The organism is Pirellulales bacterium (assembly GCA_019636335.1).
In the GTDB taxonomy this organism is placed as follows: Bacteria; Planctomycetota; Planctomycetia; order Pirellulales; family JAEUIK01; genus JAHBXR01.
In genome coordinates this window covers 1-56,620 of sequence record JAHBXR010000018.1, presented here as the reverse complement: position 1 = coordinate 56,620, position 56,620 = coordinate 1, and the positions used below count along the sequence as shown (strand labels likewise).

General features: G+C 63.4%; 55 protein-coding genes and 1 tRNA gene (1 of these 56 cut by a window edge). 29 read left to right on the top strand and 27 right to left on the bottom strand.

Translation table 11 applies throughout. The features are described 5' to 3' along the window. The 3 genes from KF708_17130 to KF708_17120 form a co-directional block, all read right to left on the bottom strand. Positions 1 to 273 carry the 5' portion of a peroxiredoxin gene (locus KF708_17130; protein MBX3414414.1) on the bottom strand. The gene continues 264 nt to the left of window position 1, outside the view, so 273 of the gene's 537 nt are visible here — the first part of the coding sequence; the start codon lies at positions 271 to 273; its stop codon lies beyond the left edge, outside the window. A 154-nt stretch (positions 274 to 427) separates the two neighbouring features. Continuing rightward, entirely contained in the window at positions 428 to 1,369 is a 942-nt protein-coding gene (locus KF708_17125) for a hypothetical protein (protein MBX3414413.1), read from the bottom strand. A gap of 41 nt (positions 1,370 to 1,410) precedes the next feature. Then, positions 1,411 to 2,427: a creatininase family protein gene (locus KF708_17120; protein MBX3414412.1), complete on the bottom strand. Its 1,017-nt coding sequence runs from the start codon at positions 2,425 to 2,427 to the stop codon at positions 1,411 to 1,413. A gap of 26 nt (positions 2,428 to 2,453) precedes the next feature. On the opposite strand from KF708_17120, the gene KF708_17115 reads away from it, so the two are divergent. Beyond that, positions 2,454 to 2,527: transfer RNA gene (locus KF708_17115), tRNA-Met, on the top strand. Between the two features lie 242 nt (positions 2,528 to 2,769). Here KF708_17115 and KF708_17110 read toward each other — a convergent pair. Beyond that, positions 2,770 to 3,261 (bottom strand): hypothetical protein, encoded by a 492-nt coding sequence (locus KF708_17110; GenBank protein ID MBX3414411.1) that lies wholly within the window; start codon positions 3,259 to 3,261, stop codon positions 2,770 to 2,772. A 232-nt stretch (positions 3,262 to 3,493) separates the two neighbouring features. On the opposite strand from KF708_17110, the gene KF708_17105 reads away from it, so the two are divergent. Continuing rightward, positions 3,494 to 4,330: a deoxyribonuclease IV gene (locus KF708_17105; GenBank protein MBX3414410.1), complete on the top strand. Its 837-nt coding sequence runs from the start codon at positions 3,494 to 3,496 to the stop codon at positions 4,328 to 4,330. 6 nt (positions 4,331 to 4,336) lie between these two features. Here KF708_17105 and KF708_17100 read toward each other — a convergent pair whose 3' ends face one another. Further along, positions 4,337 to 4,627 (bottom strand): hypothetical protein, encoded by a 291-nt coding sequence (locus KF708_17100; protein ID MBX3414409.1) that lies wholly within the window; start codon positions 4,625 to 4,627, stop codon positions 4,337 to 4,339. 239 nt (positions 4,628 to 4,866) lie between these two features. Then, positions 4,867 to 5,205, bottom strand: a complete 339-nt coding sequence (locus KF708_17095) for a hypothetical protein (protein MBX3414408.1) — start codon at positions 5,203 to 5,205, stop codon at positions 4,867 to 4,869. A gap of 325 nt (positions 5,206 to 5,530) precedes the next feature. Between KF708_17095 and KF708_17090 the strand changes: the two genes are divergently transcribed. Further along, positions 5,531 to 5,998: an RpiB/LacA/LacB family sugar-phosphate isomerase gene (locus KF708_17090; GenBank protein ID MBX3414407.1), complete on the top strand. Its 468-nt coding sequence runs from the start codon at positions 5,531 to 5,533 to the stop codon at positions 5,996 to 5,998. 165 nt (positions 5,999 to 6,163) lie between these two features. Next, positions 6,164 to 6,781, top strand: coding sequence for an HAD-IA family hydrolase (locus KF708_17085; protein MBX3414406.1), 618 nt, complete (start codon positions 6,164 to 6,166; stop codon positions 6,779 to 6,781). Positions 6,782 to 6,867: 86 nt separating this feature from the next. Here KF708_17085 and KF708_17080 read toward each other — a convergent pair whose 3' ends face one another. Beyond that, positions 6,868 to 7,011 carry a hypothetical protein gene (locus tag KF708_17080; protein ID MBX3414405.1) on the bottom strand — a complete coding sequence of 48 codons (144 nt, stop codon included), beginning with the start codon at positions 7,009 to 7,011 and terminating at the stop codon, positions 6,868 to 6,870. Positions 7,012 to 7,242: 231 nt separating this feature from the next. On the opposite strand from KF708_17080, the gene aroC reads away from it, so the two are divergent. Together aroC and KF708_17070 are read left to right on the top strand one after the other, a co-directional pair. Next, positions 7,243 to 8,379 carry a chorismate synthase gene (gene aroC / locus KF708_17075; GenBank protein ID MBX3414404.1) on the top strand — a complete coding sequence of 379 codons (1,137 nt, stop codon included), beginning with the start codon at positions 7,243 to 7,245 and terminating at the stop codon, positions 8,377 to 8,379. A gap of 109 nt (positions 8,380 to 8,488) precedes the next feature. Continuing rightward, positions 8,489 to 9,796 (top strand): hypothetical protein, encoded by a 1,308-nt coding sequence (locus KF708_17070; GenBank protein ID MBX3414403.1) that lies wholly within the window; start codon positions 8,489 to 8,491, stop codon positions 9,794 to 9,796. A 4-nt stretch (positions 9,797 to 9,800) separates the two neighbouring features. On the opposite strand, the gene KF708_17065 is transcribed toward KF708_17070, so the two are convergent. The 4 genes from KF708_17065 to KF708_17050 all read right to left on the bottom strand — a co-directional run bounded on the left by KF708_17065 (position 9,801) and on the right by KF708_17050 (position 12,687). Beyond that, on the bottom strand, positions 9,801 to 10,463 hold the full coding sequence (locus tag KF708_17065; GenBank protein MBX3414402.1) for an ATP-binding cassette domain-containing protein: 663 nt from the start codon (positions 10,461 to 10,463) through the stop codon (positions 9,801 to 9,803). Positions 10,464 to 10,527: 64 nt separating this feature from the next. After that, complete coding sequence (locus tag KF708_17060; GenBank protein ID MBX3414401.1) at positions 10,528 to 11,295, bottom strand: ABC transporter permease; 768 nt, start codon at positions 11,293 to 11,295, stop codon at positions 10,528 to 10,530. A 113-nt stretch (positions 11,296 to 11,408) separates the two neighbouring features. After that, positions 11,409 to 12,362 (bottom strand): molybdate ABC transporter substrate-binding protein, encoded by a 954-nt coding sequence (gene modA / locus KF708_17055; protein MBX3414400.1) that lies wholly within the window; start codon positions 12,360 to 12,362, stop codon positions 11,409 to 11,411. 7 nt (positions 12,363 to 12,369) lie between these two features. Further along, positions 12,370 to 12,687, bottom strand: a complete 318-nt coding sequence (locus KF708_17050; protein MBX3414399.1) for a hypothetical protein — start codon at positions 12,685 to 12,687, stop codon at positions 12,370 to 12,372. A gap of 267 nt (positions 12,688 to 12,954) precedes the next feature. On the opposite strand from KF708_17050, the gene ilvN reads away from it, so the two are divergent. Then, entirely contained in the window at positions 12,955 to 13,476 is a 522-nt protein-coding gene (gene ilvN / locus KF708_17045) for an acetolactate synthase small subunit (GenBank protein ID MBX3414398.1), read from the top strand. A 46-nt stretch (positions 13,477 to 13,522) separates the two neighbouring features. Beyond that, positions 13,523 to 14,530, top strand: a complete 1,008-nt coding sequence (gene ilvC / locus KF708_17040) for a ketol-acid reductoisomerase (protein ID MBX3414397.1) — start codon at positions 13,523 to 13,525, stop codon at positions 14,528 to 14,530. 259 nt (positions 14,531 to 14,789) lie between these two features. On the opposite strand, the gene KF708_17035 is transcribed toward ilvC, so the two are convergent. The 3 genes from KF708_17035 to KF708_17025 all read right to left on the bottom strand — a co-directional run bounded on the left by KF708_17035 (position 14,790) and on the right by KF708_17025 (position 18,728). Continuing rightward, on the bottom strand, positions 14,790 to 16,220 hold the full coding sequence (locus KF708_17035; protein ID MBX3414396.1) for a DUF3386 family protein: 1,431 nt from the start codon (positions 16,218 to 16,220) through the stop codon (positions 14,790 to 14,792). A 520-nt stretch (positions 16,221 to 16,740) separates the two neighbouring features. Further along, positions 16,741 to 17,661 (bottom strand): DUF1559 domain-containing protein, encoded by a 921-nt coding sequence (locus KF708_17030; protein ID MBX3414395.1) that lies wholly within the window; start codon positions 17,659 to 17,661, stop codon positions 16,741 to 16,743. 77 nt (positions 17,662 to 17,738) lie between these two features. Continuing rightward, on the bottom strand, positions 17,739 to 18,728 hold the full coding sequence (locus tag KF708_17025; protein ID MBX3414394.1) for a PEP-CTERM sorting domain-containing protein: 990 nt from the start codon (positions 18,726 to 18,728) through the stop codon (positions 17,739 to 17,741). A 728-nt stretch (positions 18,729 to 19,456) separates the two neighbouring features. Here KF708_17025 and KF708_17020 point away from each other — a divergent pair. Beyond that, positions 19,457 to 19,663, top strand: coding sequence for a hemin uptake protein HemP (locus KF708_17020; protein ID MBX3414393.1), 207 nt, complete (start codon positions 19,457 to 19,459; stop codon positions 19,661 to 19,663). Between the two features lie 451 nt (positions 19,664 to 20,114). Here KF708_17020 and KF708_17015 read toward each other — a convergent pair whose 3' ends face one another. Beyond that, on the bottom strand, positions 20,115 to 20,333 hold the full coding sequence (locus tag KF708_17015; GenBank protein MBX3414392.1) for a hypothetical protein: 219 nt from the start codon (positions 20,331 to 20,333) through the stop codon (positions 20,115 to 20,117). Positions 20,334 to 20,400: 67 nt separating this feature from the next. On the opposite strand from KF708_17015, the gene KF708_17010 reads away from it, so the two are divergent. Next, complete coding sequence (locus KF708_17010; GenBank protein ID MBX3414391.1) at positions 20,401 to 22,587, top strand: hypothetical protein; 2,187 nt, start codon at positions 20,401 to 20,403, stop codon at positions 22,585 to 22,587. 29 nt (positions 22,588 to 22,616) lie between these two features. On the opposite strand, the gene KF708_17005 is transcribed toward KF708_17010, so the two are convergent. Then, entirely contained in the window at positions 22,617 to 23,015 is a 399-nt protein-coding gene (locus KF708_17005; protein MBX3414390.1) for a thioesterase family protein, read from the bottom strand. Between the two features lie 28 nt (positions 23,016 to 23,043). Beyond that, positions 23,044 to 23,838: an enoyl-CoA hydratase/isomerase family protein gene (locus KF708_17000; GenBank protein MBX3414389.1), complete on the bottom strand. Its 795-nt coding sequence runs from the start codon at positions 23,836 to 23,838 to the stop codon at positions 23,044 to 23,046. An 88-nt stretch (positions 23,839 to 23,926) separates the two neighbouring features. Here KF708_17000 and KF708_16995 point away from each other — a divergent pair, with 88 nt between their 5' ends. Beyond that, positions 23,927 to 24,976, top strand: a complete 1,050-nt coding sequence (locus tag KF708_16995; protein MBX3414388.1) for a tRNA-dihydrouridine synthase — start codon at positions 23,927 to 23,929, stop codon at positions 24,974 to 24,976. Between the two features lie 516 nt (positions 24,977 to 25,492). On the opposite strand, the gene KF708_16990 is transcribed toward KF708_16995, so the two are convergent. Then, on the bottom strand, positions 25,493 to 25,921 hold the full coding sequence (locus tag KF708_16990) for a universal stress protein (protein MBX3414387.1): 429 nt from the start codon (positions 25,919 to 25,921) through the stop codon (positions 25,493 to 25,495). A 29-nt stretch (positions 25,922 to 25,950) separates the two neighbouring features. Beyond that, complete coding sequence (locus tag KF708_16985; GenBank protein ID MBX3414386.1) at positions 25,951 to 27,465, bottom strand: alanine:cation symporter family protein; 1,515 nt, start codon at positions 27,463 to 27,465, stop codon at positions 25,951 to 25,953. A 314-nt stretch (positions 27,466 to 27,779) separates the two neighbouring features. On the opposite strand from KF708_16985, the gene KF708_16980 reads away from it, so the two are divergent. The 7 genes from KF708_16980 to KF708_16950 all read left to right on the top strand — a co-directional run bounded on the left by KF708_16980 (position 27,780) and on the right by KF708_16950 (position 33,660). Then, positions 27,780 to 28,397 carry a MarR family transcriptional regulator gene (locus KF708_16980; protein MBX3414385.1) on the top strand — a complete coding sequence of 206 codons (618 nt, stop codon included), beginning with the start codon at positions 27,780 to 27,782 and terminating at the stop codon, positions 28,395 to 28,397. 119 nt (positions 28,398 to 28,516) lie between these two features. Then, complete coding sequence (locus KF708_16975) at positions 28,517 to 29,155, top strand: NADH-quinone oxidoreductase subunit B (protein ID MBX3414384.1); 639 nt, start codon at positions 28,517 to 28,519, stop codon at positions 29,153 to 29,155. A gap of 112 nt (positions 29,156 to 29,267) precedes the next feature. Then, complete coding sequence (gene sufC / locus KF708_16970; protein ID MBX3414383.1) at positions 29,268 to 30,095, top strand: Fe-S cluster assembly ATPase SufC; 828 nt, start codon at positions 29,268 to 29,270, stop codon at positions 30,093 to 30,095. A 59-nt stretch (positions 30,096 to 30,154) separates the two neighbouring features. Continuing rightward, positions 30,155 to 31,570, top strand: coding sequence for a Fe-S cluster assembly protein SufB (gene sufB / locus KF708_16965; GenBank protein MBX3414382.1), 1,416 nt, complete (start codon positions 30,155 to 30,157; stop codon positions 31,568 to 31,570). Between the two features lie 19 nt (positions 31,571 to 31,589). Next, positions 31,590 to 32,894: a Fe-S cluster assembly protein SufD gene (sufD, locus tag KF708_16960; protein MBX3414381.1), complete on the top strand. Its 1,305-nt coding sequence runs from the start codon at positions 31,590 to 31,592 to the stop codon at positions 32,892 to 32,894. Positions 32,895 to 32,905: 11 nt separating this feature from the next. Beyond that, a complete protein-coding gene (locus KF708_16955; GenBank protein ID MBX3414380.1) occupies positions 32,906 to 33,223 on the top strand; it encodes a non-heme iron oxygenase ferredoxin subunit in 318 nt (105 codons plus the stop codon). Positions 33,224 to 33,345: 122 nt separating this feature from the next. Next, the gene (locus tag KF708_16950; protein ID MBX3414379.1) at positions 33,346 to 33,660 is read left to right on the top strand and encodes a metal-sulfur cluster assembly factor; all 315 of its coding nucleotides are present in this window, start codon (positions 33,346 to 33,348) and stop codon (positions 33,658 to 33,660) included. Between the two features lie 217 nt (positions 33,661 to 33,877). Here KF708_16950 and KF708_16945 read toward each other — a convergent pair whose 3' ends face one another. Beyond that, positions 33,878 to 35,188, bottom strand: a complete 1,311-nt coding sequence (locus KF708_16945) for a tetratricopeptide repeat protein (GenBank protein ID MBX3414378.1) — start codon at positions 35,186 to 35,188, stop codon at positions 33,878 to 33,880. A gap of 335 nt (positions 35,189 to 35,523) precedes the next feature. On the opposite strand from KF708_16945, the gene KF708_16940 reads away from it, so the two are divergent. The 3 genes from KF708_16940 to KF708_16930 are packed head-to-tail and all read left to right on the top strand — an operon-like array spanning position 35,524 to position 38,199. Then, positions 35,524 to 36,558 carry an ATP-grasp domain-containing protein gene (locus KF708_16940; GenBank protein MBX3414377.1) on the top strand — a complete coding sequence of 345 codons (1,035 nt, stop codon included), beginning with the start codon at positions 35,524 to 35,526 and terminating at the stop codon, positions 36,556 to 36,558. A 19-nt stretch (positions 36,559 to 36,577) separates the two neighbouring features. After that, complete coding sequence (locus KF708_16935) at positions 36,578 to 37,588, top strand: tetrahydromethanopterin-linked C1 transfer pathway (GenBank protein MBX3414376.1); 1,011 nt, start codon at positions 36,578 to 36,580, stop codon at positions 37,586 to 37,588. Next, on the top strand, positions 37,585 to 38,199 hold the full coding sequence (locus tag KF708_16930) for a hypothetical protein (GenBank protein MBX3414375.1): 615 nt from the start codon (positions 37,585 to 37,587) through the stop codon (positions 38,197 to 38,199). The genes KF708_16935 and KF708_16930 overlap by 4 nt, the downstream gene beginning before the upstream one ends. Before the next feature lie 72 nt (positions 38,200 to 38,271). Here KF708_16930 and KF708_16925 read toward each other — a convergent pair whose 3' ends face one another. From KF708_16925 to rplM, 6 genes are all read right to left on the bottom strand, one after another. Further along, the gene (locus KF708_16925) at positions 38,272 to 38,874 is read right to left on the bottom strand and encodes a toxin-antitoxin system YwqK family antitoxin (GenBank protein MBX3414374.1); all 603 of its coding nucleotides are present in this window, start codon (positions 38,872 to 38,874) and stop codon (positions 38,272 to 38,274) included. Positions 38,875 to 39,066: 192 nt separating this feature from the next. Further along, a complete protein-coding gene (locus KF708_16920) occupies positions 39,067 to 39,468 on the bottom strand; it encodes a hypothetical protein (protein ID MBX3414373.1) in 402 nt (133 codons plus the stop codon). Between the two features lie 417 nt (positions 39,469 to 39,885). Continuing rightward, positions 39,886 to 41,337, bottom strand: coding sequence for a S41 family peptidase (locus tag KF708_16915; GenBank protein MBX3414372.1), 1,452 nt, complete (start codon positions 41,335 to 41,337; stop codon positions 39,886 to 39,888). Between the two features lie 421 nt (positions 41,338 to 41,758). Beyond that, on the bottom strand, positions 41,759 to 42,685 hold the full coding sequence (locus tag KF708_16910) for a universal stress protein (GenBank protein MBX3414371.1): 927 nt from the start codon (positions 42,683 to 42,685) through the stop codon (positions 41,759 to 41,761). A 15-nt stretch (positions 42,686 to 42,700) separates the two neighbouring features. Then, positions 42,701 to 43,117 (bottom strand): 30S ribosomal protein S9, encoded by a 417-nt coding sequence (rpsI, locus tag KF708_16905; protein MBX3414370.1) that lies wholly within the window; start codon positions 43,115 to 43,117, stop codon positions 42,701 to 42,703. A 48-nt stretch (positions 43,118 to 43,165) separates the two neighbouring features. Next, on the bottom strand, positions 43,166 to 43,597 hold the full coding sequence (gene rplM, locus KF708_16900; protein ID MBX3414369.1) for a 50S ribosomal protein L13: 432 nt from the start codon (positions 43,595 to 43,597) through the stop codon (positions 43,166 to 43,168). Positions 43,598 to 43,893: 296 nt separating this feature from the next. Between rplM and KF708_16895 the strand changes: the two genes are divergently transcribed. Then, positions 43,894 to 45,033: a hypothetical protein gene (locus KF708_16895; GenBank protein MBX3414368.1), complete on the top strand. Its 1,140-nt coding sequence runs from the start codon at positions 43,894 to 43,896 to the stop codon at positions 45,031 to 45,033. Positions 45,034 to 45,131: 98 nt separating this feature from the next. On the opposite strand, the gene KF708_16890 is transcribed toward KF708_16895, so the two are convergent. After that, the gene (locus KF708_16890) at positions 45,132 to 45,542 is read right to left on the bottom strand and encodes a metalloregulator ArsR/SmtB family transcription factor (protein ID MBX3414367.1); all 411 of its coding nucleotides are present in this window, start codon (positions 45,540 to 45,542) and stop codon (positions 45,132 to 45,134) included. 460 nt (positions 45,543 to 46,002) lie between these two features. Between KF708_16890 and KF708_16885 the strand changes: the two genes are divergently transcribed. The 7 genes from KF708_16885 (at position 46,003) to KF708_16855 (ending at position 56,506) form a co-directional block, all read left to right on the top strand. Continuing rightward, positions 46,003 to 47,994 (top strand): peptide ABC transporter substrate-binding protein, encoded by a 1,992-nt coding sequence (locus KF708_16885; protein MBX3414366.1) that lies wholly within the window; start codon positions 46,003 to 46,005, stop codon positions 47,992 to 47,994. A gap of 74 nt (positions 47,995 to 48,068) precedes the next feature. Further along, a complete protein-coding gene (locus KF708_16880) occupies positions 48,069 to 48,908 on the top strand; it encodes an ABC transporter permease (GenBank protein ID MBX3414365.1) in 840 nt (279 codons plus the stop codon). 4 nt (positions 48,909 to 48,912) lie between these two features. Beyond that, entirely contained in the window at positions 48,913 to 50,037 is a 1,125-nt protein-coding gene (locus KF708_16875) for an ABC transporter permease (GenBank protein ID MBX3414364.1), read from the top strand. A gap of 32 nt (positions 50,038 to 50,069) precedes the next feature. Then, positions 50,070 to 51,083 carry an ABC transporter ATP-binding protein gene (locus KF708_16870; protein MBX3414363.1) on the top strand — a complete coding sequence of 338 codons (1,014 nt, stop codon included), beginning with the start codon at positions 50,070 to 50,072 and terminating at the stop codon, positions 51,081 to 51,083. After that, complete coding sequence (locus KF708_16865; protein MBX3414362.1) at positions 51,019 to 52,092, top strand: ATP-binding cassette domain-containing protein; 1,074 nt, start codon at positions 51,019 to 51,021, stop codon at positions 52,090 to 52,092. Before KF708_16870 ends, KF708_16865 begins: the two co-directional genes overlap by 65 nt. A gap of 597 nt (positions 52,093 to 52,689) precedes the next feature. Beyond that, entirely contained in the window at positions 52,690 to 53,871 is a 1,182-nt protein-coding gene (locus tag KF708_16860) for an acetyl-CoA C-acetyltransferase (protein ID MBX3414361.1), read from the top strand. A gap of 121 nt (positions 53,872 to 53,992) precedes the next feature. Beyond that, entirely contained in the window at positions 53,993 to 56,506 is a 2,514-nt protein-coding gene (locus tag KF708_16855; protein ID MBX3414360.1) for a serine hydrolase, read from the top strand. Positions 56,507 to 56,620: the final 114 nt, after the last annotated feature.

Genomic DNA, 56,620 nt, shown 5'->3' with positions numbered 1-56,620 from the left:
ATAGGCCACGTCGAACTTGCGCATGGCGTCTCCCTGCTCCTTGAACGCCTTGCACTCCTTGGTGCAGCCGGGCGTGAAGGCCTTCGGAAACCAGGCCAGCACCACGGTCTGCTTGCCGGCGAAATCCTTCAGGTTGTAGGTCTTGCCGTCGGAGCCGGCAAGCGTGAAGTCGGGCGCCTTGTCCCCCGCCTTCAACTCGGCGGCGTGCAGTTCGACGTCGAGGCAGGCACACACGAGGGCAGCCAAGGCAAGCGAAGCAGTGAGGCGTCGCATGGGGATGATCCTTATCCGAGAGTGGGCGTGTCAGGCAGGCAGATAGTGGGCAGGTCGGCGTCGCCATCCTCCATCGAGGCATCCTTGGCTACGTCGACTCCCGCTCACCCTACCGCGACCGCCGGGCTCCGTCCAGTGCGTTGGCTGGGGCGGTTCAGGGCGTGCCGCTGCTAGCACGCGGCACACCTGGCGCGTTCGTCCGACTCATCTGGGGCAGAACCGCACTCAGAACAATCATGAGCAACACCACGGCGAGCATGAATCCGATGAAGAACAGCGCGAACGAAACGCTCCGCCGGCAAGGTCGGCAATAGTTCACCTGGCGTCCGTTGGTCAACAACGTGCTCAGCAACATCGGCGGCCACAACCAACGTAGGAGCAGGCTGGGGGGCGCCAACTCCGGCAACGGGTACTCGCGCCGACAACGCCCGCATGGCGCGGTCGCGATGACCTTGGGCAACAAATCGAACCGCCGCGCAACGTAATCGCGGAACCGCTGCCAGTCGGCTTCATTGCGAAAAATGCTCCGCGAATAGATATGAAATAGCGAACGTCGAGCTTGCAGCGGATCGGGCCGCCGCAATACCAGCGCCGCGTGGCCTAACCGTGCCTCGACAAAATCGTGCCAGCGAACGTTGCCGTCGAGGTCGTTCTCGCCCGTAGGAGGCCGTGGCTCCACAATCGTCTGCAACCCGTCGGAAGTGATGAACCCCCGTACCCTGCGGCCGGATTGACTTTGTAAAGCGTAAAACTTTCGTAACCGCATGCGAGTCCAAGGGCCATTGATAAACTGAATGGCCCACAGCATTCCGCAGACGACCAGCAAAATACCGATAGGAAGACTCGGTGCGGCGACAATGCGCACGAGCGCCCAAACGCTCAGCACCAGCAGAATGACGTAGAACAGGACACGCTTGCCCGGGTGCCAAATCGCCCGAGTCATGAGGCTGGCCGCCTCGATCAGTTCTGCCAGGCTCTCTCGCCCTTCGAATTCGATGGGGGGCTCGAGTGGAATCTCGCATTGAGCGCTCAGCGTGGACGTCGTTGCCTGCGTCTGCGGCGCGGCGAAGGGATTCAAGCGTTCGTCGGTGGACATCGCTGCTGCCCCGATTTTTTTGCGACGACTCTTTTCTGGCTTCACGCAAAGGGAAACTTCTCATCCAGCTTCGTCTGGGACAGTTCAACCAGAAACGGTACGAAGCGCTCCGCCAGCACGTCCATCAACTGCCGCCCCTTTTCGGCCGTGGCCGGGTGGGGATTGCCCGCGCCGCTGTTCGTCGTCAGCAGGTGCCAGGGGCGCGTGATCGAGACCCAACCACGGTTCACCGCCTCGAATCGCGTTGCGGCCGTGGCGCCGTCGTCGGCCATCAGGCTGCCGTCGTCACGTCGTGCCACGAACTGCGGGAAGTAGGCCAGCCCTAGTGCGGTTTCCAATTCTCCCGCGTGATCCCCCGGGTCGGCGAAGATCTCGCGCTCCACGTCGCGCACGGCACGGAACCAGTCGATCAAGAACAAATGTGCCTCGGTCTGGCCATACAGCTCGCGCAGTAGCGGCTTGAAGTCGTTACCGCCGTGGCTGTTCAAGAGCACGATCTTGCGGATCCCGCTCGTGACAAGCGATTCGACGAGATCGGTAATCACGCGGCCCAACGTCGAGGGGTTGACGTTGAGCGACAGCGGAAAGGCGCGCTGGTTCGTCTCCGTGCCGTAGGGAATGGTCGGCAGCAGCACGACCTTGGCCCCGCGGTCATGGGCATCGCCACAAATTCGCTCGCCGATGGCGTCCCCCTCGAAGGTGTCGGTGCCATAGGGCAGGTGCAGATTGTGGGGCTCGGTCGCCCCCAGCGGCAGCACCGCCACCTCGAACTGGTGCGCGCGGACGTAATCGTAGTTCGTCTCGGCCAGCTTCCACGGACGCACGATGCGGGACCTTTCCGTCTCGGGAATCAACCCACTTTCGAAGCCACCAGGTGGCAATGCCTCGGACCACTCGCTGGCTGCAAAGTTTATCGAAACGGAAGGACCAACTCCAAGTCGAAACGCTTGGAACGCATCGGGTTGAGAAAACCGGCCGATTCCCCTGATTTCCTCGAAAGACGACTCGACTTCGACCGACGATTGGTTATGATTGAGGTACAGACGCCACACGGCCATGGCCGCGGTGGTGCATCAAAACATGACGCGGGGTGGAGCAGCCCGGTAGCTCGCGAGGCTCATAACCTCGAGGTCGCAGGTTCGAATCCTGTCCCCGCCACTAAACCCCTGAGTCGACTCGCTCGGCTCAGGGGTTTTTCTTTTTCTACAGCTTCCGAGCCTTTTTGCGGTATAGAACTGGCCGGAAGGATCGAACGATGGATGCGGCAAAGCGTAAGACGCTGGAGGCGGCGGGCTGGAAATTAGGCGACGCGGCCGACTTCCTGGAGATGAGCGCCGAAGAACGCCAACTGCTGGACGCCCGCGTGAAGCTCGCCATGGCGATCCGGCAACATCAGGGAACTAGACCCGCTGCGCCAGTTCCTGCCCTACCATCTCGAAATGGTCGTGATAGTAGGCGATCGCCTCGGTGGGATTCAGATTGAAGACCACCCGGCCATCCGTCTGCCACCCGGCGCGCTGGTGGCGAAAGACCGCCGTCGCCGCTCGAAGATTGCCCACCGCCTCGACGTGCTCCATGCCTCCCCCTTCGATGGCCTCGAAGGCGATCGTCACGCCGACGAAGGCCGACAACTCCCCCGTGCGGCGGTCGCGGGCATAGGCCACGTCATTCTCGAATTCGCAATCGATCCAGCGCAGACCACGCGGCCGGCCACTCGAGCTGGCCAGATCGACAAAGCGGGCCTCGATCCGTTCGCGCTGTTGGTGGAAATCACGGCGCGCGCGGACAAAACGGGCTTCTTCCATCGCGGCACGGAACGGACGCCAGGCGAGCGCGATGGCAACCAAGGCACCGGCGACAGCTCCGACGACAATCCATGCCACAGGAGTCACGTGTCGATCTCCAGATGAGAGAACACCGAGAAGAAGCAGGGCCGTGGACTGTCGCACGTCACCCGCGCGCCACGGCACATCAGATCCGATTCTAGTCCCGCCGACTAGCGTGTGGCAAGCGCGCGGAATCCGGGTTAAATTCCGACCCTGCTTGCCCTCCCCGCTGGCCGCCGCATCGGCGTCCTGGCTCCCTATCCCCAGGTGAAAACGCATGGCGATTCTCGGTGCTCACATGTCGATCAGTGGCGGTTATTACCGAGCCGTCGAGGCCGCCCAACGCACCGGCTGCGACTGCGTGCAGATCTTCACCAAGAACAACAATCAATGGCGGGCCAAGGAGCTCTCCGATCAGGACATCGAGCTGTTTCAAAATGCCCTGCGCGAGTTGAAGATCGCGCACCCCATCGCCCACGACTCGTACCTCATCAACCTGGCCGCCCCCGACGACGAGCTGTGGCAAAAGTCGATCGATGCCTTCGTCGTCGAGCTGTGGCGGGCCGACCGATTGGGCATCCCTTACGTGGTGACCCATCCGGGCGCCTTCACTACCAGCTCCGAGCAGGCCGGCCTGACTCGAGTCGCCCAAGCACTCGACGAGGTCCACAAGCAGACCCGGGGCATCAAGTCGCAATGCCTGCTCGAAACGACGGCCGGCCAAGGGAGCACGCTCGGTTGGAAGTTCGAACAACTGGCCAGCATCATCGACCAGGTGCGCGATCCCGATCGTCTGGGCGTCTGCGTCGACACGTGCCATATCTTCGCCGCCGGCTATGCCTTCGGCACGAAGAGCGAATACGCGCAGACGATGAAGAACCTCGACCAGACCGTCGGCATCGACCGGGTCAAGGCGTTTCACCTGAACGACAGCAAGAAGGGACGGGGCTCGCGCGTCGACCGGCACGAGCACATCGGCGAAGGCTGCCTGGGGCTCGAACCGTTTCGCCTGTTGATGAACGACCGCCGCTTCCGCAAGGTCCCCATGTACCTGGAGACCCCCAAGGGCATGCGCGACGGTGTGGATCTCGACACGATCAATCTTGCCACGCTGCGCGGACTGATTGCCGGCTGACGGCGCTTATTCGAAATCATCCTCGAATTCGGCGTCTTCGTCGTCCTCGTCGATATTGTCGTCGCCGTCGATATTCGCCTCGTCGTCGCCGAGCAGGTCGTCGTCGAAGCCTTCGTCGAGCTCCTCCTCGAAATCGTCGTCGAAGTCATCGTCGAAATCGTCGTCGTCGACGTCATCGGCCTCTTCGTCCCCCGAGGAGGACACCGGAGGGACTTCAGGAACGGCCCGCTCCTCGAACACTTCGATTTCGTGCGGCGGCTGGCGTTCGTCGAGTTCCGCCCAGACGGACCGTGACATGGATCAACTCCTGGTCTGCTAATCGAACCCTGCAAGCCGAACATCACGGCTCACAGCGTCTCTCGCGATTGAGGACTTCGGCCGCGTCAATAAAAACGCTGGCCGTGGAGTCTTACTAGAACAGGCCGGGCCGTTTGTCAACCAACGAGCCTCGCCCCACCCTGCCCGCGCCCCACACGGGTGGGGTGGCCGTCGAGACCCGTCCGCGTAGCCACCGAAAGGAGTGCCGCCGACAGTCCTTACGCCGCGCGGCGCACGGGCACCAGCGCCGGCTTCGTGTCGAGCACCTGCTTCAACACCAGCCGCACCACGGCGTCTGTCGTCTCACTGGTCAGCAGCGAGGGATCGGGCTGCCAGACGTGCTCGTCGCGCCCCCCCAACTCGCGACGCACCGCGGCCTGGACGACCGATGCGGCTCGTGCCCGGACATACCCACGGGCCTCGGCCAGGCTCATCGACGGAGCACGACGGCTGACTCGCCCCCAAACTCCCGAGACACACTCGCGAGCAAGCTGATCGGCCAAGGTCCGAATTCGCTCGGCATGTCGGCGGCCAAACAGCCAGTTCCAGAATTGCATGGTGGTCTCCGTCGGGGCGAAATCGAGGCGGGGGTGGGGGCGTGAGGTAGGGGGGCCTAACGCGAGCCAAACGGGCATCAAGGCTCGAGCCCGTGGACCTTGCCTAGCCGTCAAGGTCGCGCAAAGTGTTCGTCGCAAGGCCTGTTACAGGAATCGAGCCGGGGATACAGAATCTTCAGCCCCTGGCGCCTTGCGCCATAAAGCCTCGCGCGCGGCGGCCGCCGTTCTGGCGCAGTTTGCCTGACCGCCAAGGGTGCGGCATACTTTTCGTGCGCGAGCGCTATCGAACCCCTTTCAAGCAGATTCACCCTAACCGGCAAACTCCATGCGCATCGGCATCGCGACAGATCACGGTGGCTTCGAGCTGAAACAACTCCTGGCCGAACGGCTCGATGCCGCGGGGCACGCGGTGGTCGATTTCGGCGCCCTGCAACTCACTTCGACCGACGATTATCCCGACTACGTCATCCCGCTGGCCGAAGCCGTCGCTCGCGGCGAGGTGGAACGGGGCATCGCCGTCTGCGGCAGTGGCGTGGGGGCCTGCGTCGCCGCCAACAAGGTCTTCGGCGCTCGGGCGGCCCTCATCCAAGACACCTTCTCCGCACGACAGGGGGTCGAGGATGACGACATGAACATCATCTGCCTGGGGGGGCGCGTGACGGGCCCCTCGCTCGCGGGCGAAATCATCGATGCCTTTCTCGCCGCTCGCTTCAGCGGCGCCGAACGGCACCGACGACGGCTCGAAAAGGTGCTTGCGCAAGAGATCGCGGCTCGAGATACCGGTTCGCCATAAAGGCCTGCGGAAGTAGTTCTCACGCGGAGAGAGGATTCGTAGCCGGTGATACATCGTCAGCATTCTGCCTGACATAAATTTGAAACACGGTTAGATAACTTCCGCCTGCAATCAATCTCTCTCTGCGGCTCCGCGCCTGCGCAAGAAAAAAAAGAAAGCCCCACGATGCCCGCTCCTCGCATTCGCACGCTCTTTACCGATATTGGCGGCGTGATGCTTACCAATGGCTGGGATCGGAAGGCCCGCGCCCACGCCGCCGACCAGTTCGGCCTCAACCACGAGGAGTTGCACGAGCGGCATCACCTCACCTTCGACACCTACGAAGAAGGCAAGCTCACGCTCGACGAGTACCTGACGCGGATCGTCTTCTACGAGCCGCGTGCCTTCGCGCGGCAGGACTTCGTCGACTTCATGTTCGAGCAATCGCAGGCCTTGCCCGACATGCTCGAGTATTTGCCAAAACTAAAGGCGAAACATGGCCTCACCGTCATCGCCGTGAGCAACGAGGGACGCGAGCTGAACGCGCATCGCATTCGCAAGTTCGGGCTGCGCGACTTTATCGACGCCTTCGTCTCGTCGTGCTATGTCCACTTCCGCAAACCGGATGCCGACATGTATCGCATCGCGCTCGATATTTCGCAGGCCGCGCCGGAAGAAGTAGCCTATCTCGAAGATCGCCCCATGTTCGTCGACATCGCCAACGAACTGGGCATCCACGGCATCCTGCACACCGACTACGCGTCGACGCGGACCCAACTCGATGCGCTGGGACTCGGGCTGTAGAGTAAATCGCCGCGCGAGCGCGAAAGCATGCACAGGCCGACAACCGACGCCCCTTGCTCACCCCGAAAGCCGGCAGGCCCCCGGCCCTACTCGCCGCCGTCGATGATCGCCTGCTGCGGCTCGCCCCCCGATTGCGGTTCCATGGCGCCGTCGTCCATCATCTGGAAGACGAAGAGCGATACGACGGCGATGAGGGCCACGATCACGAAGAAAACGCGATACTTGCGCATAACCGGAATAGCCTGCTCGAATGATGGAACTCGTTTCCCTGCCGGCGACTGACGCCACGTGGCAAGGATAGCACGTGGCCGGACCCGCGAAACCATCCCGAACGACCTGCTGGCCCCTCTGAACCGACCTGTCCGGCAACGGTCGCTGCGGTTAGAATCGGTCAAGATGGGTAGTTTCTGCCCCTCGCCGGTCTTCTGCTCCCTTGCCACAACCTGCTGTCGACGAACATGTTGCGCTATTGGACCGCCGGAGAATCGCACGGCAAGTGCCTGGTGGCACTGGTGGATGGATTCCCCGCCGGAGTCACGCTCGAGACAGACTCGATCGATTTCGAGCTCCAGCGGCGCCAGGGGGGCTATGGCCGCGGCGGGCGTCAGCGGATCGAAACCGATCGCGTCGAGATCCTGACCGGCATCTGGCGCAACCAGACCCTGGGCAGCCCCATCGCGCTCTCGGTGGTGAACAAGGACTACAAGCTCGAGCGACTCGACGATCTCGAACGCCCCCGGCCCGGCCACGGCGATTTGACCGGCGCGGTGAAGTATCTCGGTTCGATCCGCGGCGTGCTCGAACGGGCCAGCGCCCGTGAGACGACCGTTCGCGTGGCGGCCGGCGCCCTGGCCAAGCAATTGCTCCGCGAGTTCGGCATTACAGCCTTTGGTTATGTCGTCGAATTGGGGGGCATCGCGGCCGAGCCCTTGCCCGGCTCGCTCGAAGAACAGCGTGCGCGGCGTGATGCCAGCGAGCTCTACATTCTGAATCCCGAGCGCGAAGACGAGATCAAGCACGCCATCGATGTGTGCGGGAAAGAAGGCGATACGCTCGGCGGCATCGTCGAGGTGCGCGTCGAAGGTCTCCCCTTCGGCCTCGGCACGCACGCCCAGTGGGATCGCAAGCTCGATGGCCGCCTGGCGCAGGCCGTGATGGCGGTGCAGGCGATCAAGGGAGTCGAGATCGGTCTGGGCTTTGAAGCGGCGCGACGCCGCGGCTCCCAGGTACACGACCCCATCCAGTACGACGAGTCGCAACGCGACACCCCTTCGCTCGGCTACACGCGCCCCACGAACAATGCCGGCGGGCTCGAGGCGGGCATGACCAACGGTCAACCCTTGGTGATTCGCGCCGCCAAGAAGCCCATCAGCACGCTCCGCAAGCCGCTCGAGTCGATCAATCTGCAATCGAAGCAACCCGATCCCGCCGCGTACGAGCGGAGCGACGTCTGCGCCGTCTCGGCAGCCAGCGTCATCGTCGAGAACGTGGTGGCGTTCGAGGTTGCCGCGGCGCTGATCGAAAAGTTCGGCGGCGACAGCTTGATCGAAATGAAAGCACGCTGGGATCAATTCATGCAGCTCGCCCGCGAGCGATAAAAAGTAGGTCAGGTACCCCGTACCTGACAATCAATCGAGTTAGCCATCAATCAAGTTAGCCATGTCGAACAGTGTCAGGTACGGAGTACCTGACCTACATGAGGCAAGGATGTTCTCACTTCACGAAGCAACGCGGCGCGGTCTGTTTCGTCTCGCGTTCGTGCTGTTGGCGGTGATCCCCACGGCGGGTCTCGCCAGTTGGACCGCTGTGCGGCACATGCCCGGTTATGTCGACGCCTTCGAGGCCACTATTGCCGAGCGCACGGGGCTCGACACCAGCCTCAAGGCGATCGACCACCTGCGTCCCGGCGAGATGCGGCTCGTGCAACTCGAGCTGCGCGATCCCGAGACCGGCCTGCTCATCGCCCGCGCCGAACGTGTCACCCTGACCCAGACCGCGGACCTGATCGCGCTGGACCTGGAAGATGCCAAGCTCGAGTCCGGCGGCCTGGCCAACGCCTGGCACGCGCTCGATCGGCGACTGCGACGGCAAGGGGGCAATCTGCCGCATGGGCAATTGCGCATCACGGCCTCGTCGCTGACGACCCATGCCGCCGAGCAACCCCTCGTGTTGCACGCCGTCGAGGCCCATCTCGATTCGAGTGCCGTCGAGACGAAGCTCGAGCTCACCTTCTCGACCAACGACGCCAACGACGCCGACAAGGTCACGCTGCACGTCGACCGCGACCGCCGCACCAATCCCCCCACGTTTCGCTTCGAGTTGATCGCCGAAGAGGATCCCCTCCCCTGTGCCCTGGCCGAGCCCCTCTGGAGCGCCGCTCCCTGGTTTGGACCGCAGGCCGAGTTCCGCGGTCGCGTAAAGTCGGTCGAAGGAACCAACGCCGACTGGATTACGACGATCCGGGGCCGCTTCAGCAAAGTCGACGTGCGCAATGCCATCGAGGCGCACTTTCCCCACTCGATGCGCGGCAGCGCCGAGGTCCTGCTCGAAGAGGCGTCGCTCGAGAACGAACGGCTCGTCGCCGCGCGCGGCACGATCACCGCGGGACCAGGACACATCGCACTCAGCCTGATCGACAGTTCGTGGCGCTCGCTGCGGTTGCTCTTCGGTGGACAAACGACGGAAGAGGGCAAGATCATCGGCCTTCCCGAGCTGATTCACTACGATTCGCTGGCCTGCCATTTCGACGTCGATGGCACGGGAATTCACCTGACCCCGCTCCCGAACGCCCCGCTGCTCAAAGACAAAGAGGGCCGCGACGCTGGCTATCCTCTGCTGACCGATGGCCCCTTGCCCTTGCTGGCCATTCCCATCCAGTACCAGCGCCAACCGGTCACCGTGCTCGTCAAGGCGCTCGTCCCGCCGACGGCCGACAAGCTGCCCGCCGACGATCGCGCCGCCTGGCTCTTACGCGCGCTTCCGGCCCCGCAACAAGCGCGCAGGCCACCAGGCTGACGCCTCAGTCACACTCCCATTCGGCGCGGGTATAGCTCGTCAACTTACCGGCCGTGATCTGCAAGACACAATCCGCCAGCGCCGTCGTCTCCTCACGGCTGTGCGTGACGTGGAGCGCGGTCACCCCCGTCTGACGCTGCACCGATTTCAACAGGTGGTGCATTTCCTCGCGCGTCTGTTCGTCGAGGGCACTCAGCGGCTCGTCAAGACAGAGGATGCCCGGCCGGAAGGCCAGTGCCCGCCCTAGTGCCACGCGTTGGCGTTCTCCGCCGCTCAACCCTGGCGGAAATCGAGCCAACAGGTGCGAGATTCCCAACGTGCTTGCGAGTTCGGCGACTCGTGCGTCGATCTCGGCACGCCGCCAACGCCGCACGACGAGCGAAAAGGCCAAATGATCTCCCACGGTCATCGTGTCGAAGAGCGCACCATCTTGTGGCACATAGCCGATGCCGCGTTCGGCCGGCTTGCGGTGCGTGACATCCTCGCCCAGCAGCAGGATCCTGCCCGCAGCAATGGGCCTCAATCCACAAAGGGCTTCGACGAGCGTGGTCTTGCCGCTGCCGGTGCGCCCCATGCAGACGGCGTACTCCCCCTGCGGTACGGCGAAGTCGAGCTCGCGCAGTTCGAACTCGCCGACTCGAAGGTGTAGTTTTTCGACGACGATCATCGCGTGGTGTGTCGAGCGGTTGGTGGAATGTTGAACGCGCGCGGTCGCGCCACGCAGGGGAACTTTAAATGCCGATCCGCCGCAGCCCGAAAATCCGCGCCACGATCAAAACGATGACCGCGGCCAGCACCATGATCAACGAGGCCGCGACGGCCCCTTCGATATTGCCGGTGGTCAGTTCGAGGAACACGGTGGTCGGCAGCACTTCGGTTTTCATCCGCGTGGCGCCGGCGAAGACCAGGATCGGGCCGAACTCCCCCAGCGAACGTGCCCAGGCCAGCGTGCCGGCGGCCAGCAGTCCCCGTCGTGCCTGCGGAAAGACGACCCGCCAGAAGGCCTGGCTACGATTACAACCCAGTGTCAGCGCCACTTGCTCGCAACGCGGATGGATCTGATCGAACGTGACCCGCATCGTCCGCACGGCAAAGGCACAAGCCACCATGAACTGCGCGAGAATCACGCTCGGGATTTCATACGTCACCCCGATCTCGACTCGGCGGCCGGTAAACCACTGGCTGAGCGTGCCGGTCACGGCGCGCGAGAGATCTTCGAGCACGTCTCCCAACGGCGTCTGAAACAGGATCAACAGGCACAGCCCGATCACCAGGGGCGGAAGCACGATTGGAATGTCGAGCACCGCATCGATCAGGCTGCGTCCCACGAAGGGGTGGCGCGACATGAAGTAGCCAATGGGCACCGCCACCCAGAGCGAAAGCAACGTCGTGACGGCGCACGAAATCAGGCTCAAGCGAATCGAATAGCGCACCTCGGGACTCTGGAGCGCGGAAAGAATCGCGTTCGGCGTCGTATAGGTCGCTTCGGCGACCACCATCGCCACGATCAACGCCACATAGGCGCCGCCGATCGCGCCGAACGCCAGGTAAAACGGCAAGTCCGAGCCTGCGCGATGCACGGCTCGGGCGTCTCGCGAATGGGCCGACTCGTTCACGGTGCCACGGCCCCTGCTGGTGTGCCCGCTTCAACGGGCCCATAGCCGCGAGAGAGGAACTCCCTGCCACCCAGGGCCGAGTCCTGCATGTAACGCGCAAAACGCAAGGCGGCCTCGGGACGTTCGCTAAAGCTCAGTACCCCCGCGGTCACGTCTTGCGGATGCTGCTGCCAGTCGTGTACCTCGACCGCGTCGAGCTTGTCGGAGAACTGTCGCACGTTCGCATCCCAGACGATCGCCGCATCGACGGCCCCCAGCATCACATCGTTCGCCACGTCCGACACCGTCGGCTTGAAGACCTTGGCGTGCGCGGCAACCGCGTCCCACTCCCCCGACGCCTCGAGCAACTTCTTCGTCAATTGACCGATCGAGGCCGCATCGGGATTGGCCAACGCCAGACGCACCTCGTCGCGCGTCAGGTCTGCGATCGAAGCGATCTGTTTCGGGTTCCCCTTGGCCACCGCGATGACGGGGGTTTGTCGCGCCAGGGGTAGTGTCTCGCCGACAAGTTGCCGCTCGCGCGCCAGATCCGTGTAGCTGCTGTCGGCGGCGATGAAGAGGTCGCCGCGTCGCGCCACCTGCAAATTGCTGAGCAAGGTGCCAGAACCGCCGAACTGCAATTGCACGGGCACGCCAAAGGGCTCTTCTTCGAACGCCTTGGCGATCGCCTCGACAGGAGCTTTCACCCCCGCGGCGCAGTAGACCATCAGGGGTGTGGCGTCCTGTGGGCTGACCGCATCGAGCGCCGGAGATTCCCGATCGTTCGCGCCGGACTCCCGCGCGGACTTCTCGCGAGTTTCCTGAGCCGTGCCCTTCGCACCTGGCGCGGTCGTCGCGCCTCGGAAGAGGAGATACCCCAACAGGGCAAGGGCGACGAGAGAACCGACCACCAGCAGCAGGCCCTGATTCGTCTGCCGCGACGACTGCCATTCGGGAGAGGATTGGCCCATGAGTCGATTATCCGCGGCGGCGGCGTTTGATGAGCAAGCCCACCACGGTCAACCCGGCCGCCGCCGTGCCTGCGGTGGCGATGGAATTGCCCAGGGCACGCCACCCTCCCGCGGGCCGGGCTGAGTCCGCACAGCACATGATGCAGTCCGGTTCGCCCGCGAGCGTCGAGCTCCCCAATCCGCCGTCCAAACTGAATTCGAGCGTTGAACCTGCCGTCCGCGGGGCGCTTGGAGCCCCCTGCGACATCGCCGGAGCGATATGCAGCCAGGCGAGACAAACGCCCGCGATGGTCAGCCTGCCAGCGAACCCAGGTCGTAGATTCATGTCCCTCTCTCCATCGCGGGAAAAGGTCCGTGGCGCGACCGCCACGGAAGTCCTTCGGAGCAGCATAGCGTGGAAAAACGGAGCCTTCCACGATTCTATCTGATCGACACGATCCTGTCGCACGGCTGGCGGCGCGTAAAACCGGGCGGGGACGGGACGAACCTAACCCAATACCCAGCCCCTTGTTGGCTCCTCTCGAGGGGACTATGATCGTGGATTCACTTTTTCTGCCCCCTGGTCAGTCAGTTAGATCGTCGGAGTTGCGGCATGCGGCACTTGCTCTCGGCGCTCGTACAAAACGTGCCCGGAGTCCTCGCGCACATCTCCGGCATGCTCGCCTCGCGCGGCTATAACATCGATAGCCTCGCGGTGGGCGAGACCGAGAACCCGGATATCTCGCGGATGACCTTCGTGCTGGTCGGAGACGACAGCACGCTCGAGCAGGTCCGCAAGCAACTCGAAAAGATCGTCACGGTCGTCGAGGTAGACGACATCAGCTCGCAGGATTTCGTCGAGCGCGATCTGATGCTGATCCGCATCAAGGCCCCACCGGGGGGCAAGCGGACCGAAGTCCGCGAGCTGACGGAGATCTTCCGCGGCCGCATCGTCGATGTCGGTCCGCAGGACGTGATGATCGAGATCTCCGGCCAGGAACGCAAAATCGTGGCCTTCATCGAACTGATGCGCCCCTACGGAATCATCGAGCTCGTGCGGACCGGTCGCATCGCCATGGTGCGCTGCACGAGTCGCGATCGCGAGAACGCCGGCGCGGCCGATCGCAAAGACTAAACGTTCACCCTGCCACGGCGGCGCGCCACAGCGCCAGGAGTCCTTCATGCCAGCCAAGATTTACTACGACAACGACGCGGACCTCTCGGTCCTCAAGGGCAAGACGATCGCCATTCTTGGCTACGGCTCCCAAGGGCACGCCCACGCGCAGAACCTCCGCGACAGCGGCTGCGAGGTCATCATCGGCCAGCGACCGGGTAGCAAGAACTACGACCTGGCCGTCAGCCACGGCTTCAAGCCCATGGCAGCCGACGAGGCCACGAAGCGGGCCGATATCGTCAATATCCTACTCCCCGACGAGGTGCAGGCTGACATCTACCGCCTGCAGATTCGCGAGAATCTCAAGCCGGGCAATATCCTCATGTGCTCGCACGGCTTCAACATCCACTTCGGCCAGATCGAGCCCCCCCCCGGCGTCGACGCCCTGCTCGTCGCCCCGAAGGGCCCCGGCCATCTCGTCCGCAGCGAGTTCGTCCACGGCGGCGGCGTCCCCTGCTTGATCGCCGTGTCGCAGGGCGCCAGCGATGCCACCTTCCAGGCTGGTCTCGCCTATGCCAAGGGGGTCGGCGGCACCCGGGCAGGCGTCATCCAAACCACCTTCGAGGAAGAGACCGAGACGGATCTCTTCGGCGAGCAGACCGTCCTCTGCGGCGGCGCGAGCGCCCTGGTGAAGGCGGCCTACGAGACCCTCGTCGAGGCCGGCTATCAGCCCGAGATGGCCTACTTCGAGTGCATGCACGAGTTGAAGCTCATCGTCGACCTGTTCTATCAGGGCGGTCTGAGCTACATGCGTTACAGCATCTCGAACACGGCCGAGTACGGCGATTACACGCGTGGTCCGCGTCTCGTCACCGCCGAGACCAAGGCCGAGATGAAGCGCATTCTCGAAGAAATCCAGTCGGGCAAGTTCGCCCGCGAGTGGATCCTCGAAAACAAGGCCGGCGCCCCCGCCTTCAAGGCCACCCGTCGCCGCGAACGCAAGCATCCGATCGAAGAGGTCGGCCGCCGGCTCCGCAGCCTCATGTCATGGATCAACGCCAAGGAAGTCGAGTAGGCAATCGCACGAGCAGCCGCTCGACCCGCTCCAGTCCGAAGCACACGAATCCCAAGGCTTCGCCGGCGAACCGGCGAAGCCTTGTTTCGTTTGACGGTCTTCTTTGACGCGGCTCATTGCGACCGAGAGAAAGGACCGGGACGGCAGACAACTCCCCGCTCCGAGACTCAAAACACACCCGGCAAGAAAAAAGGCCGCATCCTTGCGGCCTGTTCTCGCACGGCGGCGCCGTGCCCGAGCGTGATGAGCAGCGCGTGCGCTACTTCGACGACACCTTCGTGCCGTCCGTCAGGCGGAAGTTCGACATCTCGATCTTCAGCACTTCGCGTTTGTCCTTGCCGGCCGAGACCAGGACGAACAACGCCGGCAGGTCGTACTTCCCGACGCGCTCCCACTTGTGGTAGTAGGTCATCGACGAGGCGAGATCGCCCGACTTGGCGTCCCAGAAGCTGACGTTGAAGACCTTGGGCAGGTACTTGCCTTCGGCGTTGTGCTCGACGTCGAGCATCGAGATGGTGAACTTCTGGTTGCCCATCTCGCGGTTCACTTCCGTAACGACGTCGTCCTGGATGCGGTAGATGCTCCCCATCGACTCTTCGGCCAGCTTGAGCTTGCGCCCCAGCACGTGCAGGCCACTCTCTTCCTGGTAGTCGGCCTCGTCGCCAATCGATGAGTCGGGCAGACGATGCGCGATCATCGAGCTGAGTTGCTGGCGCAACAGCGGCGTCAGATTCTTCTCGATGCCGACGAACTTCGACTTGCCGTTCTCGTCGATCTCGATCGTGCCGGTCTCGAGTTGGTTGTCGATGTGTACCTTCACGTCAGCCGTGAAGCCGTGGAAATCTTGCCACAGGGCGCGATCCGCACGGGCGCGGGCCAGTAGCTCGGAGGCCGTGATGTCCTTTTCCTCGGGCTTGGCTTCCGTGGCGGCGGCCAACTCGCTCGTCGTCGAAGCGGTCGACGCCGTCGTCGTATCGGCCACGTGGAAGGTCACCGTCGCAAAGCTCCAATTGCCGTTGTAGGCCTTGCCGTCAAGTTCCCCCTGGGCGCTCTCGTCGACGTGCTTGGCAAGCAGGTGGTACTCCCCCGCCGCGGCACGCTTGATCTTGGCCAGGCCCTGCTCGTCGGTCGTGAGCTTCTGTTCATCGCCGCTCGGACTCCAGAGGGTCAGTTCGACGCCGGCCGCCGGCGCTTCCTTCCACAGGGCCTGCAACGTGATACCGCCGTCGGCCAACCGGGGAACGACATCGAACGCGAGACGCGACGACGGCTGAGCCAACTCCTTGGCCTGCGTCCAATCGCCCGACAGGTGCTTGGCATAGTAGTCGAGCAACAGCGGCTTGCCCGTCTTGGCGAACACACCGTAGCGGCAGAAGACCTCGACGGCATAGGCGCCCGACTGCGGAACGCTGGCGTCGAGCGTGGCGGTTTCGGCCGCCTGGTCGACGTTCTCATGGAGCTTGAGCTCCGAGACCGGCTGACCGGGCACGTGCAACCAGGCCTGGGTCGGCTTGAGGCGATCGATCAGATTCGCCGTGCCGGGCGAAGGATCCTCGGCGAACGAGATCTGCACGTTCGCGGAGCCCTCGGGCACATAGGCCCACACGAAGTGCGCCTGGGCAGGACGCAACGAGAACAGGGCCACGACGGCGCCCAGCACGAGGACCGACGTCGACAGAATAGGACGCATGTACGAACTCCTTAGAAAACGAGGGTTAGCGACCAACTGGATGCATGCCGCGACCTATTTGTCGCTAGTCAATTCAAAGTCGAAGACATTTGGGCCGTCGAGCGTAGTCTCGACGGCAAGAGTCGATGCTTTGTTGTAGCGCGGCGGAAGCGAAACGGGCTTGGGCGGCGGCCCCGTCTGTTTAATATCGCTGGGGGTCCCACCCGCTTCACTGTCGGGCCAAATCTGCACGCGGAGCTTACCAACAGCGGGGCCAAAATCATGGGGAATGTCGTACCTCCCCTGAACAATCTTGCCCCCTCCCTGCGGGCCCGAGACCCCCCGTTGAGGACGAAACAAGATCGACGCGTGATCTAAAGGCTTGCCATCGAGCGACACCGAGCCGCTGACACTAACTCGGGGAGGACCCGATGGACCACAACCGGCAATGCCGAACAACACGCTCAACAGACCGAGATAGCAAATCCAAGTTCGCACGGCGCGCCATGGCCGGACACCATCACCGCGTGACCTGGCGGAATTAGAAATCATCTTCGATGATCTCCTGTCCCGACCGCGTCGCCAACGCGTCGAGTGTATTCGCGTTGACTGAGTCCGCGATGAATCGGACCGACCCGTCGGCCATGGCAAAGTTGCAGCCCCCCCGATGGTCGCTGCGGAACGTGGCACGCTCGAAGTTCGTCGTGACCATCCAGTCCGCGTTGTAAATGCCGCAGGTACTGGCCCAACTGTAACCGGCATAACCGATCGACCAGAACGTGTGACCGCCACGCGGCTGGCCGTACTTCGGAATGCAATCGACGATCTGCAGGTTTCGCAAACCAAAGTCGAGCTCGCCGATGAGAAGCGTGTTCGAGAGTCCGTCCCGGATCTCATGGCCCCGCACGCTGATCTTACGCGACGGCGTGGGGTTCTGCTGCGTCAACGTGACCACGATAAAGGCCCCGTTGAACCCAGACTCGGCGCCCGACAGAAACGGATTCTCAGTCCCGACGTTGACGGCGTAGCTGCCAGGAGCACCACTCTCTTGACCGGCCGTACAGTCCGGATCGGGCACATCGCGCAGAATCGTCATCGAGGGACACAGATACGCCGGAACTCTCGTCGAAGTAATTCTTGCATTCTGGGCCTTCGCTTCGGGCGAAAGATTCCAGCCGAAATCGTAAGCGTCGGACAAGGTCGAGTTCTCGAGGAACGGCAGCAGATGAATAAACGGACTGTCGCTCCCGCCACGGCCACGCTCGTTCGCATACGGCAAGCGTCCGTAGGAGTCGTCATGCAAGTGCATCGCCAGCACAAGCTGGTGCAGGTTGTTCGCACATTGCGAACGTCGTCCCGCTTCGCGCGCTGCCTGTACCGCCGGCAGCAACAGCGCGATCAGAATACCGATGATTGCGATGACGACCAGCAGTTCAACTAGCGTAAATCCTGTCGCATGCAGGCCGCACGCCCCACGCACGCCAGGGCGCGCGCGACGTACCGCGAACGGACGATCCTTGCCGCAGTTCATGGCGATTCCTAGTTGGCGCTAAGCTGGCTCTGACGGCGACGTCGCACCCAACCGAAAGCGGCCACGCAGCCAAAGCCCGTCAGGCCCAGGGCCCACGTGGTCGGCTCCGGCACCTCGGCAAATTCGATTGTCACCTGGGGCGACAAAGCGAACAGAGAGGGATGATCGCTCGTGTAGAAGTTGGGATTCGTACCCCCCACCATTTCCGCCGCGGAATGCAGCGATGTGATCGCGAAGAACAGCCCGCCGTTCGCCAGACCATTCTGCAAATAGGCCAACACTTGCGGCGTCAGACCCAGATCAAACTCGAACGTCTCGCCGGCACTCGAGGACGTACCCGACAGCACGCTCTGGCCCGGCAAAATGCCCGACGTCGCCTGACCGATCGCCCAGGGATTGCTCTCGAAACCAAACTGCACGTTGTTCGATACGTCCCCTTCAGCGTTGGGAACACCGAATCCAAGCGGAAACACGCTGCGCGGGCTGCCGTAGATGTCTCCCTGTTCGAAGACCGGGGGGCCGGGCGAGACACCGCCAAAGCCCAGGCTCGTGTAGCCATTGCGCAAACCGACGCCATGCAGCTCGATCGGACGACCGGGATCGGAGTCGGCCTGTGGGGCGGGCGCGACGCCGTCCGGCGAGTAGGTCAGGTACGAGTCGTACGTCGGATCGTAAATGAATGTCCCGCTCGAGTGCGTCACGCGCACCTTGACCGAGGCAATGTTGTAACTCGACAGCGGCTGTCCCGTCGGCACGAACGATGAGGTGTCGAAACCGATGATCAACTGACCATCGCGATTGTCGAAATCGGGATACGAGCCGATCGCTCCGAACACCGGTGCGAGAAAACGCTCGCCGGGCGTTCCGTTGAAGGGATACATCCAGCGATCAAACAACGTCGAGTTCGATTCGTTGATCGTGATCGAATCGGCCGAAGCGCTACGTAGCGCCCCGAGAGCCACCACCAAAATCAGCACTGCAAGAGTAAACTTGCTCATCGCAAACTCCAAAACACCAGAGGGAAATCGAGCGTGTTTATCAGACGCGGGAGCGATCGGTTCCGCGGAACGCGATCGATGGAGCTTGGGGGCGCAACGCCCAAGCAGCGCGATTCCCTGGCTTGGAGGAGGGGCAAAAGAGGGCCCCAATCCCTGGCTCGGTAGAGGTGGGCATACACCGTCAACGGGGGTGATGCCTGGCGCGAACTAGCTAGCGAGAGACGCGAGATTCCAACGGTTCGACCACGGGTGTGGACAGCGGCACGGCGGCCAAAAAGGACGATCCGCTCGTGCTACGACCGTCGGGCAACGGGCGCCCGACGCTCATCCGTCATTAGCTGTCCAACTCCGGGTAACAGGTGGTGCGGCCCGCCAGGGGCAGGCCCGCACGACATTGCGTCGACTGCTTGCTGTTCGCCGAGCGAATCGGGCGGTACGAAAGCTTTTGAACGTCGTTCCGCCTGCTCAGAGAAATCGAGCCCCTTGTGACTCGATGGAAGGAATGATACCAGATATCAATAGTGCGTCAACGGTCTGGTCAGGAAAAAGTTTGCGTGTCGATTTTTTCACCATAAGTCGAGTCCGTGGCGACAGATCAGATTTTGGAGGGATTCTCGGGGGGCACGGTTGACAGCCGGACAAAAAAGCGATATTGAGACTCATTATCAGCGAAGCCATAAGCCGCCACGCACTAAATCCGCTCTATTTCGAACGGAACCAATCGATCGATGGCCATTCGACTGTCGCCCCGCCCCATGAACATTCGCTCCGACTCGCTCCCCGCTAATCCCGCCGACGATGCCGCAGCGAATTCTCCCCGCGTGCTCAACTCGCAAGACCTGCTCCAAGGCCATCGCGAAGTCCTCATCGAGCACGCCGGCGAACGCTATCGCCTCTTGCTCACCCGCAACGGCAAACTACTCCTGCAAAAGTAGGATCAACCGCAGCACGTCTGTCCCACGCCGGGCCACACCGGCGTGGGACAGACACTGTGTTCTCTCCCGGTCGCGCGGTCGCGCCACCGATCTGGATTGACGCGTTTCCCACGAATCGTCACGCTTATCCTTGAACGTGTGCGCGGAGGATGGATTTCCGCGCGAGATTCGCGCGGCGCGCACGCCCACAACTACCGCCTCGGCGAGAGACAAGGGGACCACGGATGGGTACCGCATCGTTCTTGTTTTGCGCGGCGCTGGTCGCACAATCCGCGCCGCCAGCCACCGGGCCCTTCGACAACGTGCCCCCCGCACGCCAGGCCGCCGAGGTTGCTCCGGCCGGTAATACTGCACCACCAGGCGCTGCGTCCGCGCCCGGCGACATCCCGGCCAGCGCCGCGCCACGCAGTGCTGCTCCGTCCACGACACCGCGCAGCGACCGCTACGATCGCTATCGCAGCGCGCCGCCGGTACTCGATAGCGAAACGCCCGCGTCCTCGACGCCCCCAACCAGAACCACTCCCCCGGCCAACGTCGCTCCTCCGGTCCGCAGCGCTCCGACCGGTACCTTGGCGCCCCCCCCGGTGATGCCGGCCGAATCGCGTCCGCCGGCTACGGTGGCTCCCGTGCCGACGGGACCTTCCAGCGCACCTCCAACGACGAATTCCACAGCGCCCACGGCGCGAACCTGGACGGCGCCGGCGCGTGACTCGAGCCCTTCGGCGATTCATGAGCACATGACCCCCTCCTCGATGCCAGGCGCCGTATCGCGAGGCTCGACCACCCCGCCGGCGACAACACCGCCAAGCGAAGCCGCGGCACTGTTGTCCGCGACCTTGATGCCGCCGGCCGAGGGCCAGCTCGTCGGGCAGCCGCTGTCGCTCGTCAATATGCTCACGCTCATCGCCGACCGCAGCCAGCAATTGCGCGCGACGCAGGCCTACTGGAAACTGTCGGCGGCGATCGCCGACTACCATCTCCGCCTGGCCGAGTATCGTCTGCTCGAAGAACTCTCCACCTCGGAAGCGCTCGCGCACGGAAGCGAGGGAGACACGCTGGCCATCCACGCGGCGCTCGCCCGAGCCAAGGCCGACGCCCACGCCGCCGAACTGGCGGCCATCGGGGCCCAGCACGAGTTGGCTGGCCTCGTGCCGATGGACACCCGGGCCGGACTCCCCTTGGCGACCGATCCGCCCCACGTAGGCACCTACCGCACGCAATTCGAGACGATTTTCGGGCAAGGCCCCGCGCCGGCGCAGGCCTATCTGACCGATCGTCTGCTGCCGATTCGTCTCGAAGAGATCCGCCAGCGTGCGGTGGCCGTACAGGCGGCCAACGATGCGTTGGACGCTGCCGTCGAGGCCTGGAGCCAGGCGGCTGCCAGCCCCCGGAGCGTCATCGACTCGCTCGCCTCGCTGCGTCAACAGCGCGCGGCGTTCCTCACGGCGGTCGAGCGATACAACCTCGAGATCGCCCATTACGCCCTGGGCATCGCCCCGCTCGGCACGGGCAGCCGCGAATTGACCTCGATGCTGATCAAGCTTGAAGACATCGCCGCCCACGAGCGACTTGTGCCGCAGGTGGATGCCGCCTTCACTGCGCCCGGACAATACTTGCCGCTGGAGCAGGGGGTCGTGCCTGCCGGGTTCGATCGGCCGGCGCGCAACGAACCGACCCTGGCCGATCCGCGCCGCGAAGGCATGAACGCCGCGACGGCGGGGGAACCGACCCTGGCCGAGCCCGCTCCCTTCCCGATCTCGAACGATCCGGCCGAGCAGCCTCGTCCGTTGACTCCCCCCGCACCGTCGGCCTCGACCGCAGCCCCGGTCGGCGCGATCGAGGGTCCCGAGTTCGACCTGGAGATCCCCCCGCTCGAGGTGCCCTCGGCAAATGAACCTGCCCCGGCAGGCGCCGGTGGCGCGCCCGCCTCGTCCCAGCCCGCCCGCGAGCACTCGGCAGCGCACGGCGTACCGGCCCCGCTCGATGCCGTGGCGGCACGGTCCCCCGTCGAGCACACCGTCCATTACGCGCCCGAACAGCCGATGGAGACGAACAGTCCTGCGACCAATTATCACACCCTGTTGTCGACCACCCCCACCAAACGAGCTCAACGGCTGGCCTCGCTCCTGCATTGGGATCGGGCCCCCGAGTTGCAATCGTCCGATCATCCGGTCGCGGCGATGACGCTGCCCGACCTGCTGAATTCCGTGGCCCCTGGCTCGAGGCTGCCGGCCATCGACGCCTATTGGATCGCTCGCGAAAAGCTGGCCCGCACGCAGGTCGTCACGGAGCAGATCGGACTGCTCGAGGTGCTCGCCCCGAGCGTGCTCGAGCGCCGCAGCGCCCCGACCGGCCCGCTCGACATGTTGCGCCTGCGAGCGGCCAAGGCGGCCGCGGCGGCGGAATTGCAACTGGCGAAGGCCGAGTTGTTGACCGCGGAGTTTCAGTTGACGTTGGTCGCCGGATACGCCGTACATGGCACGTGGATCCGTCCGCAGACGGTGCCGCACGCGGGGGGCTACAAACTAAAGCTCGAATCGCAGCCCGCCCCCATCGCGGCGACTCCCGCGATTCAGCGCCTGGCCGAGACGGTACCGGGACAACACACCGTCTTCACCGATCTCGCGGCGGCAGTGGTTATGGCGGATCAAGCCCGCGCCACGGCGATTCACGACTACCAGATGGGGGCCGGTTCGATGGACGAAGTGCTGGCCACGATGGCCGAAGAGACGTCGGAGACGCAGGCCTTTCTCGCGGCCCTCACCGATTACAACCAGTCGATCGCCGAGTACGTGACGCTGGTGCTGCCCTCGACGACCCCTCCCGCCAGGCTCGCTAGCGCCCTGGTGCTGACCGGCAGCGGCCGTTCGCCGAGCGACGCAGTCGAACGCTCGGCCCGCGCAAGTCAGGCGCCCCGTTCCTGACGATCGATGCGCCGCGCGCACGCTATGACTTAGCCGCGTTGTTTCCGCTCGAGTCGTTTGTGGAAACGAGCCATCTCGATCACGCCGCGGACGTGGGTTCCCTGGGCGATCAACTCGTGCTCGTCGCGGGCCTCGATCGTGAGCGTGACCATCATGCCTTCGATCGACGTGACTTCTGCCGAGGCGACGACCTGCGCGCCGGCCGGCGTCGGGGCGAGGTGACGAAACTCGAAGCCTACGCCCACCGACTGCTCCCCTTCATCCAGGTGTGGCTGGATAGCGTTGTACGCCGCGTGTTCCATGAGCGAGAGGACCCAGGGGGTGGCCAGCACCGCGGGCCCCTTCGGATTGACGTGGCTCACCAGGTTTTCCGTAACAACGCGATGGCGTACCTCCCCTTTCGTGCCGGGCAGCAACGTTTCTTTCATCGTGATTCCTCGGGCATTTTCCGGAGTATTACTCAGTCGCGTCTTTGTTTCTTGCTCGGGCAACAAACTCCTGCACGGCCCGTTGCGCCGGCGCGCTGGCAAACAGGCGGCCAAAGCCTTCGCCTGCGAGACGATCCCACTTGGCATTCGGCGTTCCTCGCAACTGGGCGAAGAACGACCGCACTTCAGAGATAACCTCGCGCCGCGCCGCACTCAGCTCACGTGCGACCTCGGTGGCTCGTGTTGGCATATCCCCCAGCGCGACGATCTCGTCGACAAGGCCCCAGCGTTCCGCCTTGGTCACCTCGAACATCCCGCCGGCGAGCACAATCTGCTGCGCTCGGGCCACCCCCACCCAGCCGGCCAATTGTGCCAGACCCCACGGGGGGAGCCAATGCCGCGCCGCAGGGGGGAACCCCATTCGCGTGCCCTCGGCGGCCAGGCGAACATCGCAATAGAGCGACAAGGAAAACCCGCCCCCGACAGCGTACCCATGCAGCGCGGCGATCGTGATGAGGGGCAGTGCGGCAAGCCGGTCGAGGATGGCCGCCCCCTCCAGTTCCAACTGCACGGCCTCGTCCGCCGCAAGGGAGCCGATCTCGCGCAGGTCGGCCCCGGCACAGAAGGCCTCGCCCCGGCCAGCGAGCACCAAGGCGCCGATCTCCTCGTGCGCGGCCACGAACTCGATGGCGCTGCCCAGGTCGGCGACCAATTGTCGGCTGAGTGCATTCCGCACCTGAGGTCGGTTGAGCCACACCCGCGCCATCGAACCGTCGAGCTCGACGTCGATCGTACCAAGCGAAATGGAATGGGGCAGGCTCATGGCGAGGGCGATTCTAGTGGCTCTCGACCCCACCGTGCCAGTCACTTCACGCTTGGCGCGGCGGGTGGTTTCACCTTGAATGAGGCGTATGCCCTCTGCTTCCACTGCGATTGCCGATCGTCCCACGCCGCTGGCTTTGCCAGCGTTGCGCATCGGTCCGCTGGTGATCGATCCGCCGGTGCTGCAGGCCCCCATGGCGGGCTTTACGAACTATGCCTTTCGCCAGATCGTGCGCGAACTGGGGGGAGCCGGACTGCAAGCGACCGAGATGATCTGTGCCCGTGGGTTCCTCTACCTCGACGAGCACGAGCACGAATTGCCCGAGCGTCTGTGGGGCGTGGCCGACGAAGCGCGGCCGCTGGCCGTGCAGATGTGGGACAACGATCCGGCGACGCTCGCCGCCGTCGGCGCGAAGCTGGCTCACGAATTGCACGTGAGTGTCGTGGATATCAATTTTGGTTGCCCGGTGAAGGACGTCACCGAAAAGGCTCACAGCGGCTCGTACCTGCTGCGTTATCCCGAGCGGATGGGGGCGATCATCGAACGCGTGGTGCAGGCGTGTGCCCCGACCCCCGTCACGGCCAAGATCCGGCTCGGCTGCACGCGCGAGACGATGAATGCCTGCGAGGTGGCGCAGGTGGTCGAGCAGGCCGGGGCCGCCGCCCTGACGGTGCATGGCCGCACGGCGAAGGACTACTTCACCGGCTCGGCCGATTGGGAACGCATCTCCGAAATCAAGAGCGTCCTGCGTCGCATTCCGCTCATCGGCAATGGCGACCTCGACACGCCCGCCAAGGTGGTAACCGCCTTTCAGCGTTATCGCGTCGACGGCGTGATGATCGCCCGCGCGGCGTTGTCCAAGCCGTGGCTCTTCGCGCAGGTGCGCGCGGCGCTCGCGGGCAAACCGATCCCGCCCGATCTGACGCTCGCCGAAGAACGAGCCTTGCTGCTGCGTCACTACGGCCTGGTGGTCGAACGCTTCGGCGAGCGGATGGGAACGATCCTGATGCGCAAGTTCGCCTGCTGCTACGCCCAAGGGAGAGCGGGCGCCCGCGAGTTCCGCTCGAAGGTCTCCCGCGTCACGCGGCCCGACGAATTTGCAGCAGTCGTCGAGCAATTCTTCCCGCGCAGCGGGTAGCGGAGATGGCAACTCGATGCATCAGCCTGGCCGGCATTGGCCTGGAGTTAGCAAGTGCCGAGTCAAGTTTCACGACACGGTTTCCTTCTGCGTTCAACTCGAAGTTGAAGCGGGGAACTCTGGGTGCCACTGGCATTGCCAGTGCCTTGGCCTGTGGGGGATGTTATTGATGGCTGCGCGGCAAGTGAGCCCGAATGTATTGATCACCGGCACGCTGGCCGGGCTCCCGTTGGTCGCCCTGGGTTCATTGGCAGCGCAGAGGTGAATAATACTTCGAGAGAATGCAAGCCAGCAGAGGCCGCGTAATTTCGTGTCACTTATCTTTGACATGCTGCGTGAGCATCAAGCTGAATAAGTTCGTTGTCTCGAACTGGCACTGGCAAAGCCAGTGGCACCCCGCGAGTAGCGGAAACCTCAGACGAAGCATTCGCACAGGCAACTCGTAGGTCAGGTACGCCGTACCTGACAGCGTTCGATATCGCCACTCGATTGTTTGTCAGGTACGGCGTACCTGACCTACTTCCGCAGCACGAGCACGGGGCAGTGGGCGAGTCGCACGATGCGTTCGGCCACCGAGCCGATCAGCAGCCGCTTGATTCCCGTGCGGCCGTGCGAACTGAGGACGATCAGATCGGCCCCTTGCTCCTGGGCGAAGTTGGCGACTTCGTGCCCCGGGTCGCCGAACTCGATCTTGAATTCGATGCCCTGGTATTTCGCCTCCGCCAGACGCTCGCGCAGCGCCTGCTCGGCATGCCGGGCGCGGCTCTCCTCGTCGACGGTGGCCCAGATCACCCCCGGCTCGGCCGGCTCGAGCACCGCCAGCACATTGATCACGCTGATCTTCTTCGGGTCGTCGACCAGCTCGAGCGCCGTCTCGAGCGCCGCGAACGAATCGTCGGAAAAGTCGATCGGCACGACGACCTTCTTGCGGGGAGCCCAGCTCATGGAAAAACACCTTTCTGTCGAGCGCACTTCTAGTGGCGCGGTTCGAATTCGCCCGCCCGGTAACGTTGCCAGTAATCGTCGAGCGCGCGGCGTACCTTGCGATTCAAGAGCACGAGCCCCACGACGTTCGGCAACCCCATGGCCAGGATCATCAAATCGCTGAACACGAGGATGTTCGTCGCCGTGATGATCGAGCCCAGCACGACGAACACCAGGAACAGCAGTTTATAAGGCAAGGAAGCCCACGCTCCAAACAACGTCGTTGCGCAGCGCTCGCCGTAGTACGACCAGCAGATCAGCGTGGCGTACGCGAAGAGGAAGGAGGAGACCGTCACGATCCAAGGAAACCAGCCGGCCGCTCTTCCAAAAGCCGCCGCCGTCAGTTCCGACCCCTTGCTCCCCTGCACCAGATGATCCAGCGCGGGATCGCGATACACGCCGGTCACCACAATGACCAGTCCCGTCAGGGTGCAGACCACCACCGTATCGATAAAGGGCTCGAGCAGGGCGACGATGCCTTCGCTAATCGGCTCCTTCGTCCGGGCGGCCGCGTGGGCGATCGAAGCCGAGCCGATTCCCGCTTCATTCGAGAAGGCGGCCCGTTGCACCCCCACGACCATCACGCCCAAAAAACCGCCATACAGGGCGTCGGCATGAAAGGCGCCTTCATAGATGGCGACGAAGGCGGCGGGGATGTCGGGCGCGAACACGAACAGAATGTAAAAGCAGCCCAGCATGTAAAGCGCGCACATGAACGGCACGATGCGTTCCGCCGTGGCGGCAATGCGTTTGATGCCGCCGATGATGACGATGCCCACCAGCACCGCCATGATCAGTCCATAGAGCCAGGGGTAATGATCTTCGTCGAACAGGCTCACCTGCGCGGCGACGGCCCCCATCGATTGCCCCACCTGGAAAGCCCCGCCCCCACCGACCGCCCCGCCAATGCACATCACGGCGAACACCGCCGCCAGAAAACTGCCCAACCGGCGCAATCCCAATTCGGCGAGCCCCTCGCGCAGATAGTGCATCGGACCGCCGGAGATCGTGCCATCCTGGTCGACCTGGCGGTACATCTGCCCGAGGCTGCACTCGACAAACTTGCTGCTCATGCCGAACAGCCCCGCGACGATCAGCCAGAAGATTGCGCCAGGCCCCCCCTTGCCGACCCCAATCGCCACCCCCGCGATATTCCCCAGCCCCAGCGTCCCCGAGAGTGCGGAAGCGAGGGCCTGAAAGTGGGTCACCTCGCCGGCGTCATCGTGATTGTCGTAATCCCCTCTGGTCAGTCGCACGGAATGCCAGAACCCACGCAGATTGATGAAGTTCATCCGTAGCGTGAAATAGATGGCGCCGACAAAAAGCCAGATCACGACAAAGGGGAGTCGCGACTTCGGATCGGTCTCCGAACCCGGTACGAACCATCGCAAATCGAAGAAGAGGACCTTTTCGAGCGGCGCCACGAGCCACTTTCCAAAGGCCTGGTCGACCTGCTCCATCCAGCCGCTGGTGGCGGGGGCGGCATCCGGAAGCCCCAGTTCCAAGACCCGCTCCTCCTCCTGCGAAAGCGCCGGCATGCCCCCACCAAGGGTGATTGCCACAACGACTATGCCAAGAGCCCACGCACGACCACGCATGAGGGTCCGTTCCCATCGTCAAGCTGTCTGCCGCGAAGTGCGCCTGCGGCCCCGGCTTCTGGGCAGACTTCTAGACAATAAAATGTTCCCAGTCAACAATTTACGGCACTTCTGCTGTCAGCGATCTATTTTTCGCATAAACCATTGCCGAAATTCGCCGACCCTGTATAGTTAATTCGTAAGGTACTTAGCCGCCCCGGGTGGCGCAAGCCAGGACCGTCATGCATACCACGCCCGAAACATCCGACGCTCAACTGCTCGACCTGCTCCGCACCGAAGGGGCGCGGACGGTTGTCGAGTTGACGACGGCGATGCGGGTCACCCCGACCGCCGTGCGGCAACGGCTAGCCCGTCTGCAGCAGCAGGGGCTGGTCGAGCGCGAGATAAGCCGAGCCGGGCGTGGGCGTCCCCGCCACCGTTACTCGCTGACCGAGCTGGCTCGCCGCCGCGCCGGCAACAACTTTGCCGACCTGGCGATCGTCCTCTGGCGCGAGCTGCGTGCCGTGCGCGATCCCGAGCTGCGGCGCGGGCTGCTCGCCCGGGTGGTGCAGGGCTTTGCCGGCTTGTACTCGTCGCGGGTCGAGGGGAACGACACCCGCGAGCGGATGCAGTCGGTCAGCGGGCTGCTGGCCGAGCGCGACGTCCCCTTTGCGGTCGAGGAGTCGGGCGGACTGCCCGTTTTAGTCGCTCGCGATTGCCCTTATCCGCAGTTGGCCGAAGAGGATCGCGGCATCTGCGCGGTAGAGAAGATGTTGTTTTCCGAGTTGCTCCAGCAAGACGTGCGTCTCGCCCAGTGCCGGCTCGACGGCCACGCCTGCTGCCAGTTTCAAACGAGTTGATCGACGGTTACAATCGGCGGTTTCTTCGGAGCGTGCAGGTGATCGACCGCGGAGGTCGAGGCCCCCGGGGCCCCCTGCGGCGCAAGCGATTCCGCCAGCAATACCGGACACGTAAGACCATGACACAGCCGTGGATCGAAGGGCGTTTTGAAGAAAACGTCATCACGACGACGATCGAGCAAGCCATCAACTGGGCCCGCCAGTCGAGCATTTGGCCCATGACGTTCGGCCTGGCCTGTTGTGCGATCGAAATGATGGCCACCGGGGCCAGCCGCTTCGATCTCGACCGTTTCGGCGCCGGCGCGTTTCGCGCGACACCCCGTCAGGCGGACTTGATGATCGTGGCGGGCACGGTGACCTACAAAATGGCCAGCCGCGTGCGGCGTCTCTACAACTTGATGCCCGATCCGAAGTTCGTGATCGCCATGGGCGCATGTACCGTCGGCGGCGGTCCCTACTTCAAGTACGGCTACCACGTCGTGAAGGGGGTGGACCTGGTCGTGCCGGTCGACGTTTACGTGCCCGGCTGCCCCCCCCGTCCCGAGGCCCTGCTCGAAGGCGTGATGCGCATCCAAGACAAGATCAAGGGGCACAAGATCGCCAAGCGGCGCCAAGGCAGCGGCGCGATGAGTTGGCTGCAGACGGCCGGCCAGTTGGGAGAACGTATCGAGGATGAACTCCCCGTCCCCCACCATACCGGCTACGTCGCGGCCCGCGACGACGAACCCGTTTTCGATCACCAGAAACTGACCGGCTGATCCGCGGCTCGAGGGTCGGCCGCCGTGCCGAGCTTCGAACCAGCAGCCCGGAACGAGCAAGCCGCCACCTTCCAGCCGGTGGGCCAACACCACCTGCCAGACTAGAAAGACCATGACCGAGACGCTCAAGATCACGAATCTGCACGTCAGTGTCGAGGGCAAGCCGATTCTCAACGGCGTCAACCTCGTGATTCGCCGCGGAGAAACCCACGCCCTGATGGGGCCGAATGGCTCGGGCAAGAGCACGCTCGGCTTCGCCATCATGGGGCATCCCGGTTACGAGGTGACCGACGGCGCCATCGATCTCGACGGTCGCGACGTGCTGGCGATGGACCCGAACGAACGAGCCCGGGCCGGCATCTTCCTGGCCTTTCAGCGACCGATGTCGATACCGGGCGTGAAGATGGCCGATTTTCTGCGGCATGCCACGACGAACGTCCGTCGCCCCGACCGCAAAGAGGGGGAAGAGCTGCTGCCGATGCGCGAGTTCCGTAAGGAACTGAAGGACAAGATGTCGCAACTGCGCATGGATACCGAGTTCGCCCGCCGCTATGTGAACGACGGCTTCTCCGGCGGCGAGATGAAGCGGGCCGAGATCCTGCAGATGGCCATGCTCCGCCCCAAGTTCGCCATTCTCGACGAGACCGATAGCGGGCTCGACGTCGACGCCGTGCGGCTGGCCAGCCAAAGCATTGCCGAGATCGGCGGTCGCGACATGGGCATCCTCATCATCACGCACCACGACAAGCTGCTCGAGCACAATCGCCCCGACTTCACGCACGTGATGTTGGGGGGGCGCATCGTCGAGACGGGGGGGCCCGAGTTGGCCGAAGAATTGCACGAACGAGGCTACGATCGCGTCCGCGCGGCTTATCCCGATGCCGCGGAGGCGAATCAAGCCATGGAGAAAAAACAAACCGCGGAGGCGGGCATCGCCTAGCCACGTTTTTCGCTCGCTGACGACGCACGTTTCCCTCATTCGATTGCGCGGTGATGACTATGGCTACCGACCTGAAGCAAGATTCCTTCGACGTCGGCTTGGGTGAAATCAACAAGTACGATTTCCGCAACGCGGAGAAGTACATCTTCAAGAGCCGCAAGGGGCTCGACGCCGAGATCGTGCATCAGATCTCGGACATGAAGAACGAGCCCGAGTGGATGCGCGACTTCCGGTTGAAGAGCCTCGAGATCTTCAACTCGAAGCCCATTCCACGCTGGGGGGGCGATGTCGCGCTCGACTTCCAAGACATCTACTACTACATCAAGCCCTCCGACCACCAGGGTCGCACCTGGGACGATGTACCCGAGGACATCAAGCGCACCTTCGACAAGCTCGGCATTCCCGAGGCGGAGAAGAAGTTCCTCGCCGGGGTGAAGGCCCAGTACGAGAGCGAAGTGGTCTACGGCTCGCTCCGCGAAGAACTCACCAAGCAGGGGGTCATCTTCACCGATACCGACTCGGCGGTGCGCGAGTATCCCGACCTGGTGAAGCAATACTTCGCCACGGTGATTCCGCCGTCGGACAACAAGTTCGCCGCGCTCAATTCGGCGGTCTGGTCGGGGGGCTCGTTCATCTACGTGCCCAAGGGGGTGAAGATCGAGTATCCGCTGCAGGCCTACTTCCGCATCAACGCCGAGAACATGGGCCAGTTCGAGCGGACCTTGATCCTCGTCGACGAAGGCGCGCAGGTACATTACGTCGAAGGCTGCACGGCGCCGATGTACTCGACCGAAAGCCTCCACTCGGCCGTGGTCGAGGTCGTGGTGAAGAAGCACGCCCGTTGCCGTTACACGACGATCCAGAACTGGGCCAACAACATCTACAACCTGGTGACCAAGCGTGCCATGGCCTACGAAGGGGCCACCATGGAGTGGGTCGACGGCAACCTGGGGAGCCGGCTGACGATGAAGTATCCGGCCGTCTACATGATGGAGCCGGGAGCCCGCGGCGAGGTACTGTCGATCGCGTTTGCCTCGGCCGGCCAGCATCAGGACGCCGGCGCGAAGATGGTGCATTGTGCTCCGCACACGTCGAGCCGCATCATCTCGAAGTCGATCTCGAAGAATGGCGGCCGCTCGAGCTATCGCGGCCTGGTCAAGATCGACCACGGCGCCAAGAAGTCGAAGTCGAACGTCGTCTGTGACGCTTTGATCCTCGACTCGAAGAGCCGCAGCGATACGTACCCCTATATCGAGATCGACGAGCAGGACGTGACCGTCGGCCACGAGGCGAGCGTCTCGCGGATCGGTGAAGAGCAGTTGTTCTACCTCGAAAGCCGCGGTCTCTCCGAGGCCGAGGCCAGCACGATGATCGTCAACGGCTTCATCGAACCGCTCGTCAAAGAGCTGCCGATGGAGTATGCCATCGAGATGAACCGCCTGATCGAGCTGCAAATGGAAGGCTCGGTCGGCTGATCGACTGCCGCGCACACCTATGACCCAAACCGCGTTATCCACCGGCTTTCGGCCGGAGACGTTCGAATCGTTTCTCTCGCGCCGCGCCGAGCCCCCCTGGCTGGTGCGCCTGCGCCGCGAGGCCTGGGAACGCTTCCTCGCGCTCCCCATGCCCACCACCAGCGACGAAGAGTGGCGCCGCACCGATATCCGCCTGCTGCGTTTGGATCGCTACGCCTTGCCGACGGAACTGCCCGCCGAGCCGGCGCTGCCGCCGGCCCTGTTGACCGCGGGGGTCGAGTTGGGCGGGCGCGCGGTGTCGCTCGATAGCCTGCCGGTGTCGCAGCAGCTCGACGAGTGCTGGTCGAAAAAGGGGGTGCTGTTCGGTAGTCTCGATGCGCTGGCCGCCGAGCATCCCGAGCTCGTGCAGCGTTTCCTCTACTCGGCGGTCGATGCTCATTACGACCGTTTTGCGGCGCTGTCGGCCGCCTGCTGGTCGGGCGGAACGCTCGTCTACGTGCCGCGCGGCGTCGTGGTCGATCAACCCTTGCACGTCCTCTCGGCCTTGAGTCGTGGCGGGACCGATCTCGGTCGCCTGCTCATCGTGCTCGACGAGGGGGCCGAGGCTACCGTCCTCTCCGAAACGGCCGGCGGCGACGATAACGGTTTCCACACCGGCGCCGTAGAACTCATCGTCCGCCCCGGTGCCCGGCTGCGCTACGTGAATCTCCAGCATTGGGGATCGGGCGTCTGGCACTTCGCCCATCAAAAGGCCGTGGTCGATCGCGACGCCAGCCTGCAATGGACGATCGGAGCGCTCGGCGGCAAGCTGGCCAAGGTGAATCAGCACGTCTCGCTCGTCGGCGCCGGCGCCGACGCGCAGGTCAACGGCGTCATGTTCACCGAGGGGAAGCAGCACCTCTCCTACCACACGCTGCAGCGCCACGAGATCGACCATTGCCGCAGCGACCTGCTCTACAAGGGGGCGCTGCAAGACAATTCGCGCCTCGTCTGGCGCGGCATGATCAAGGTCGATCCCGGTGCCCAAAAGACCGACGCCTACCAGCGCAACGACAACCTGGTCCTATCGGAGCATGCCCGGGCCGATTCCATTCCCGGGCTCGAGATCGAAGCGGACGACGTGCGTTGCACGCACGGCTCGACCGCGGGTCGCGTCGACGACGAGCAGATTTTCTACGCCCGCTGCCGCGGTCTGACGCGAAAAGAGGCGGTGCGCATGATCGTGGCGGGCTTCTTCCAGCAGGTCTTCGACCGCATCACGATCGAAAGCGTCCGCGAAGCCCTGGGACTGGCCATCGGTCGCAAGATTCGCGAATACGATTGATCGAGGATTCGATGTCCGAGTTCGTAAGCGTGGCCAAGGTTGCCGAGTTGCCCGCAGGGGGCAAGCTGGTCGTCGATGTCGACGAGCGGCTGGTGGCGCTGTTCCACGTCGAGGGCAAGATCTACGCCATCGACGACGTCTGCACGCACGACGGGGGTCCGCTGGCCGAGGGCGAGTTGGATGGCTACGCCATCGCCTGTCCGCGACATGGCGCCCGTTTCGACATCCGCAACGGTCATGTCTTGTCGATGCCGGCCACGCACGATACGGCATCGCACGAAGTGAAGGTCGAAGGGGACGAGATCTTCGTCCGCCTCAGCGACGATTAATCCGCTCAGCGCGGCCAGTGAACCTATAGGGCGCCCAACGGAAGCCCGGAAAATGTGATAGCATCGCTCCGTCGCGAGACTCATTCGCCGCGCGGACAGCAAAAAGCGCAGGAGTATCCATCATGGCGATTTCCGAAGACGCCATCCGCGAGTCGCTCAAGCAGGTCATCGACCCCGAGCTGTTCGTCAACATCGTCGACCTGGGGCTCATCTACAACGTGAACCTCGCCGAAGAGGGAGAGAAGACGAACGTCGGCATCGAGATGACGATGACCAGCCCCGCCTGCCCCGCCGGCCCACAGCTCATCCAGCAGAGCAAGGACGTCGTCGGCCGCATGGAAAACGTCGGCGAGGTCCACGTCAAGCTCGTGATGGATCCCCCCTGGACCCCCGATCGCATGACCGAAGAAGCCCGCGATCAACTCGGCATCTTCTAAGAAAACAGAGTGGCCCAGGCCGCCGGTCTATGCCAAGGCAAGTGAGTAGCACCGATGTTGTTGCGGAGTAATCCAAGCGCTGTCTGGGTGCCACTGGCTTCGCCAGTGTAGAGCGAGTGGAGCATAGGCATCTTGCTGCTCCATGCCGCTGCTAAATTCTCGGCACCATCGCCGTGAAGATTCCATCCCTGCTACCCGATTCAAGCATCGGGCAACTTTATGGGGTGGCCGAACCGCTGGTGGCGGCCGGTTCCGCAGCCGCCGCCTCGGCTGCCGCGTTCTTGGCCGCTACTTCCCGGGCCTTCATGATCCGCGTGATCTGCTCCTGGAAGGCCTCTTGGGCCTCGGGCATCAGCTCGAAGAAGATCTCGAAGTCCTTCTTCGCCTCGGCATCTTTACCCGCCCGCAGCAGGGCCAGCCCTCGATTGGCATAGCCATCGGGGAATTTCGCATCGATCTGAATCGCCCGCGTGAAGTCGTCGATGGCGCCGTTGAAGTCGCCGCCGGCCAGCTTCGCCTCGCCGCGGTTCACGTACGCTTCGGGCAGCTTGGGATTCGCCGCGATGGCCCGGTTGTAATCGCTGATGGCCCCTTCGAGATCGTTCTTGGCCCGCCGCGCCTTGCCGCGCGCGCGAAAGGCATCAATGAAGTCGGGCTCGAGCACGATCACCTTGGTGAAGTCGTTGATCGCCAGGTCGTTCTCGCCCGACTGCCGTAGCAGCAGGCCGCGTCGATAGTAGGCCAGGGCAAACCGGCGATCGAGCGTCACCGCCTCGTTGTAGTCGTCGAAGGCACCCTGAAGATCCTTCGTCGCCTCCCGGGCCATGCCGCGGTGATAGTGCGCCAGCGCGCTCTTGCCACTCAGCAAGATCGACCGATCGAAGTTGACCAGCGCCTCTTTCGCGTCCCCTTGTGCCTGCTGCAGGATACCCAGGGCCAGCCACGCCTCGCCGAGCTTGGGATCGAGCTTGGTGGCTTGCAACCAGTCCTCGCGCGCCGCGTCGCCATCTCCCTGGGCATGCTCGATCTTGGCACGTTCGTTGAAGGCGTACGCATAGTCGGGTTTGGCCTCGATCGCGGCCGAAAAGTCGGCCAGGGCCGCGTCGAGATCCTTCCGCCGACGGTGAACCAGACCGCGACAGTACAGCGCCTCGTGATTCTTGCCGTTGATCTCGACGGCCCGATTGAAATCGACCAGGGCACGCTCGAGATGCCCTTCGAGATAGAGGGTCCAGCCGCGATTCACGTGGGCCACGTCCGACTCGGGCTTCAGCTCGATCACCTTACCGAAATCGGCAATCGCGCCGCTCCGATCTCCCACGGCCGAGCGGGCCAGACCGCGCTCGGTATAGGCCGCCGCGAAGGTGCGATTCATCTCGATCGCGCGATTGAAGTAAGAGATCGCCTCGCGATACCGCCCTTCCTTCGCGTTGCTCACGCCGGCGCGATACGACGCCTCGGCGTCGTTGAATTCGTCGGCGGCATGGCTCGCCGCCGGGCACGCCAGCGAGGCCCACAGAACCAGCATCGGTACGATCAACATCGCAACGGGTCGACCCGTCATAATTCACTGCTCCGCGTGCCAAATAAGGGCTCTTGCTGTCCGCGCGGCCAAGGAGCCACCTTGAAGAACGGTGAGCTCACGCATTCCGGGCTTCCGTTGGGCGTCCTAGGTTCATTGGATGCGCGGAGCGGCATAACTACTTCAGGATATCCGGCCGAAAATCGGCCCGCCAAGGAAAATCTTGCCGTTTTATCGAGACTTACGCGGTTCGCAGGACAAGGAATTGCCCAGCCGGGAGCAAACGCGCGATAACATGGCGGCAAACCCAAAGCGAACCACCCCCCAGAACCGACCCGCCGATGCGGATTTTCGCCTACGAAATGGTCACCGCCGGAGGCCTTCCCCTCCCCCCTGGCGAGCCGCTCCCCGTCTCGCTGTTGCGCGAGGGGCGCGCCATGCTCGAGGCCCTCGCCACCGATCTGGCCGCCTGTCGCGACGTGCAGGTCGACGTCCTCTGCGACGCGCGGCATGAGCCCCTCACGCTCCCCGCCGTCCGCGTCACCACGGCCTCTGGCCGCGACGACGAGGCATGGCAATTCGAGCGGTTGGCCAGCGCGGCCGATGCCGTCATCGTCGTGGCGCCCGAGACGGCCGGGTTGCTCGCCGCTCGCAGTCGTTGGGCAAGTAGCATGTCGCAACTCTTGGGACCAGAGCTCGAGTTGATCGAGTTAGCCAGCGACAAAGATCGTACGGCCCGCTTCCTCGCCAACGTGGACATCGCCACGCCATCGGGCATCTGTCTCGCGCCGGGCGAGCCCCTGCCCCGCGATTTTTCCTATCCCGCGGTACTCAAGCCTCGCGATGGGGCGGGCTCGCAAGAGACCTACTTCATCGCCGATGTACCTGCGGCCGAGCGACAACCCGCGCCATCGTCTGCCGCACGCCTGGAACACTACTGTCCGGGACGTGCGGCCAGTGTCGCCGCGATTGCCGGACCGCGCGAAAGAATCATTCTTCCTCCCTGCTGGCAGCGGCTGAGCGACGACGGGCGGTTCCGCTATCTCGGCGGAGCGACCATCGTCGAGGAATCTCTCCGCGAACGCGCCACCGAACTTGCGCATCGCGTCTTGCAGGCCCTGCCCGAGCCGCGCGGATACCTGGGGATCGATCTGATCTTGGGTCAAGATCCCCACGGTCGCGACGATCGCGTGATCGAAATCAATCCACGACTCACGACCTCGTATATCGGCCTGCGCGCCGCCGCCCGCGGAAATCTCGCGCAAGCCTGGCTCGACCTGGCGGCCGGGCGACGCACCGCGTTGTCGTTCGCCGACACGCCCGTACAATTCGACGCCGACGGAACGATCCGCTTCACGCCTCAAACGATGATGTAGCACCTGGCGGTACGAACGCATGGCCTGGCTCGGTCTCGACATTGGCGGCGCTCATCTGAAGGTAGCCGATACGCTGGGCTACGCCCGCTCGCTGCCGTTTCCCCTCTGGCGCACGCCCAACGAATTGCCCGCCGCCTTGCAACAGCTTCTCGCCTCGGCCCCGGCGGCCGAGCGTGTCGCGGTGACCATGACGGGCGAGCTGGCCGACTGCTACACGACCAAGGCCGAGGGGGTCGCTTCGATCGTGGCCGCGACCCTGGCGGCGGCTGGTCCGCGGCAAGTGGCCTTTTATCGCCACGACGGCAACTTCGTCGAAAGCGTGCAGGCCAACGCCGAGCCCCTCCTCGTCGCCGCGGCCAACTGGCATGCGCTGGCATCGTTTGCGTGCCGCTACGTGCCCACGTCGCCGGGCCTGCTCATCGACATCGGTTCGACGACGACCGATCTCATTCCGCTCGTCGACGGCGCGCCACGCACCACGGGGCACACCGATCCCGAGCGAATGCTGTCGGGCGAACTGGTCTACACCGGGGTCGTGCGCACCCCCGTCTGTGCGGCGACGGCCACCCTTCCCTGGCGCGGTGCCCCCTGTCCGGTGGCGGCCGAGTTGTTTGCCACGACACTCGATGCGTATCTCACCTTGGAGGACCTCGCCGAAGACTCCTCGAACACGGAGACCGCCGACGGCCGCGCCGCCACGCGCGCCGCGGCACACGATCGCCTGGCACGCGCGATCTGCGCCGATCGAACCATGTTCTCGGCCGAAGATGCCCGCGCGGCCGCCGAGGCCATCGCCAGCGCCCAGCTTTCGCGATTGGGTCGGGCCGCGCAGCAGGTATTGCGCGCGCTAAGTGTGCCGCCACAGTCGATCGTCGTGTCGGGGCAGGGAGAATTCCTCGCGCGACGCATGGTCGAAAAGCTGCGTCTGACGGTGCCCGTGGTCTCGCTGGCCGAGCGACTCGGGGGCGAGCTGTCTCGCGCGGCGACGGCGCATGCCGTGGCGGTGCTGGCCGAGGAATGCTACCTGTGAATGTGCCGGCGGCCATCTCGACGCGCGTCATCAAGCTGGGGGGCAGCCTGCTCGACGAGCCGTCGTTGCGCCGGCAGTTCTCTACCTGGCTCGCCCAGCAAACGCCCGCGCGCAACCTCGTCGTGGTCGGCGGAGGAGCGCTCGTCGATGCGATTCGCGACATCGATCGCCGGCAGCAGCTTGGCGAAAAGGCCGCGCATTGGCTCGCCATCGACGCCATGAGCGTGACCGCTCACATCGCGGTGGCGTTAGTCGAATTGCCCCTCGTCGAGCGAATGGCAACGTGGGAAGCATCCGCCGCCGCGACCGCCATCGTCGACGTGCGTCACTTCCTCGCCGAGCAGGAGCCGCGGCAACCGGGCGAACGGCTCCCCTACGGCTGGAGCGTGACGAGCGATTCGATCGCCGCGCGCCTCGCGACGACGCTGGGCGCGTGCGAGCTGGTGCTCCTCAAGTCGACGCTGCCGGAAGCAACCGAATCGCTCGCGGCAATCGCCAAGTCAGGATTCGTCGACGAACACTTCGCGGTCGCTGCCGCCGACTTGCCGCGAGTGCGCCTGGTGAATCTAAAACAGCCAGGCTTCCCCGAACGTTCATTCGTTCATGCCTGACAAGCAACGTGGCACAGGCGATGGAAGCCTGTGCCACGGGTGTGTCGTCGGCGATTGGCAAATCATTGCGTGCTAACGCACGCTGCCCGATCGTGGGCGCCCGGCCACCGGCAACTCCTGACCGTGGTCGTAGTCGACCAGTTCGTTCAGCCGGCCATCGGGATTCCAAAAGCGCCAGGGGCCGTGCTTTTCGCCAGAGAGGTAGACCCCTTCGGACATCTTGTTGCCCGACTCGTGCCACTCGGTCCACTGGCCGATGGCGACGCCATCTTCCCACTGGCCGTGCAGCTTCTTGCGACCGCTGGGATACCAGACCTTCTGCGGTCCGTTGGGCACCCCTTCGCGGAACTGCATGGTGCCGGCCTTCTGGCCACTTTCGTACCAGGCGACCGCTTCGCCATGATTGACGTAGTTGCCTACGGCGTCGAGCTTCACCTGCCGGCGCGCCTTCAGCTTCTGGCCGAACAACTCGACGACGCCTTCGAACGCCTCGGGGAGGGCGGCTCGCTGAGCGGCGGCATCCTGCGTGGTCGCCACCTCGTAGCTGGCGGCCTTCACCGCCGAGCCAGCGACCGCAGCCGCCCGGCTCATCGGTTCTTCAGAATCGCATCCGGCGGCCACCAGGCACACTGCCACACAACCGGCCACCGAAAGCAACAAGGTACGCGTAGACATGGGTCCAGACTCCCTTCCCGGACTCGAAACAAGTAGACGGGGCGGCGAATTGTAGCAGCCATGCCCCAGCGGGCCGAGAGCAGTTTTGAGCCTAGTTTTTAGACGTCCGCCTCGATGCCGTACTTCCTGGCCAGTGCCTTGAGCGCCCCCGCGGACGGCCGAGCCGGCTGGCCTCGGCAACGGTGGCTCGAACTAACGCGTCGGCCACTCCCCTTCCCAGTTAGTGCGGGCGCCTTCGTTGTCCCAGTCATCGAGCTGCGGCGGCAGCTCTGCCCGTTCGGCCCGATTCTCACGCGACTCGCGCGGTCGCTCGACGGGCCAGTGATCCCCCGGCCAGGCGTCCTCGACCCGATGTTCGGGAGACCGCGTATCGAGTGGCGGCGCCTCCAGGGGCAGACGTTCGCGCACAAGATCCATCTCCTGCGTCCGCTCCAACTCGGCGCGCAGACGCTGCTTGTCGAAGAACAAGGTCAGCAACGGGTCGGTCCAGGTCGTCACCTCACGGGCGATCTGGTGCAACCCGGCACGCCAACCCGATGGGACCGCCGTCATCTCGATAACCGTTACTCGACTGCCGCGACGTGGCTGGCTCATGCGTCGTTCCTCCCGCGTCATTGCCGAAGTGGGACCCGAATGGACCGCCCAATAATGCAAACGTCGGGCCAAGCGATGCGCGAGCGAGGAAATCGCCTCCCGGGCGAATTCAGACGCCGATGCTAGCACGACTTAGATCAAGCGCCGGCAGGGTTTGCCTCGCTGGCGCGCGCGGAGCAATCGCGGAGGTTTTTCGGTCATTCTTTCAACCGCGTGTAAAGAGTGAGCGTGCCCTGATGCGCGAACGGGCATCTTTGCCGGCACCGGTCGCCGGGAATACTGAGCAGCATCAGGCGTTACAGTGGCACAGGCCGCCGACCTGTGGGGAAAAAGTGGAAGCGCCTGCCCTAGTCTCTGCACAGGCCCGGCGGCCTGTGCCACTTGTCCTTGGCTCCCTTTCACCGGCGCCATCGGCACTCAGGCGGCCTTGATTTCAGGCTCGCGCAGCCGGGCGTCGAGGTACTCGATCGCCTTTTCGAGTTGCTTGTCGACCGCCGGGCCCTTCGGCTCGTCCGCGGCCTCCTCGGACCCCGTCCCGGTCTCGTCCTTCTCGTCCGCGCTAGCGCTGGCGGCGGTATCGCCGGCCGATTTCTCGGACTTCGACACGGGCTTTTCGCTCGCCGCTTCCGACTCTACCGCTTCTTCCGGCGGAAGACCCGAAGCCCCCGGCGTACGCACCACGTCGCGCTGGCGGCGGGCACGCATCACGTCGCGCAACTCTTCCTCTTCGAACTTCACCTCATAACCGTCGTTGGGCAAAACGCCCCACTGATCCTCCTCGGTCGCCTTGCGCCCGCGGTGAATGTTCTGCCCGCTCGGCCGCCAGTAGCTGGCAATCGTCAGCTTGAGCGCGCTCGAGCCCCCTTCCAGCGGAATGACATTCTGCACGCTCCCCTTGCCATAGGTGCGTTCGCCGATGACGACTGCTCGCCCGTGATCCTGCAGGGCCGCCGCCACAATCTCGCTGGCGCTGGCACTGCCGAAGTTCACCAGCACCGCCATCGGAAATCCTCGATACGTCCCCTCGCGCTCGGCCTCGAAGACCTGGCGATCGATGCCGTCACGGTCGCGGGTTGTCACGATGCGTCCCTCGTCGAGGAACAAGTCGCTCACCTGCACGGCCGACTCGAGCAGCCCCCCCGGATTGCCCCGCAGGTCGAGAATCAACCCCTTCATCTTGTGCTCGACGAGCCAGTCGAGCGCCTTCTTCAGATCCTCGACGGTGCGTTCGCTGAACGAGACCAGCCGGATATAGCCGATGCCCGGGTGACCCTCGAGGAAGAAGTCCCAACTGCCGTTCGGATGACGCAGGTCGCCGAGCACGGTGTCGACGTTGATCTGCTCGCGGGTCAGCTTGTACTCGACCGGCTCCTTGGTATCGGGATGCAGGATCTTCAACTGCACCGGGGCGCCGATCTCGCCCCGCATCCGCTTGACGGCATCTTCGATCGAGTAACCTTCGGTGCTTTCGCCGTCGATCTCGACGATCCGATCCCCCGCGAGAATGCCCGCCGCATAAGCGGGCGTGCCCACCAGGGGCGTGACCACGGTCAGGACGTTCGTTTCGCGATCGACGACGACCTGAATGCCGATGCCGCCGAAACGGTGCTCGATATTCTCGTTGAATTCGCGGAAAGACTCGGGGCCCAGATATTGCGAATACTCGTCGAGCCGCCCCGCCATGCCCGCCATGGCCGCCTCGAACAGTTCGCGATCCGTCACGTCTTCGAGGTAGTGATTGTGAATTTCCTGCATCGTATCGAGCAGGACGCGGCCATAGGCGTCGCGGCGCGTCGAGCCGACCTGCACGTAGCAGGCCAGCGCCACGATGCCGAACGCCAACACCAGATAGAGATTACGTCGCGACATGCGAGTCTGTTCCGAGCGACAGGAGAGGAGAAATGCCTGTCCTTCATGGTACTCGGGACGTGACGAGCCGCAAGTTTGCGGGGCGCAGGGGGAACGGCTGCCCCGGAGATCCGTAGGTCAGATACTCCGTACCTGACGATCTATTGGCTTGGTCGCATCGAACATCGTCAGGTACGGAGTACCTGGCCTACGGCCTCGCGAACGCGCTTTGAAGTTGCGCTTTTCGCGGCATCCTAACCCGAAGCGTCAGCGAGGAAGCACTTTGCTCGACGCTCTTTCCAAGAATCTCCTCGCTGACGCTTCGGGTTAGGATGGGTCTATTTGCCGAGGACTGAGGCCAAGGAACCTCCAAAGGCGCAACTTCAAAAGTAACGCGTCGGGTTGAGATGGCGCTTTCCGCGCCAGAACAGACGCGGCAGCACTATTCGCCAAAGAGCGCCTGCAACAGGCCGAGGTTTTCCTGCTTCCGCTTCACGCACAGGACGGCCCGCTGGGTCCGCTTGAGAATACCTTCGCTCGTGCTGCCGAGAAACAGCCGGGTGAGTCCCGAATGCCCCTGGCTGCCGCAAACGATCAGATCGGCCTCCAACTCGTCGGCCCTCTGCACGACGACGTCGGCCGGCTTGGTCTGCCAGTCTTCTTGCGGAATGAGATCGTAACGCACCTCGGGAAGCGGCGGCGGCGTGGCGATCGCGGCGGAGAACTCGCTCCATTGTCGCTCGGCGTGCGCGCGCAACGTCGCGGCGAGATCCTTGAACTCGTCTCCCCGCTTTTCGAAGCCCGGCGGCACCCGGTAGACGTGCTGCGCCACGACCTCGGCGCCGGTCGCCGCGGCAATCTGCCGCGCGACCGAGAGGGCATCCCCCGCGGGACTGGAAAAATCGACCGGCACGAGGATCTTTTTCAGCGCGGGGCGTGCCTCGCGCGCGGCCACCAGCACCGAGGCAGGCGACTGATGCACGAGCCGTCCGGCGGCCAGTCCCAGAGTGGTCTGCGTCTTGTGTCGCTGGCGGCCGATCACCACGAGATCGACCTTCTCCTGGGCGGCCAATCGCACGAGTTGATCACCGGCCATGCCCGCGAGCAGCACGTGCTCGAACTGCACCTGTGCTGGCCAGCCCGCGGTGGCGAGCTTGGCCTCATCCATTTCGGCCAGCAGTTGCTCGCGCTGCTGTTGGGGATCGTGCGGCGCCGAGGCACCGTCCGGCAAGTCAGCCGTGCGCAACACATGCGCCAGCGTGTAACGCTCGATACCGAGTGCCGCGCCAACCAACGCCCCCTGCGCCAGGACAGACCGATCCGCATCGCCACGTCCAAAACCGACAAGGGCGTGCTGGAACGGCTCCATGACCGGACCTGCGCGTTAACGCTTCGAGAACTGCGTGCCACGACGGGCACCACGCAGACCGTACTTCTTGCGTTCCTTCATGCGGCTGTCGCGGGTCATCAGACCGGCATGCCGCAGGGTGTCGAACAGCTCCGCATCGTGGAGCTTCAGCGCGCGGGAAATACCGAGCTTGATCGCCCCCGATTGTCCCGAGATACCGCCGCCGTGAACGCGAATGAAGACGTCGACCTTATCCGTCTGGCCCGTGGCTTCGAGCGGAGCCATGACGTTGTTGCGGTCGTGCAGGTTCGAGAAGAAATCTTCGAGCGGCCGTTTGTTGATCGTGATCTTGCCGCTCCCCGCTCGCACGCGGACACGCGCCACCGAGGTCTTGCGACGCCCGGTACCCAGGGAATCCTTCACGGCCGATCCACCAGCACTGCCGACGCTCATGTCGATTCTCTCAGTAATTCGCTCGAGTGATTTGTTTCACCGTCCGCTTTAGACGGCCAATTCCAGAGGGGCGGGGTTCTGCGCCTGATGCGGATGCTCGGCCCCGGCATATACCTTGAGCTTGGTGAGCATCTTGCGCCCCAACTTGCTCTTCGGCAGCATGCGACGCACGGCATCGGTCAGCACGGCATCGGGGCGACGGGCGTGACGCGCGGCGGCCGTCTCCCGACGCAGACCACCGTAGCCCGTGTACCAGGTATATTCCTTGGCCTCCCACTTGCGTCCCGAGAACGAAACCTTCTCGGCATTGATCACGACGACGAAATCGCCGGTATCGACGTGGGGCGTATAGGTCGGGCGGTGCTTGCCCATCAACAGTACGGCGATCTCGCTGGCCAACCGGCCGACGATCTTGTCCTGGGCGTCGACGAGATGCCACTTCTGCTCGACTTCGCCGGGCTTCGCCATGTAGGTCTTCATCGCAAACTCGCTTCTACATCATGCGTACAAGCAGGCCCTGGGCGGGGCGGACCTGCACACGCAAGCCTACCGCCGCCAAAGGGAAACGAGCAGTTTAACGCCCTCCAGCAAGACCGACAAGTCCTGCCCAGGGCACGATTTTGGCTTCCTCCAGAGCAATTCGTCCCAGCACAAGAGGCCCCGACCGGCAAATTCCCCTGCTCTTGGCGCGTCCCCCCTGCCCGGTCAGGTTATCATTCGTAGTAGATCCAGGCGATTTTGGCGGTGATCGCCCCACCCACCGGCGGAGAAACTCGATGAACTCACGGCTTTCCTCCCAGCGAGAACTCCTCCGCCTGGCAATCCGCGGGCTGCCGCTCGCCGTCTTGGCTGTCGTCATTTGCCTGTCCGGGCAAGTTCGGGCCCAGGAAGAAGTCGTCGTCGAAGAAGAGGTCACCGTTGCGCCTGCCGAGACCCTCGCCAGCGAAGAGGATTCCGCTGCGGCATCGTGGAACCCCAGCGTCGTGCGGCCGCGCGAGGTCGACGGCCAACTCTGCTACAGCCGGCAGTCGAGCGACGCCTTCGCCGATCCCGATCAGCGGCTGTCGCTCGAAGCGAAATACTGCTTCGAAGTTCCACTCGACGAAGTGCCGGTCTTCGGCGATCTGCGCAACGGCACCGACGACGATTTCGACTCGAAATACACGACGAACGATCCTGCTCGCTTGACTCTCCCCAAGCCGCTGGGGCCGGTCCGCATCTCGCACCCTTCGGCCGTCGCCGGCGCTGAAATGGAATGGCTCGATTACACGTCGGGCAAGGCGCCCAAGGTGATCGTGCAACTCGCGGCCCCGATGGACAGCGAAACGGCCAGCATCAAGCTGCTACGTGGTGATATGGATTTAGAGACGGGAGATTTCAAGGGCGAGAAAGAGCAGGCGTCGCGAGAATTCCCGCGTGCGGAGTTCCCCATCGATGCCCAGCCCTACAGCAACCTCGACGTTTGGGACATTCCGAAGTCCCTCAAGTCGAAGTCCACTTTCTACGGACGCGTGATCGCAGTGCTCAAGCAGATCGATGGTCGTTACGCCGTCGATTTCTACGGCGAGGCACTCCACCCCGACAGCGACTGCCGCCTGTGGCTCAGCGGCGCCGATCACGCCTGGGGCCGGCCAGTCGGCATCCGCTTCGACGAAATCCCCATCCTGAAAGAAGGGGGTCGCATCGTTCCCACCGCAGTGCTCGACGTCGTATTCGCGACTGCGACGAACGAGCGGCGTGCCGTGGCCTTCGACTTTCCCCTCTGCTCGTCCCCCGCGCTCGTGCAGTTGCGCAAGCTTTCGCAGGGCCTGGCCAGCAAGGACAAAACGTCACCGCCCCCCGATCTCGCCAAACTGGTTGGCGAAGACGTCGTCGACGAGCTCTCGCGCCGACTCGTCGATGGCCAGTATCACTAGCGCTACGTAGGTCAGGTACCCCGTACCTGACAATGGATCGAGTTGGCCACATCGAACAGTTGTCAGGTACGGCGTACCTGACCTACATCGCGCGTGCGCTACCGCGCCACGAATTGTTCGACGGGGGCGTAGCTCAGCACGTAGCTCTCGAAACGAATCTTGCGTTCATCCTCGGGCACGCTGTCGAAGACCGTGTCGAGCAACTGGCGGAAGCGCCCCGGCAGCAGGTGATAGAAGTTGTGCTTGCCCTCGCGGCGGCACTCGATCAGGTTCGCCTCGCGCAGCAAACCCAGGTGATGGCTTACTGCCGGCTGGCTCTGCTCGAGCAGCTCGCAGAGGGCCCGTACGTGCATTTCTTCGACGTGCGAGAGGTAAAGCAGAATGCGCAAGCGCGTGGCATCGGCCAGCAGCTTGAACACCTGCACGAGGTCTTTGATGGCACCCTCGGAAACGTCCGTCAGCGCGGACTCTTCAGCGACGTGCGATTGCTCGCGGTAGTGCGTAATCATTGTATGCCTTTTCTCTTGCGGCCGATTCCCGTGGGAAGGGGACCGAGGGGCTGGCGATACGCGTCGCGCAAGGCACAGGCGCGCAGTTGCTCGCGGGGCGAACTTCCCATCCCGGGATTCGATCCATGCTGCACTCGATTGCAGCCCGTCAGAACGACAGGACATGAAACGCGCTTCTGGGTGCCCGACGAGCAGCACAGAACGCGCTGCTTTTCCGGCGTGGGCACTTTTTCACGCGGAACTGGCCGCATTCTATACCGGCTGCGTAAAAAGTAAAAGCGCCGGCGCGGCCAAAAACAGCCCTCCCGCAGGCGATCCGCCATTGGTGGTAGTGGATCGCTGCGTCCCCAGTTCCTCGCGGCCCCGGCGCCACCAGGAACGCTGAAAAACGTGTCGCATCGAAAAACGTTGTCGCTCAAATCGACAGCGGTACCATACACGCTTTCGCCGAGGAGCCCCTTTGACGCCGATCCTGATTCGCAAGCTCGCCCCCTTTGTCGTCCTCGCCCTGGGTCTGGCCGCCGTGGGCTGGGCAGTCTCGTTCGGCACCCTGCCCCCCGCCGATTTCACCTTTTCGAACGACACCGAGATCAAGACGGTCGACCCGGCCATCGTCACCGGGCAGCCCGAGGGGCGGATCATCCGCTGCATCTTCGAGGGACTGGTCAATTGGGACCCGGAGACGCTCAAGCCGGTTCCCGGTGTGTCGGAACTGCCCGAAATCTCCGAGGATGGCCGCTCCTATACCTTCCGCTTGCGGCGCAACGCCCGCTGGTCGGACGATACCCCCGTCACGGCGCACGACTTTGTCTGGTCCAACCGCCGCATGCTCCATCCCGAGACCGCCGCCGAGTATTCCTACGAACTGTGGTATATCGTGGGCGCCCGTGACTTCACCACCGCCAAGGTCGCGCCAGGGAAAGCAGTCGAAATCGAGTTGCACGAGCAGCCCGAAGGATCTTTACCCTATGCCGCGGGCATCATCCTGCGGGGGCGGTTGCTGCGGATCGAGTCGACCGACGGCAAAATCCTCGCCCAGGCGACGCCCGAACCCACACCATCGACAACCGACACCCCCGCCGACTCGGTCGAAACGACCGACGTCGCGGTCCCCCCGTCCGATGCCGCGCACGAAGCAGTCGCCAAGGAAAAAATCGACGACGCCCAGAAGGTCTTCGTCGTCGAGATCGACGGCCGCGAAGAGCGCTTCTCGAAGAGCGGCGCCAAAGGCACGCGCGACTACAAGTGGCTACTGCCCGACTTTGAAGAGGTCGGCATCCACGCCCTCGACGACTACACGCTACGGATCGACCTGATCGATCCCACCCCCTACTTCACGCAGTTGATGGGCTTCTATCCCCTCTTTCCCGTGAATCGTCGCTGTGTCGAAACGCACGGCTACCCGCTGTGGACCAAGCCCGAGAACATCGTCACCAACGGACCCTACCTGCTGGCCGAGCGTCGCATCCGCGACCGGGTGCGAATGGTCAAGAACCCGCTCTATTGGGACCAGGACAACGTCCACTTCAATGTCGTCGATGCACTGTCGATCCAGTCGACCGTGACGGCGCTGAATCTCTACATGACGGGCGAGGTGGACTACATCCCGCAGACGCCCGCCACGGTGGTGCCCGAGTTGCTCGCGCAAAAGCGTCCCGACTTCACCCCCGCTCCCTACCTGGGCACGTACTATTACCGCTTGAACGTGAAACGCCCTCCCCTCGACAACAAGCTGGTGCGTCAGGCGCTCAACCTGGCCACCGACAAGCGCGAGATCGTCGAGAAGGTGACGCGCGCCGGGCAGATCCCCGCGCGCAGCTTCGTGCCGGCCGCCATTCAAGACTACATGCCCTACCAGCCGGGTGAATGCGGCGAATTCAACGTCGAAAAGGCTCGAAAACTTCTCGCCGAAGCAGGCTATCCCGGCGGAAAAGGTTGCCCGCGCATCTACATCCTGTACAACACCCATGAAACCCATAAGGCCATTGCCGAGCTGTTGCAGACGCAGTGGAAGAAGAACCTGGGCATCGACGTGGCGCTCGAAAACCAGGAATGGAGCGTCTACCAGAGTCAGACGCGGCAGCAGAAGTACTGGGTCAGCCGCGCGGCCTGGATCGGTGACTACGTCGATCCCAACACGTTCCTGGATATGTTCGTCACCGGCGGAGCCAACAACCAGACAGGCTGGGGCAACGCGCGCTACGACGAGCTGATCGAGGCCACCAAGCACGAAGTGGATGAGACCAAACGCCTCGCGCAATTCCACGAGGCGGAGCAAATTCTCATGGACGAGATGCCCATCATCCCAATTTACTTCTACGTCTCGCTCGATATGGTCCGCCCCTACGTGAAGGGCTTCTACGCCAACATCCAGGACGTCCACCCGATTCAGGGCATGTCGATCGACGCCGAAGAAAAACAGCGCGTGCTGGCCGAGGAGGCGCTGCGGTGACCGCCTTCGTCTTCAAGCGCCTCCTCTGGACGCTGCTCACGCTGTGGATCATCTTCACGGCGTCGTTCTTCTTGATGCGCTCCGTGCCGGGGGGGCCGTTTTCAGCCGAGCGTGCGCTCGAGCCCGAGATCGAAGCCAATATGCTCAAGCGGTATCATCTCGACGAGCCGCTGTGGAAACAATATCTGCGCGAGCTGTCGAACATCGGCCGCGGCGATCTCGGCTACAGCTACAAACTGGCCGATTTCAGCGTGGGCGAAGTCATGCGGCAGGGCTTTCCCATCTCGGCATCGCTGGGCATCTTCGCGATGACGTTCGCGCTGATCCTGGGCCTTACCGCCGGAGTGGTGTCGGCCGTGTGGCGGGGCTCCCCCTTCGACTTCTCGCTGATGACGCTCGCCACGATCGGTATCGCCGTGCCGAATTTCACCATCGCCGGCGTGGCGATCATCCTGTTCGTCTTTCTCGTGCCACTGTTCCCCGCCGGCGGTTGGGGCACGCTCAGTCATCTGGTGCTGCCCGGCTTTTGCCTCGGCGCCCCCTACGCCGCCTACATCGCGCGCCTGACGCGCACCGGCATGCTCGACGTCCTCTCGCAGGACTATATTCGCACGGCACGCGCGAAAGGTCTTTCCACGCCAACGGTCATCGTGCGGCACGCCCTGCGCGGCGCACTTCTGCCCGTGGTGTCGTACCTCGGACCGGCGACCGCCGACATCCTCACCGGTTCGCTCGTGATCGAACAGATCTTCGCCATCCCGGGCTTGGGAGCACATTTTATTCAAGCCGCGCTACAGCGCGATTACACCCTCTCCATGGGCGTGATTCTCCTCTACGCCGTCTTGCTCTGCCTGGCCAACCTGCTCGTCGATCTGTCGTATGGGCTACTCGATCCTCGCGTGAAGTTGGAGTAGCCCGGTGAACGTGACTCCCGCGCGCCCCGGCAAGAGCGAGCTCGAAGACTTCGCTCGCGTGCTGGCCGAAGCCGAGCAGATCAAAGGCGTGTCGCTCGGGCGAGACGCCTGGCGCCGGTTGCGCCGCAATCGTGTGGCAATGGTCTGCCTCGCCACGCTGGTCGTCCTCGGCGTGCTCGCCCTCCTCACCCCTGCCCTCCCCTTGCAGTCCCCGCGCGAGGTGCAAACCGCGCGGCAGTTCGAGCCGCCGGTCTACTCTCCCTTCTTTGCCAAGGGGATCGACCTGCTCGACGCCGACGGACGCCTCGACGGCATCAAGCTCGACAACGCCTTTGGCAATCTGAACCTCTTCAATCGCCTCCTCGTCCGCTTCCGCGTCGCCATCTTCGGCGAGCGCGCCATCGCCTCGATCTGCGGTACCGACGAACTGGGCCGTGACGTCTTCTCGCGCCTCTTCTGGGGCGCCCGCATCTCACTCCTCGCGGGTCTCGTCGCCACCTTCGTTTCGCTGGTGATCGGTGTCTCCTACGGCGCCATCTCCGGCTACATCGGGGGCCGCCTCGACAACGCCATGATGCGCCTGATCGACGTCCTCTACTCGGTTCCCTTCATCTTCGTCGTCATCTACCTGATGACCATCCTGAGCGAGGAATCGATCCGCACCTGGCTCGAAGACAAGCTCCATATCGACCGCATCACGATCTTCTTCCTGGTGATCGGGGCGATTTACTGGCTCACCATGGCCCGCGTCGTCCGCGGGCAGGTCCTCTCGCTCAAGAACGAGCAGTTCGTCGAGGCGGCCCGCACCACCGGCGCCAGCCGCTGGCGAATCATCTTCGGCCACCTGGTGCCGAATCTGTGGAGCGTGATCATCGTTTACCTCACGCTGACCATCCCCCGCGTGATGCTCTTCGAGGCCTTCCTCTCCTTCCTCGGCATGGGCGTGCAGCCCCCCGATGTCTCGTGGGGCTTGCTCGCCAACGAAGGGGTCCGCGCGATCACGTCGGTAAAGATCTACTGGTGGCTCGTCGTCTATCCCGGCGTGGCGCTGTCCCTCACGTTGTTCGCGCTCAACTTTCTGGGAGACGGCCTCCGCGACGCCCTTGACCCCCGCATGAAGAATAAATAGCCGGCCCGAATTCCCCAGCGGCACCGATTCGTATGACCAAGCCACTCCTCTCCGTCGAAAACCTCGCCGTGCAGTTTCGCACCGACGACGGCACGGTCCGCGCCGTCGATGGCATCTCGTTCGACGTCGCGCGGGGCGAAACGCTCGGCATCGTCGGCGAGTCGGGCTCCGGCAAGTCGGTCACCAACCTGGCCATCATGGGGCTCATTCCCCAGCCGCCCGGCAAAGTCGTTGCAGGCCGCGCGATCTACAACGGCGAAGACTTGCTCGCGCTGCCCGACGCGCGCCTGCGCCAGATCCGCGGTAATCGCGTGGCCATGATCTTCCAAGACCCCATGACCTCGCTCAATCCCTTCCTCACCATCGCCGAGCAACTCATCGAGGTCACCCGGCTGCACCTCAAGTACACGGCCAAGCAGGCGCTCGATCACGCCGTCACGATGCTCGAACGCGTGGGCATCGCCAGCGCCGGGCGCCGCGTGTTCGACTATCCGCACCAGTTCTCCGGCGGCATGCGGCAACGCGTCATGGTGGCGATGGCCCTCTCCTGCAAGCCCGACTTGCTGATCGCCGACGAGCCAACCACCGCGCTCGATGTGACGATCCAGGCGCAGATTCTCGAGCTCATTCGCGAGCTGCAAGAGCAGGAAGGCACCGCGGTCATCCTCATCACGCACGATCTGGGCATCGTGGCCGGCACCTGCCATCGCGTGAACGTGATGTATGCCGGCAAGTTCGTCGAGGAAGCGTCGGTCGACGATCTCTTCCACCGGCCGCGACATCCCTACACGCTGGGTTTGCTGAGCTGCGTGCCACGTTTAGATGACAAGGGCACCGACCGTTTGCAGCCGATTCCCGGTCAGCCCCCCGATCTCACCACGCTGCCGCAGGGTTGCACGTATCGACCGCGTTGCCCCTTTGCCATCGAACGCTGCGCGGCCGAGTATCCGCCGATGTTCACGGCTCCCTCGGGCTCGCGTTATGCGTGCTTCGTCAATATCGAAGAGGCAACCGCGGCCACAACGAAAGGAGGCCCGCGTGACTGATCGACAAACCGGCACCGGCAGCGCCACCTTGCCCGCACAGACCGGCCAGCCGCTGCTCGAAGTGCGCGATCTGAAGGTGTACTTTCCCTTCGTGCGCGGCAGCCTGTGGAACCGCGAGCATGGCGTCGTCCGCGCCGTCGATGGCGCCACCTTCTCGGTCGAGAAAGGCCACACGTTCGGCCTCGTCGGCGAGTCGGGCAGCGGCAAATCGACCACCGCCCGCGCCATCTTGAACCTGGTGCCCGTCACCAGTGGCGAGGTGTGGCTCGACGGCAATCGCATCGATGGCCTCGACGAGCACGCGATGCTTCCTTATCGCCAGCGGGCGCAGATGATCTTTCAAGATCCGTTCGCCTCGCTCAATCCGCGCATGACCGTGGGGGCCATCGTCGGCGAGCCGATGAAGATCTTCGGCCTGCACGACCGGCGCCGGCGACAACTCGAAGTCATGCGACTCTTGGACCTGGTCGGGCTCAACCCGCGCTATTTGAATCGCTACCCGCACGAGTTCTCCGGTGGCCAGCGGCAACGCATCGGCGTCGCCCGGGCGCTGGCGGTCGAGCCCCGTTTGATCCTTTGCGATGAGCCGGTTTCGGCGCTCGACGTCTCGATCCAAGCACAAGTCGTCAATCTGCTCGTCGATTTGCAGGAACGGCTCGGCGTGGCCTATCTCTTCATCGCGCATGATCTGGCGGTCGTGCGGCACGTGTCGCACCGCATCGGCGTGATGTACCTGGGCCGGCTGGTCGAAGTGGCCGACGCCGAGGAGCTATACCGCAACCCCAAACACCCCTACACGAAGGCGTTGCTCTCGGCGGTGCCGATTCCCGATCCCACGATCGAGCGCGAGCGCCGCCGCACGATGCTCACGGGCGAGATCCCCTCGCCCGACCGTGCCTACCCAGGCTGCCCCTTCGCCGATCGTTGCCCCATCGCCGAGCAGCGTTGCAAAGAGGAATCCCCTAAGCTGGAAGGAGACGATCACCAGGTGTCGTGCTTTCTCGCATGATGATTCCTGCACCACGACGGCCCGACACACACAACCCAAAGCCTCAGCAAGAACGAACTGCGTAGGCGTGTGGCTCCCGTGCGGATCTACGCCGTTCGACCGCGATCGGCCTTCCGCACGGTGAGGAGAAGCAGGTCGCACGCCTGTCCCAGAAGCTCAACCTGGACCTCACGATCCGCCCCCTTTTGAGTGATGAATGCAAATCAGTGTTCTTTGTTCCTTGAATTTGGCTTTGTCTACTCTGCCGAGTCGAACACCGGCAAAGAACACTAATCGGCACTAATTCCCACTGATCGCGCGCGCCTTCAGGCGCAAAAGGTTCTTCGTCCGTTCAGGAAGCGGAAGAACTAAAGGGGACGGGCGAGTCGGTCAAGAGCGCACGTTCTTCCGCCGTGCCTTGCGTGCGGCGGTACAGGCTCCCCCTCTGCGCTCGCGCCGATCAGATCGCCTGGAAAACCACCCTCGGACTCGCCACGCTCGGACTCACACGACTTTGCAGTCCTCCTGGGCGCTGTGCCTGGCCACTTGCGCGCTTCCGCACGATGGTTTACGATAGTCAAGCTGCATGCATGCCAATTCTTTTCAGGACTGATTACCATGCCTCATACCTATCTTCTCGGCGGATGTCGCACTCCCATTGGCAAGTTCATGGGGGGCCTTTCCAGCCTGCCGGCGACGAAGCTCGGTTCGATCGTCGTGGCCGAGGCGGTTCGCCGCACCGGCGTCGATGCCGGCGCCGTGGAAGAAGTCATCATGGGCAACATCTTGAGCGCGGGGCTCGGGCAGGCGCCCGCGCGGCAAGCGGCGCTCGGGGCGGGGTTGCCGCCGGCAGTCGCCGCGCTCACCATTAACAAGATGTGCGGCTCGGGGCTGAAGGCGGTCATGCTGGCCGATCAGGCCATCCGCGCCGGCGACGCGCAACTCATCGTCGCCGGTGGCATGGAGAGCATGAGCCGTGCCCCCCACTTGCTCATGGGCGCGCGCGAAGGACTCAAGTACGGCCATCAACAACTCGTCGATTCGATGATTAAAGATGGCCTCTGGTGCGCGGTCGAAGACATGGCCATGGGGGCCGAGGCCGATTACATCGCACAAACGCGCGAAGTGAACCGCGCGGATCAAGACGCCTTCGCCGCCGAGAGCCACAAGCGCGCCGCCACTGCCATCGAGGGAAAGCTGTTCGAGCAGGAGATCGTGCCGGTCACGATCGCCGGTCGCAAGGGAGACACGGTCGTCAGCAAGGACGAAGGCCCGCGTCCCGATACGACGGCCGAGGTGCTCGCCAGGTTGAAGCCGGCCTTCGGCGCTGATGGCACGGTGACCGCGGGCAATGCCTCGCAGATCAGCGATGGCGCGGCTGCGGTGGTCGTGGCCTCGGAGGAAGTGGCCCAGGGATTCAAATCGCCGCTGAAAGCGCGCATCGTGGCCACGGCGGTTAGTGGCGTGCCGCCGAAGGAAATTTTTATTGCTCCTGTGCCGGCGATGGAGAAGGTTTTGAAAAAGGCCAACTTGACGCTCGCCGATATCGACCTGATCGAGCTGAACGAGGCCTTCGCCGCGCAGTGCCTGGCCTGCATGCGCCCGCTGGGACTGCCCGCCGAAAAGACGAACGTCGAAGGGGGCGCGATCGCCCTGGGGCACCCGATCGGCGCGAGCGGCGCCCGCGTGCTGGTCACGCTGCTGCACAGCCTGGCGGCACGCGGATTGCGACGTGGACTGGCGTCCCTCTGCCTCGGCGGCGGCAACGCGGTGGCGATGATCGTGGAACGCGTGGAGTGACGTTTGTCCGGCTATTGATACGTGATGCCGGACACGTACGAAATACAAACAACGATTCCCGGCCCCTTTATGGTAGATATCGAGACGTGTCGACGTAGGTGGGCGCCCTGCGAGGCGGCAAATGAAAGTAGCGTTTGAATTCATCGCACTCGCACTGCTGCTTGTCGTGATGGCTGCCGCTGCCCTGTTCGGGATGTTGATGAACGTCCTTGTGCTTTGGCTCATGGCCTGCGTAGCTTGGACGGGGTGTACCCGCCTCATTGGATTTCTCAGAAAGCGCCTCTATGTGGGTATCTGGAGAAGAACAGAATACCCAGCGTCGAGGCCCTACTTGATCCAGGCGGTCTGGCGCACTCTTTTCTGGGCGACCGTGGGAATTGTTATCGTTCTCTCGCTTGTGCCGATCCAGATACCCGCGAACTTTTGGCGCTATGTCCTGCTTCAATTGTGGGGCGCGATCGCGATTCTGTGCTTGCTGGAGTGGGTTCCGTCTCGGCACATCTCCTGGCCGAGCAACGTGGCGTTTTCACTTTTATTCATGTTCCTGGTATTTCAACTGGCGAAGATTCATCTCCCTCCGTCCGGTACCGGGGCTGTCGTTGTGTCGCCTCCATTCGAGGGAGATTGGTACGCAATCCAAGGCGGCAATAGTTGCTTGACTAACCATCACTATTACGTCGGATCGCAGCGATTCGCTCTCGATCTCATCTTGCCCGAGGACGGGCCGCTGGATTGGGACGGCACACCCGACTTAGAGGATTACCGTACCTATGGTCAGCCGTTGTTCTCGCCGGTGGACGGTTTGGTGGTCGATATCGAAAACGAGTTGCCCGATCAGCCGATAGGCGACTCGGACCCAATCCACGCGGCAGGTAATTCTGTGACGATCAAAACGGACTCCGGAGCATTCGTACTATTGGCCCACCTCCAGGAAGGAAGCGTACTGGTTCGAGAGAATGAGCGGGTTCAGGTGGGACAGCCACTTGCGAAATGCGGCAACTCTGGCAATAGCTCGCATCCGCATCTGCATCTTCAAGCCATGACGGCACCGGACATCTATTCTCCGAAAAGCCTTCCGTTGCTGTTGAAGTTCAGTGCGCCAAACGGTGGCGAGTCAGGGCCGTACAGGCGTAACGACCTGATTCATGGAATCGCTTCATCACACGGCGGATCGAACGCGCAGGCATCGCAGACGCCGCAAGATTCGCCGGTCCGTCATATAGAGAAACTGCGGGCGCCGGAATTTGACGATGTCAGCACCCTTGACGGCAAGGCGACTACGGAGATCGATGCCTGGCTGCGAGAGCAGGTGGCGTTGGCGAATTATCCGAGCGTAAGCGTTGCAATTGTACGCGACGGCAAGATTTCGTATCAACGCGCGATTGGCCTCGCGGATCTAGAATCGCGATCTAAGGCGACAATCGAGACTTCCTATCATGTTGCATCGGTGACCAAGGTCTTCACGACGTCTCTGACCGCGCTGCTTCATGGCCGCGGCGTTATTGATCTTGATCAACCCGCAATTAAGTATTTGCCGCCCGAGGTTGCGATCAGCACGAGCCCGGATCGAGGCGCGACGATCACCTTAAGACAGCTGGCCTCCCACACGTCCGGGTTGCCGCGCGATCTGCCGGGGCCCGTACAGTCGGTTGATGGCCGGTATGAGTTGGAACCGCAGCGACTATACGACCAACTGTCGAAAGTGTCGTTAGAGTTCGAACCGGGCACGAACGAGCTCTATTCAAATCTCGGGATGGGACTGCTGGGGCACCTGCTCGAGCGTGCTGCAGGAAAACCGTTTGACTGGCTTCTTGATGAATTCATTTGCGAGCCGCTACACCTGGATCAAACTGCGATTCCACTCAATGACAAGTTGCCGTTGGCAGTTGGCTATGGCGACGGTCTTCCTCGACGGCCTGAAGAGCATTCGTACCGCGACCGCCTGGCTCCTTCTGGCGGTCTTGTTGCATCGGCCCCGGACTTGGCCAGATTCTTGGCAGCGCAAATGGAGCCAGGTTTCTTTTCGAGCGACATGCTTGAATGGCTCCATCGAGAGACAACGCTGTCTAATGGGACCGTCGCTCGAACGGCGCTCGGTTGGTCCGTGCGCACGCACAAACCTATCGGACGGACACTGAAAAAGAATGGCGGCCGAAGCAATTGCAGTGCTTGGATTGGTTTTGCTCCCGAGCATATGGTGGGCGTCGCTGTCGTTAGCAACTGCGGCGATCCCGCCGTCGATTCGATCGGTTATTGGCTCTTAGAGCGATTGGTGCCCGGCGTCGATCCGACATTTTTGCACCGGCAACCCGTTGTCGAGCATATTTACGCGAAAGTCGCCCCATTCACGGGCGTTCGCTGGGAGAAGGATCAACCCATCGTCTGCGTGAAGGACAGGTGGCATCCGCTTGTTTCGATTGATGGCATCCCGGTCGTCCGTATTGTCAAATTTGCTGAGAAGGAACACGGCGCTCGGGCACGCAAGCGATTTGCCGAAGACCTCGTGGAGCTCTTATCGATGCTGGGGCACGAACCGAAATGGACGGTCGTTCTTGGTGTCAACACAAGCGAAGGTAAGGTGGAAAACATCGAAGCAAAGATGACCGAACAGAACCGCGATCGCGTCCGAGATTAGCAGCCTGGGGAAGTATTCTTCCCATGACGCCTGTGTTTAACGAAGTCAATAAAGGGGACGGGAGTCGTGGTTTGCATCGAAATTCTACTCCTGTCGCCTTTAATCCGTCCCTGA

Bases quoted from the DNA above. Each gene is read 5' to 3' on its own strand.
- KF708_17125 (MBX3414413.1), bottom strand. From the start codon at position 1,369: ATGTCCACCGACGAACGCTTGAATCCCTTCGCCGCGCCGCAGACGCAG.
- KF708_17120 (MBX3414412.1), bottom strand. From the start codon at position 2,427: ATGGCCGTGTGGCGTCTGTACCTCAATCATAACCAATCGTCGGTCGAA.
- KF708_17105 (MBX3414410.1), top strand. From the start codon at position 3,494: ATGTCGATCAGTGGCGGTTATTACCGAGCCGTCGAGGCCGCCCAACGC.
- KF708_17100 (MBX3414409.1), bottom strand. From the start codon at position 4,627: ATGTCACGGTCCGTCTGGGCGGAACTCGACGAACGCCAGCCGCCGCAC.
- KF708_17095 (MBX3414408.1), bottom strand. From the start codon at position 5,205: ATGCAATTCTGGAACTGGCTGTTTGGCCGCCGACATGCCGAGCGAATT.
- KF708_17090 (MBX3414407.1), top strand. From the start codon at position 5,531: ATGCGCATCGGCATCGCGACAGATCACGGTGGCTTCGAGCTGAAACAA.
- KF708_17085 (MBX3414406.1), top strand. From the start codon at position 6,164: ATGCCCGCTCCTCGCATTCGCACGCTCTTTACCGATATTGGCGGCGTG.
- KF708_17080 (MBX3414405.1), bottom strand. From the start codon at position 7,011: ATGCGCAAGTATCGCGTTTTCTTCGTGATCGTGGCCCTCATCGCCGTC.
- KF708_17070 (MBX3414403.1), top strand. From the start codon at position 8,489: ATGTTCTCACTTCACGAAGCAACGCGGCGCGGTCTGTTTCGTCTCGCG.
- KF708_17065 (MBX3414402.1), bottom strand. From the start codon at position 10,463: ATGATCGTCGTCGAAAAACTACACCTTCGAGTCGGCGAGTTCGAACTG.
- KF708_17060 (MBX3414401.1), bottom strand. From the start codon at position 11,295: ATGGTGGTCGCCGAAGCGACCTATACGACGCCGAACGCGATTCTTTCC.
- modA (MBX3414400.1), bottom strand. From the start codon at position 12,362: ATGGGCCAATCCTCTCCCGAATGGCAGTCGTCGCGGCAGACGAATCAG.
- KF708_17050 (MBX3414399.1), bottom strand. From the start codon at position 12,687: ATGAATCTACGACCTGGGTTCGCTGGCAGGCTGACCATCGCGGGCGTT.
- ilvN (MBX3414398.1), top strand. From the start codon at position 12,955: ATGCGGCACTTGCTCTCGGCGCTCGTACAAAACGTGCCCGGAGTCCTC.
- ilvC (MBX3414397.1), top strand. From the start codon at position 13,523: ATGCCAGCCAAGATTTACTACGACAACGACGCGGACCTCTCGGTCCTC.
- KF708_17035 (MBX3414396.1), bottom strand. From the start codon at position 16,220: ATGCGTCCTATTCTGTCGACGTCGGTCCTCGTGCTGGGCGCCGTCGTG.
- KF708_17025 (MBX3414394.1), bottom strand. From the start codon at position 18,728: ATGAGCAAGTTTACTCTTGCAGTGCTGATTTTGGTGGTGGCTCTCGGG.
- KF708_17020 (MBX3414393.1), top strand. From the start codon at position 19,457: ATGGCCATTCGACTGTCGCCCCGCCCCATGAACATTCGCTCCGACTCG.
- KF708_17010 (MBX3414391.1), top strand. From the start codon at position 20,401: ATGACCCCCTCCTCGATGCCAGGCGCCGTATCGCGAGGCTCGACCACC.
- KF708_17005 (MBX3414390.1), bottom strand. From the start codon at position 23,015: ATGAAAGAAACGTTGCTGCCCGGCACGAAAGGGGAGGTACGCCATCGC.
- KF708_17000 (MBX3414389.1), bottom strand. From the start codon at position 23,838: ATGAGCCTGCCCCATTCCATTTCGCTTGGTACGATCGACGTCGAGCTC.
- KF708_16995 (MBX3414388.1), top strand. From the start codon at position 23,927: ATGCCCTCTGCTTCCACTGCGATTGCCGATCGTCCCACGCCGCTGGCT.
- KF708_16990 (MBX3414387.1), bottom strand. From the start codon at position 25,921: ATGAGCTGGGCTCCCCGCAAGAAGGTCGTCGTGCCGATCGACTTTTCC.
- KF708_16980 (MBX3414385.1), top strand. From the start codon at position 27,780: ATGCATACCACGCCCGAAACATCCGACGCTCAACTGCTCGACCTGCTC.
- KF708_16975 (MBX3414384.1), top strand. From the start codon at position 28,517: ATGACACAGCCGTGGATCGAAGGGCGTTTTGAAGAAAACGTCATCACG.
- sufC (MBX3414383.1), top strand. From the start codon at position 29,268: ATGACCGAGACGCTCAAGATCACGAATCTGCACGTCAGTGTCGAGGGC.
- sufB (MBX3414382.1), top strand. From the start codon at position 30,155: ATGGCTACCGACCTGAAGCAAGATTCCTTCGACGTCGGCTTGGGTGAA.
- sufD (MBX3414381.1), top strand. From the start codon at position 31,590: ATGACCCAAACCGCGTTATCCACCGGCTTTCGGCCGGAGACGTTCGAA.
- KF708_16955 (MBX3414380.1), top strand. From the start codon at position 32,906: ATGTCCGAGTTCGTAAGCGTGGCCAAGGTTGCCGAGTTGCCCGCAGGG.
- KF708_16950 (MBX3414379.1), top strand. From the start codon at position 33,346: ATGGCGATTTCCGAAGACGCCATCCGCGAGTCGCTCAAGCAGGTCATC.
- KF708_16945 (MBX3414378.1), bottom strand. From the start codon at position 35,188: ATGCTGGTTCTGTGGGCCTCGCTGGCGTGCCCGGCGGCGAGCCATGCC.
- KF708_16940 (MBX3414377.1), top strand. From the start codon at position 35,524: ATGCGGATTTTCGCCTACGAAATGGTCACCGCCGGAGGCCTTCCCCTC.
- KF708_16935 (MBX3414376.1), top strand. From the start codon at position 36,578: ATGGCCTGGCTCGGTCTCGACATTGGCGGCGCTCATCTGAAGGTAGCC.
- KF708_16925 (MBX3414374.1), bottom strand. From the start codon at position 38,874: ATGTCTACGCGTACCTTGTTGCTTTCGGTGGCCGGTTGTGTGGCAGTG.
- KF708_16920 (MBX3414373.1), bottom strand. From the start codon at position 39,468: ATGAGCCAGCCACGTCGCGGCAGTCGAGTAACGGTTATCGAGATGACG.
- KF708_16915 (MBX3414372.1), bottom strand. From the start codon at position 41,337: ATGTCGCGACGTAATCTCTATCTGGTGTTGGCGTTCGGCATCGTGGCG.
- KF708_16910 (MBX3414371.1), bottom strand. From the start codon at position 42,685: ATGGAGCCGTTCCAGCACGCCCTTGTCGGTTTTGGACGTGGCGATGCG.
- rpsI (MBX3414370.1), bottom strand. From the start codon at position 43,117: ATGAGCGTCGGCAGTGCTGGTGGATCGGCCGTGAAGGATTCCCTGGGT.
- rplM (MBX3414369.1), bottom strand. From the start codon at position 43,597: ATGAAGACCTACATGGCGAAGCCCGGCGAAGTCGAGCAGAAGTGGCAT.
- KF708_16895 (MBX3414368.1), top strand. From the start codon at position 43,894: ATGAACTCACGGCTTTCCTCCCAGCGAGAACTCCTCCGCCTGGCAATC.
- KF708_16890 (MBX3414367.1), bottom strand. From the start codon at position 45,542: ATGATTACGCACTACCGCGAGCAATCGCACGTCGCTGAAGAGTCCGCG.
- KF708_16880 (MBX3414365.1), top strand. From the start codon at position 48,069: ATGCGCTCCGTGCCGGGGGGGCCGTTTTCAGCCGAGCGTGCGCTCGAG.
- KF708_16870 (MBX3414363.1), top strand. From the start codon at position 50,070: ATGACCAAGCCACTCCTCTCCGTCGAAAACCTCGCCGTGCAGTTTCGC.
- KF708_16865 (MBX3414362.1), top strand. From the start codon at position 51,019: ATGCGTGCTTCGTCAATATCGAAGAGGCAACCGCGGCCACAACGAAAG.
- KF708_16860 (MBX3414361.1), top strand. From the start codon at position 52,690: ATGCCTCATACCTATCTTCTCGGCGGATGTCGCACTCCCATTGGCAAG.
- KF708_16855 (MBX3414360.1), top strand. From the start codon at position 53,993: ATGAAAGTAGCGTTTGAATTCATCGCACTCGCACTGCTGCTTGTCGTG.